The sequence below is a fragment of the Rhodococcus opacus genome (assembly GCF_012396235.1).
GTDB lineage: Bacteria > Actinomycetota > Actinomycetes > Mycobacteriales > Mycobacteriaceae > Rhodococcus_F > Rhodococcus_F opacus.
The window spans coordinates 112,963-170,633 of the sequence record NZ_JAAXPA010000004.1; the positions used below are offsets into that span (position 1 = coordinate 112,963).

36 protein-coding genes and 1 pseudogene (2 of these 37 only partly in view) are annotated in these 57,671 nt (G+C 68.7%); 22 read left to right on the forward strand and 15 right to left on the reverse strand.

Going from position 1 to position 57,671, the window contains the following annotated elements:
* On the reverse strand, window positions 1–1,062 hold the 5' portion of the coding sequence (locus HGB39_RS06590) for a DUF993 family protein (protein ID WP_005569692.1). Its footprint begins 96 nt before the window's first position; 1,062 of the gene's 1,158 nt are visible here — the first part of the coding sequence; the start codon lies at window positions 1,060–1,062; its stop codon lies beyond the left edge, outside the window.
* Window positions 1,063–1,180: 118 nt separating this feature from the next.
* Between HGB39_RS06590 and HGB39_RS06595 the strand changes: the two genes are divergently transcribed.
* From HGB39_RS06595 to HGB39_RS06660, 14 genes and pseudogenes are all read left to right on the forward strand, one after another.
* Entirely contained in the window at window positions 1,181–2,743 is a 1,563-nt protein-coding gene (locus HGB39_RS06595; RefSeq protein ID WP_005569691.1) for an acyl CoA:acetate/3-ketoacid CoA transferase, read from the forward strand.
* Between the two features lie 10 nt (window positions 2,744–2,753).
* Window positions 2,754–3,923, forward strand: a complete 1,170-nt coding sequence (locus HGB39_RS06600; protein WP_005569690.1) for an acyl-CoA dehydrogenase family protein — start codon at window positions 2,754–2,756, stop codon at window positions 3,921–3,923.
* Window positions 3,920–4,678, forward strand: a complete 759-nt coding sequence (locus HGB39_RS06605) for an SDR family NAD(P)-dependent oxidoreductase (protein WP_005569688.1) — start codon at window positions 3,920–3,922, stop codon at window positions 4,676–4,678. The genes HGB39_RS06600 and HGB39_RS06605 overlap by 4 nt, the downstream gene beginning before the upstream one ends.
* Window positions 4,675–5,502 carry an aldo/keto reductase gene (locus tag HGB39_RS06610; protein WP_005569687.1) on the forward strand — a complete coding sequence of 276 codons (828 nt, stop codon included), beginning with the start codon at window positions 4,675–4,677 and terminating at the stop codon, window positions 5,500–5,502. The genes HGB39_RS06605 and HGB39_RS06610 overlap by 4 nt, the downstream gene beginning before the upstream one ends.
* A pseudogene (locus HGB39_RS06615) lies at window positions 5,489–6,612 on the forward strand (glycerate kinase). The gene HGB39_RS06610 and the pseudogene HGB39_RS06615 overlap by 14 nt, the downstream one beginning before the upstream one ends.
* A gap of 189 nt (window positions 6,613–6,801) precedes the next feature.
* A complete protein-coding gene (locus tag HGB39_RS06620) occupies window positions 6,802–7,842 on the forward strand; it encodes a sugar ABC transporter substrate-binding protein (RefSeq protein ID WP_005569685.1) in 1,041 nt (346 codons plus the stop codon).
* A 47-nt stretch (window positions 7,843–7,889) separates the two neighbouring features.
* A complete protein-coding gene (locus tag HGB39_RS06625) occupies window positions 7,890–8,921 on the forward strand; it encodes an ABC transporter permease (RefSeq protein WP_043791326.1) in 1,032 nt (343 codons plus the stop codon).
* Window positions 8,918–10,435: a sugar ABC transporter ATP-binding protein gene (locus tag HGB39_RS06630; protein WP_064080051.1), complete on the forward strand. Its 1,518-nt coding sequence runs from the start codon at window positions 8,918–8,920 to the stop codon at window positions 10,433–10,435. Before HGB39_RS06625 ends, HGB39_RS06630 begins: the two co-directional genes overlap by 4 nt.
* Window positions 10,436–10,464: 29 nt before the next feature.
* Window positions 10,465–11,442: an ABC transporter permease gene (locus HGB39_RS06635; RefSeq protein WP_043791324.1), complete on the forward strand. Its 978-nt coding sequence runs from the start codon at window positions 10,465–10,467 to the stop codon at window positions 11,440–11,442.
* A 34-nt stretch (window positions 11,443–11,476) separates the two neighbouring features.
* Window positions 11,477–12,595 carry a Zn-dependent alcohol dehydrogenase gene (locus HGB39_RS06640; RefSeq protein WP_005569680.1) on the forward strand — a complete coding sequence of 373 codons (1,119 nt, stop codon included), beginning with the start codon at window positions 11,477–11,479 and terminating at the stop codon, window positions 12,593–12,595.
* Between the two features lie 16 nt (window positions 12,596–12,611).
* Window positions 12,612–14,123 carry an aldehyde dehydrogenase family protein gene (locus tag HGB39_RS06645; protein ID WP_005569678.1) on the forward strand — a complete coding sequence of 504 codons (1,512 nt, stop codon included), beginning with the start codon at window positions 12,612–12,614 and terminating at the stop codon, window positions 14,121–14,123.
* A complete protein-coding gene (locus HGB39_RS06650) occupies window positions 14,120–15,721 on the forward strand; it encodes a GMC family oxidoreductase (protein ID WP_005569676.1) in 1,602 nt (533 codons plus the stop codon). The genes HGB39_RS06645 and HGB39_RS06650 overlap by 4 nt, the downstream gene beginning before the upstream one ends.
* A gap of 4 nt (window positions 15,722–15,725) precedes the next feature.
* The gene (locus HGB39_RS06655) at window positions 15,726–16,217 is read left to right on the forward strand and encodes a hypothetical protein (protein WP_043791322.1); all 492 of its coding nucleotides are present in this window, start codon (window positions 15,726–15,728) and stop codon (window positions 16,215–16,217) included.
* Window positions 16,214–17,230, forward strand: a complete 1,017-nt coding sequence (locus HGB39_RS06660; RefSeq protein ID WP_005569672.1) for an aldo/keto reductase — start codon at window positions 16,214–16,216, stop codon at window positions 17,228–17,230. The genes HGB39_RS06655 and HGB39_RS06660 overlap by 4 nt, the downstream gene beginning before the upstream one ends.
* Before the next feature lie 7 nt (window positions 17,231–17,237).
* On the opposite strand, the gene HGB39_RS06665 is transcribed toward HGB39_RS06660, so the two are convergent.
* Window positions 17,238–20,735 (reverse strand): serine/threonine-protein kinase, encoded by a 3,498-nt coding sequence (locus HGB39_RS06665; protein ID WP_064080052.1) that lies wholly within the window; start codon window positions 20,733–20,735, stop codon window positions 17,238–17,240.
* 69 nt (window positions 20,736–20,804) lie between these two features.
* Here HGB39_RS06665 and HGB39_RS06670 point away from each other — a divergent pair, with 69 nt between their 5' ends.
* The gene (locus tag HGB39_RS06670; RefSeq protein WP_005565524.1) at window positions 20,805–21,476 is read left to right on the forward strand and encodes a cyclase family protein; all 672 of its coding nucleotides are present in this window, start codon (window positions 20,805–20,807) and stop codon (window positions 21,474–21,476) included.
* A 6-nt stretch (window positions 21,477–21,482) separates the two neighbouring features.
* Here HGB39_RS06670 and HGB39_RS06675 read toward each other — a convergent pair whose 3' ends face one another.
* Genes HGB39_RS06675 through HGB39_RS06685 form a run of 3 tightly spaced genes read right to left on the reverse strand, consistent with a single transcriptional unit; the run spans window position 21,483 to window position 23,507 of the window.
* The gene (locus tag HGB39_RS06675) at window positions 21,483–21,773 is read right to left on the reverse strand and encodes a MoaD/ThiS family protein (protein ID WP_005258785.1); all 291 of its coding nucleotides are present in this window, start codon (window positions 21,771–21,773) and stop codon (window positions 21,483–21,485) included.
* Window positions 21,770–22,867: a WD40/YVTN/BNR-like repeat-containing protein gene (locus tag HGB39_RS06680; protein ID WP_005258783.1), complete on the reverse strand. Its 1,098-nt coding sequence runs from the start codon at window positions 22,865–22,867 to the stop codon at window positions 21,770–21,772. The genes HGB39_RS06675 and HGB39_RS06680 overlap by 4 nt, the downstream gene beginning before the upstream one ends.
* Window positions 22,868–22,919: 52 nt before the next feature.
* Window positions 22,920–23,507 (reverse strand): sigma-70 family RNA polymerase sigma factor, encoded by a 588-nt coding sequence (locus HGB39_RS06685; protein ID WP_005565527.1) that lies wholly within the window; start codon window positions 23,505–23,507, stop codon window positions 22,920–22,922.
* Between the two features lie 169 nt (window positions 23,508–23,676).
* Between HGB39_RS06685 and HGB39_RS06690 the strand changes: the two genes are divergently transcribed.
* From HGB39_RS06690 to HGB39_RS06700, 3 genes are all read left to right on the forward strand, one after another.
* Window positions 23,677–24,864 (forward strand): DUF8462 domain-containing protein, encoded by a 1,188-nt coding sequence (locus HGB39_RS06690; RefSeq protein ID WP_005258779.1) that lies wholly within the window; start codon window positions 23,677–23,679, stop codon window positions 24,862–24,864.
* 130 nt (window positions 24,865–24,994) lie between these two features.
* Window positions 24,995–26,950: an aconitate hydratase gene (locus HGB39_RS06695; RefSeq protein ID WP_005565529.1), complete on the forward strand. Its 1,956-nt coding sequence runs from the start codon at window positions 24,995–24,997 to the stop codon at window positions 26,948–26,950.
* Window positions 26,951–26,978: 28 nt separating this feature from the next.
* Complete coding sequence (locus HGB39_RS06700) at window positions 26,979–27,695, forward strand: M50 family metallopeptidase (protein WP_043789125.1); 717 nt, start codon at window positions 26,979–26,981, stop codon at window positions 27,693–27,695.
* Here HGB39_RS06700 and HGB39_RS06705 read toward each other — a convergent pair.
* Together HGB39_RS06705 and HGB39_RS06710 are read right to left on the reverse strand one after the other, a co-directional pair.
* Entirely contained in the window at window positions 27,630–42,350 is a 14,721-nt protein-coding gene (locus HGB39_RS06705) for a non-ribosomal peptide synthetase (protein WP_081276471.1), read from the reverse strand. The two genes, HGB39_RS06700 and HGB39_RS06705, sit on opposite strands and share 66 nt — an antisense overlap.
* 135 nt (window positions 42,351–42,485) lie before the next feature.
* Window positions 42,486–43,493 carry an NAD(P)H-dependent glycerol-3-phosphate dehydrogenase gene (locus HGB39_RS06710; RefSeq protein WP_005258770.1) on the reverse strand — a complete coding sequence of 336 codons (1,008 nt, stop codon included), beginning with the start codon at window positions 43,491–43,493 and terminating at the stop codon, window positions 42,486–42,488.
* A gap of 106 nt (window positions 43,494–43,599) precedes the next feature.
* Here HGB39_RS06710 and HGB39_RS06715 point away from each other — a divergent pair, with 106 nt between their 5' ends.
* Window positions 43,600–44,271: an Rv1157c family protein gene (locus HGB39_RS06715; protein WP_037204413.1), complete on the forward strand. Its 672-nt coding sequence runs from the start codon at window positions 43,600–43,602 to the stop codon at window positions 44,269–44,271.
* Window positions 44,272–44,279: 8 nt separating this feature from the next.
* Here HGB39_RS06715 and HGB39_RS06720 read toward each other — a convergent pair whose 3' ends face one another.
* Entirely contained in the window at window positions 44,280–45,596 is a 1,317-nt protein-coding gene (locus tag HGB39_RS06720) for an HNH endonuclease (protein WP_064080054.1), read from the reverse strand.
* A 98-nt stretch (window positions 45,597–45,694) separates the two neighbouring features.
* A complete protein-coding gene (locus HGB39_RS39530) occupies window positions 45,695–45,826 on the reverse strand; it encodes a hypothetical protein (protein ID WP_259465681.1) in 132 nt (43 codons plus the stop codon).
* 382 nt (window positions 45,827–46,208) lie between these two features.
* On the opposite strand from HGB39_RS39530, the gene HGB39_RS06730 reads away from it, so the two are divergent.
* Window positions 46,209–46,853: a dihydrofolate reductase family protein gene (locus HGB39_RS06730; RefSeq protein ID WP_005562293.1), complete on the forward strand. Its 645-nt coding sequence runs from the start codon at window positions 46,209–46,211 to the stop codon at window positions 46,851–46,853.
* Window positions 46,854–46,884: 31 nt separating this feature from the next.
* On the opposite strand, the gene HGB39_RS06735 is transcribed toward HGB39_RS06730, so the two are convergent.
* Window positions 46,885–47,721 carry a class I SAM-dependent methyltransferase gene (locus tag HGB39_RS06735; protein WP_005562294.1) on the reverse strand — a complete coding sequence of 279 codons (837 nt, stop codon included), beginning with the start codon at window positions 47,719–47,721 and terminating at the stop codon, window positions 46,885–46,887.
* A gap of 103 nt (window positions 47,722–47,824) precedes the next feature.
* Entirely contained in the window at window positions 47,825–50,527 is a 2,703-nt protein-coding gene (locus HGB39_RS06740) for a helix-turn-helix transcriptional regulator (RefSeq protein WP_043787649.1), read from the reverse strand.
* A gap of 122 nt (window positions 50,528–50,649) precedes the next feature.
* On the opposite strand from HGB39_RS06740, the gene HGB39_RS06745 reads away from it, so the two are divergent.
* Entirely contained in the window at window positions 50,650–52,584 is a 1,935-nt protein-coding gene (locus HGB39_RS06745; protein ID WP_005562297.1) for a 2-oxoacid:acceptor oxidoreductase subunit alpha, read from the forward strand.
* 5 nt (window positions 52,585–52,589) lie between these two features.
* Window positions 52,590–53,657, forward strand: coding sequence for a 2-oxoacid:ferredoxin oxidoreductase subunit beta (locus HGB39_RS06750; protein WP_052023914.1), 1,068 nt, complete (start codon window positions 52,590–52,592; stop codon window positions 53,655–53,657).
* On the opposite strand, the gene HGB39_RS06755 is transcribed toward HGB39_RS06750, so the two are convergent.
* The 4 genes from HGB39_RS06755 to benB form a co-directional block, all read right to left on the reverse strand.
* A complete protein-coding gene (locus HGB39_RS06755) occupies window positions 53,633–54,997 on the reverse strand; it encodes an MFS transporter (RefSeq protein ID WP_043787652.1) in 1,365 nt (454 codons plus the stop codon). The two genes, HGB39_RS06750 and HGB39_RS06755, sit on opposite strands and share 25 nt — an antisense overlap.
* Window positions 54,998–55,143: 146 nt before the next feature.
* On the reverse strand, window positions 55,144–55,938 hold the full coding sequence (locus HGB39_RS06760; RefSeq protein ID WP_005562301.1) for a 1,6-dihydroxycyclohexa-2,4-diene-1-carboxylate dehydrogenase: 795 nt from the start codon (window positions 55,936–55,938) through the stop codon (window positions 55,144–55,146).
* On the reverse strand, window positions 55,935–57,473 hold the full coding sequence (gene benC / locus HGB39_RS06765; RefSeq protein WP_005562302.1) for a benzoate 1,2-dioxygenase electron transfer component BenC: 1,539 nt from the start codon (window positions 57,471–57,473) through the stop codon (window positions 55,935–55,937). The genes HGB39_RS06760 and benC overlap by 4 nt, the downstream gene beginning before the upstream one ends.
* A 36-nt stretch (window positions 57,474–57,509) precedes the next feature.
* Window positions 57,510–57,671, reverse strand: partial view of a benzoate 1,2-dioxygenase small subunit gene (benB, locus tag HGB39_RS06770; protein ID WP_005562303.1) — the end only. The gene runs 348 nt beyond the window's last position; 162 of the gene's 510 nt are visible here — the last part of the coding sequence; its start codon lies beyond the right edge, outside the window; the stop codon is at window positions 57,510–57,512.

Sequence of the window (57,671 nt, forward strand, 5' to 3'; positions counted from 1 at the left end):
TTCGGCCAGGTGGGTGAGGCTGCGGCCGGTCTCGAAGCCGCCGATCATCCGGAAGTGCTCCTGCTTGCCGTTCAGGTACGCCAACCAGGCGACGCCGACCTTGTAGAACTGCGTCGGGGCGGCGAACAGCAACCGGCTCAGGGTTTCGGTGGGGCCCAAGATGTTCCGGAAGCCCTGCTCGTCGCCGTCGTCCAACCGCGCGAACGCGGCGGAGGCGAACGGTCCGAGCGCGGCGAACGCACCGAGGAGGGCGTCGCTGGTGTGGGTGCCGTCGCCGGCGATCAGGCCGACGTAGTTGTAGTCGTCGCCGGTGAACACCCGCACCCCGGCGGGCATCCGCTCACGCAGGGCGATCTCGAGCGCCGGGTCGAGCAGGGACACCTTGATGCCGCGCACGGTGTCCCCGTGCGCGTCGATGATCTGCAGCACGGTGTCCATGGCCGCGCCCGAATCCGCGAATCCCCAGTAGCCGTCCAGGGCGGGATCGAACACCGAACCCAGCCAATGCAGGACCACCGGGCGGGTGGCCGCCGACAGCACGGCGTCGTACACGGCGAGGTAGTCGTCGGGACCGGTCGCGGCGCGGGCGAGGTGCCTGCTCGCCATCAGCACCACCTCACCGCCCGCGGATTCGATCGCCTCCACCTGTTCGAGGTAGGCGTCGCGGATCTCGTCGAGCGAGGGGTTGTCGGTCTTCAGTTGATCGGTGGCCACACCCACTACCACCTTCCCGCCGACCGACTTCGCGTCGGTGAGCGTGCGGACGGCGAGTTCCTTCGCCGCGGCCCAATCCAGCCCCATGCCGCGCTGGGCGGTGTCCATCGACTCGGCCACCCCGAGGCCCAGCGACCACAGGTCGCGGCGCAGGTGCAGGGTCGCGTCCCAGTCGATCTGGTCCGCGGCATTCTCCGCCGACGCCCGCAGCGGATCGGCGACCACATGCGCGGCCGCGTACACCGCCCTGCTGGTCGGCGGGGTGGACCGGGTGTCCAGCCGTGCCGGTGCGTTCCACGCGAGAGTCGTGGGCGAACCGTGGCGATCGGGCAGCAGGATCGAGGCCATGAAATCTCCTGTAATCGTTTTCTTGATGTTGTGCAGCTCACAATATACTGTGTCAATCACCGAGGTCCATAGCGTTCATGGGCCGATTGGCAGAATGTAAGCATTTACAGGAGCGGATATGACACAGCCCGGAACGGGTGCCGCCTCGAGGCGCTGGACACTGACCACCGCGACCCGAGCCGTGAGCGACATCGCGCCAGGATCAACGATCGCCCTCACCGGTTCGGGCGGCGGAATCCTCGAACCGGACACCGTCCTGAAGGCGCTGGAGGAGTGCTTCCTCGCGACCGGATCGCCGAGGGACCTCACGATCGTGCACGCCCTCGGCATCGGCGACCGGGTGAGCCGCGGAACCAACCACCTCGCGCACAAGGGCATGGTCAAGCGGGTCGTCGGCGGGCACTGGACGTGGTCGCCGACCATGATCGACCTCGTCCGCAACGACGAGATCGAGGCGTACGCGTGGCCCGGCGGCGCGATCAGTCAGCTGCTGCGGGAGATCGGCGCGCGCCGGCCGGGCCTCATCACAGCGACCGGTCTCGACACGTTCGTCGACCCGCGGCACGGCGGGGGCAAGTTCACGCCGTCCGCCACCGAGGACCTCGTCGAACTCCTGACGCTCGACGGCCGCGAGTACCTGCGCTACAAGCCGTTTCCCGTCGACGTGGCCATCGTCCGCGGCGATTCCATCGACCCGTCCGGGAACGTCACGTGCTCGGGCGAGGCGGCTCAACTCGACGCGCTGGCCGTCGCTCAGGCGGCGAAGGCGAGCGGCGGCCGGGTCATCGTGCAGGTGAAGAACCTGCTGGACCGGCCGATCGATCCGCGGCTCGTGCACATCCCGGCGGTCCTCGTGGACGACGTCGTGCACGCGCCGGCCCAATGGCAGACGTACGCGGGCGAATTCGATCCGGAACTCTCCGGCGATGCGGCGAACTCCGGTTTCGGCGCCACGAACCACGACCCGATCCGCATGCTGATCGCCCGGCGGGCGGCCGCCGAGGTCCGGGACGGCGACGTCCTGAACGTCGGCTTCGGGGTGTCCGCGCTGGTCGTGGACGCGCTCGCCGAACAGGATCGCCTGGACGACATCACACTTGCCATCGAGCAGGGGCTGATCGACGGCATCCCCGTCTCCGGCGACCTGTTCGGGGCCGCGCGAGGACCGAAGGTCGTGCACTCGTCGACCACCCAGTTCGACCTGTTCTCGGGCGGCATGCTCGACGTCAGCTGCCTGGGCATGGCCGAGGTCGACTCCACGGGCGCCGTCAACGTCAGCAAGATCGGCGGCGGAATCGTCGGACCGGGCGGGTTCATCGACATCTCCCAGAACTCGCCGCGTGCCGTGTTCTGCGGAACGTTCACCGCCCGCGGCCTGGACGTCGCGATCGTCGGGGGAGAACTGGTGATCCGGCGCGAAGGCTCGGTGCCCAAGTTCGTCGACCGCGTCGATCAGGTCACCTACTCCGGCGCTCTCGCCGTCCGTGAGGGACGTGAGGCGGTGTACGTCACCGAACGCGCCGTCTTCGTCCTCACCCGGGACGGCCTCGAACTCGCCGAGATAGCACCCGGCATCGACATCGATCGGGACATTTTGCCGCACATGGGATTCCGTCCGATCATCAAGAACCCACGCGTGATGGACGCGGGGTTGTTCGCCCCCGTCGCCGTACACATCTGAGGAGAACTACATGTCAACCGGAAACAGCGTCATTCCCTCGTCGGTGCTCGGCGCCGACGAACGCAAGCTCGTCGCCGAGTTCGTCGACGAACGGATCCGTCCGGTCGCCACCGAGCTGGATGAGACCGAACGATTCCCCGAAGAGATCTACCGGGAGATGGGCAAGATCGGGCTCTTCGGCATCACGGTGCCCGAGAAGTTCGGCGGCTTCGGCGGCACCGCCCTCGACTACCTGTTCGTCATGGAGTCGCTGTCCTACGGGTACGCGTCGGTGGCCGACCAGTGCGGCCTCGTCGAGATCCTCGGCAGCCTGCTCGGCAACTACGGCACACCCGAGCAGCGGGAGCAGTACCTGCGCCCGATGCTCACCGCCGAGAAGCGCTGCGCCTACGCGCTCACCGAGCCGGGATCCGGATCCGACCTCGGATCGATCACGACAAGGGCGGTGCGGGGCGGTGACGGTTGGGTGCTCACCGGTGAGAAGATCTACATCCACAACGCCCCCGTCGCGGACTTCGCGGTCGTCCTCGCCGTCACCGACCCCGAACTGGGGAAGCGCGGCGGCATCTCCGTCTTCCTGGTGGACGTCGACCAGCCCGGTGTCAGCCGCGCCTACCACGAACACAAGATGGGCCAGCGGGCCTCGCAGGTCGGCGGGCTGGTGTTCGACTCCGTCCAACTGCCGGCCGACGCCCTCCTCGGCGAGGAAGGCAAGGCGTTCGGTTACATGATGAAGGTGCTGGCCAAGGGCCGTCTCGGCATCTCGGGCCTGAGCCTCGGCATCAGCCGCGCCGCACTGGACGCCGCCACCCGGCAGTCCCTCGACCGCAGCCAGTTCGGCAAGCCGATCTCCGCGAACCAGGGCATCTCCTTCTCCCTCGCCACCGTCGCCACCGAACTGCGGGCAGGCACCGCGCTGTCGGTCGAGGCGGCGCGGGCACTCGACACGGGGGCAGCGGACGCCGAGACGCTGTGCTCGATGGCCAAGCTCTACGCGTCCGAGGGATGCGTGCGCCACGCCGACGCCGCCGTGCAGGTGTTCGGCGGCAACGGCTTCATCCGCGGATACGAGGTCGAGCGCCTCTACCGCGACGCCCGCATCACGAAGATTTACGAAGGCACCAGCGAAATGCAGCGGCTCATCATCAGCCGGGCAGTACTGAAGGGAGCCGCGGCATGAGCGGCGTTGCACAACCCACCAACTCGGTCGATCTGTCGGGGAAGACCGCCATCGTGACCGGTGCGGCCGGCGGGATCGGTTCGGCGATCGCCCGAGCCCTCACCCGGAGCGGGGCACTCGTGGTGGCGGTCGACGCCGACCCGAAGGTCACCGACGTCGCCGCGGAGTTCGGCGGACACGGTCTCCGCGGCGACCTCACCGACCCCGAGTTCGGTGCGCGCGCCGTCGACCTCGCCCAGCAGCTGTCGGGGCGCCTCGACATCCTGATCAACGCGGCCGGGATCCAGTTGCGGACCACGGCGATCGACGTGGACGAGGACGGGTGGGAACGTCTCCTGGACGTCAACCTCTCGGCGGCCTACCGGTTGACGCGGCAGGCGGCCAAGTCGCTGGTCGCCGCCCGCGGCAGCATCGTGAACATTGCGTCGCTGTCCGCGGATCGCGCTGTCCCGGGGATCGTTCCCTACGGCGCGACGAAGGCCGCACTGACTCAGCTCGGCAAGGGACTGGCCGTGGAACTCGGCCCCCACGGCGTGCGCGTCAACACCGTCTCGCCGGGCTACATCGAAACGCCGATGACGGCGGACGTGCTGGGGCAGGAAGACTTCCGCGCCCAGAAGCTGAGCCGTATCCCGTTGCAACGGTTCGCCGACGGCGACGACGTCGCCGACGTCGTGCTGTTCCTGGTCTCCGACGCCGCGCGGTACGTCACCGGGGTGGTCCTGCCCGTCGACGGCGGGTACTCAATCACATGACGAGCCTGGCGACCGTTTCCTCGGTCACGTTGAACAACGACGTCACGATGCCCGCGCTCGGGTTCGGCCTCTTCACGATCCCCGACGAGGACATGGGTTCCACGGTGTCGCACGCGCTGTCCGCCGGCTACCGTGCGTTCGACACGGCCCCGATGTACGGCAACGAGGCCTCTCTCGGCGCGGCGCTGGCCCGGGCGGACGTCGATCGGGACGAGATCTTCGTGACCACCAAGGTCTCGAACGAGGACCAGGGCTACCAGCAGACACTGGACGCGTTCGAGGCGAGTGCGGCGAAACTCGGCCGCATCGACCTGTGCCTGATCCACTGGCCGGCGCCGAGCCGCGGACAGTACCTGGAGACGTGGCGGGCACTCGAAAAGCTGTACTACGACGGACGGGTGCGGGCGATCGGCGTGTCGAACTTCCAGCCCGAACAGCTCGAGCGGCTCGCGGAGATCGCGACGATCACCCCGGCGGTCAACCAGATCGAACTGCACCCGCTGCTCACGCAGTCCGCACTGACGGATCTGCACCGGTCGATGGGCATCCGCACCCAGGCGTGGGCGCCGCTGGCGAGGGGGCACCTGAACGACCGCGCACTCCTGGCGGCGCTGGCCGCCCGGCACCGTGTGTCGGTCGCGCAGATCGTGCTTCGCTGGCATCTGCAGATCGGGACGATTCCACTGCCCAAATCTTCTGCGGTGCAAAGGATGCGGCAGAACGCGAATGTGTTCGACTTCCGGCTGTCCGCCGCGGAGATGGACGCGATCTCGGCCCTGAATCGGGATCAGCGCACGGGACCCCACCCCGATGACGTCGACTGACGCCGGCTCGAAGCGGGTGGTGCTGGCCCCGGATTCGTTCAAGGGCTCACTGACCGCGACGGAGGTGGCGGCGGCTCTGGCAGCCGGCTGGTCGACGGTCCGGCCGAACGACGAGCTGGTCCTGCTCCCGCAGGCGGACGGCGGCGAAGGCACGGTGGACGCCGTCGCGTCCTGCCACGACACCGGCGTGTGTCGTGAGGTGCCGGGGGTTCGAGGCCCCGATGGACGTCCGGCGACCGGACGCTGGCTGCTGCTCCGGGACGGCACGGCGGTAATCGAGCTGGCCCAGATGAGTGGGCTGCCGCTGATGGACTCGCCGGATCCGGGGGAGCGTCGACGACCGGCCTGGGACAGGTGATCGCCGCCGCACTGGCGGACGGCGCGAAGGCACTGCTGGTCGGACTCGGCGGTTCCGCCTCCACCGACGGCGGTGCGGGCGCCCTGCGGGCGCTCGGCGCGAAGCTCCTGGACCGCGACGGCCGGGAGATCCCCGACGGGGGCGCCGGCCTGGCCGCTCTCGCCTCGATCGACGTGGGCTCGCTGACCGAGCCCCCACCCGGTGGCGTCGAACTGCTGACGGACACGACGGCCGTTCTGTGCGGCCCGAACGGGGCAGCGCACGTCTTCGGGCCGCAAAAGGGTGCCGACCCCGCGGAGCGCGACCGCCTCGATCGTGCGCTCGCGACGTTCGCCGCCTGCCTCGGCGCACGACTGCCGTGCAGTCCCGACGAACCCGGCGCGGGAGCGGCGGGAGGCACTGGATTCGGACTGTCGGCCTGGGGCGGCCGGTTGGTGCCGGGCGCCGCCCGCATCGCGGAGCTCACCGGGCTGAGCGCCGAGTTCGGCCGCGCCGACGTCGTGGTCACCGGTGAAGGCCAATTCGACGCGACGTCGCTGTCCGGCAAACTCGTCGGTTCCGTGCTGGAACGGTGCGCGGAGACCGCGACCCGATCGGTCGTCGTCGCAGGCCGCCTCGCGGCGGCGCCACCCGGCATCGGGATCTCACTGTCCGACCTGGCGGGGAGCTCCGAACCGGCACTCGCCGCACCCGCGATGTGGTGCCGGGTGGCCGGAGCGGTCGCCGCAGCCCGGCTCACCAGCACTTTGTAATCGATTTCTGATCTGTCCGGTCGATCCGGATGGCACTTGACCACACCATGCAGCGCTTGACTTGTGACGCCGATCACGGTAAGAAAGCGTTTACATTCTTTTTCAGGAAGTGGACGAACGATGACACGGACGCAACGATCAATCAGGGCGGCAGCCCGGGCCGTCGGCGTTGCCGCGGCAGTCTCCGTCATGGCGAGCTCCGCCATCGCCTGCTCGACGGGATCGGAACAGATCGAGCGGGACGGGGCAGCCGTCGACCGGGGCGACATGGTGATGGTCTCCGAGGTGCGGTCGCTCACCAACCCGTATGAAGCCGCATGGGTGCAGGGCAGCCGCGCGTACGCCGAATCGCTGGGGATCGAACTGAAGGTGATCGTCTACGGCGGCGACTCGCAGAACGCGCTGTCGCAGTTGCAGTCGGTGCTCGCCGCAGGCAAGACCGTGCTGCTCAACATCAACCCGAACACGAGCGCCGACACCCCCGCGATCGTGCGCGCCGTGCAGAACAGCGGCGGGTGCGCGGTCACCCAGTGGAGCAAGCCTGCCGACCTGCATCCCCAGGACGTCGGGAACGGATGGGCGTCGTACGTCGCCTACGACGGCGTCCAGCAGGGAGCCGACACGGGGAAGGCCCTCGTCGATTCGCTCGGCGGCACCGGCGGCGTGATCGCGCTGCAGGGTTTGCTCGCCAACGAGATCAGCCAGACCCGGTTCCAGGGCTTCCAGCAGGCGATGGACGGACAGTCAGGCGTCACCCTGCTCGACGACCAGCCCGCCGACTTCGACCGCAACAAGGCCTACACCACCACGCAGACCCTGCTCAACAAGTACGGCGACCAGGTGAACGGTATCTGGGCCGCAACGGATTCCATGGCACTGGGCGCTCTGCAGGCGGTGCGTGAGGCGGGCCGCGCGGGGGAGATCAAGATAGCCAGCGCCGCGGACGCCACCCCGGAAGGCCTGGGCGCCATCGCGAACGGGGAATTGCTCTCCACCTACACGACCGACCCCTACTTCAACGGCGCGATGGGACTCGCCATCTGCTATCAGGCCATGACCGGCGCACTCGACGTCGAGTCGCTGCCCCGGGAGAACCGCGAGTTCTTCGTCGATCAGTCGCTGATCACCGCGACCAACGTCGACCAGTTCCTCGCCGTGCCGAGTGACGAGGAGATCGTGCGCTCGGTGCAGGATCCGTTCTCCCGCATCACCGGCCCGGTGGCCCGGTAGCCCCCGCCCTCGATTCACGAACCACACAATCTTCCGAAGGAGTGACGATGTCGACGACTGAAGTGACCGGGGAGGTGACGACCCCCGCAGAACCTGTTGCGCCCGTGCGCAGCACAAGACCACGCGTGCGCCGGCTGCTCTCCACCGCCGGCCCGCTCGCCGCCCTGCTGGGACTGTGCGCCGTCTTCGCCGCGCTGGCTCCCGGCTTCGCGACTGCCAGCAACGCGATGGCGATCGTGGAGCAGGCCGCGATTCCCGTGGTCCTCGCGATGGGCGCCACGCTGGTGGTCCTGGTGGGCGGCGTGGACCTGTCGATCGAGGGCGTGATGGCGGCCAGCGGGCTGACGTTCGTCCTGCTCGCAGCGAACAGCGTCAACGGCAACGACCTGGGACTCCTCGCGGTCCTGCTGGCGCTGGGGGTCGGTCTGCTCTTCGGAGTGGTCAACGGCGTGCTGCACGTCGTCGTCCGGGTGCCGTCCTTCCTCGTCACACTGGGTACGTGGTTCGTCGGTCTCGGTGTCGCCACCGTGCTCTTCGGCACCGCCACCCCTCAGCTCGCCGACCCGTCGCTCGCGGCCTGGGCCGGCGGCCACTGGCTCGGGCTTCCCGTCGTCGTGGTGTTCGCGCTCGCCGCCGTGGCCGTGACAGTGCTGCTGTGCAAGGGAACCCGGCTCGGCATGCACACCTACGCGATCGGCGGCGACGAGGCGACCAGCCGCCTGGCGGGCGTCCCGGTCGGGCGCACCAAGATCATCCTGTTCGCCGTGGCCGGACTGCTGTCCGGGCTCGGCGGAGTGCTGGCCACCATCCGGCTCGGCGTCGGCGACGTGAGCGTCGGATCGGGAAGCCTCTTCCTCACCCTGTCCGCGGTGGTCGTCGGAGGCACCCTGCTGAGCGGCGGTCGCGGCGGACCCCTGCATTCCCTCGTGGGTGTGCTGCTCCTCGTGGTCCTCGGCAACGGACTTCTCCTGTCGGGCGCCAGCCCGTACATCCAGCAGGGCGCGCAGGGTCTCATCATCGTGGTCGCGGTGATCGCCACCGGGTGGCCCGCCCGCAGTCGATTGAGGGTCGTGAAATGACATCTCTCCTGGAACTCCGCAATGTCACGAAGAAATTCGGACCCAACACCGTCCTCGACGACGTGAGCCTGTCCATCGCTCCGAACGAGGTCGTGGGGCTGATCGGCGAGAACGGCGCCGGAAAGTCGACGCTGCTCAAGATCCTCGCGGGAGTCCACCGCCAGGACGGCGGACGGATGGTGCTGGGCGGGCGCGACGTGAGCTTCGGAAGCCCCGCCGACGCCGCCGACCACGGGATCGGGGTGGTGCACCAGGAGCAGTCGCTGCTCCCGAACCTCACCGTCGGCCAGAACCTGATCCTCGGACACGAGGGTGACACCGCCCGCGCCGGGTTCCTCCGCCGACGGAAGATCAGGGACCGCGCCCAGGAAATGTTGTCGGTGGTGGAGTCGACGGTCGACCCGGGCGCGCTGACCGAGACGCTCGGGTTCGCCCAGCGCCAGATGGTGGAGGTGGCTCGGGCCGCCGGCGGCAGGAAGGTGGAACACCCGCCGCTGCTCATCCTCGACGAGCCGACGTCGGTGCTCGAACCCGAGGACGTCGAGGTGCTCCATCGCCGGGTCACCGCCCTCAAGGAGCGTGGTTCCGTCATCTTCGTCTCCCACCGTCTCGACGAGGTCCTCCGCTTCTCCGACCGTGTGTACGTGCTGCGCGACGGCAAGGTGGTCGGTGAGCGGATCGCCTCGGCGGCAACCGAATCCGAGCTGTACCAGCTGATGATAGGTAAGGGCGCGGCCGAGGAGATCTACTCGTCGGAGCGCAAGCAGGCCGTTCCCCGGACGGGCACGCCGACTCTGTCGGTCCGCAACCTCACCTGCGGCGGCAAGGCGAAGGACGTGTCGCTGGACGTCCACGCCGGCGAGATCGTGTCGGTGGTGGGCGTGGTCGACTCCGGCCGCGAGGAGGTGGCCCGCGCCGTCTTCGGCGCCGTCCCCATCGACTCCGGAACCGTCGAGATCGACGGACAGCGGTCGGCCCCCGGATCACCGGCGGACGCCGTGCGGTCCGGTGTCGCATACGTTCCCGCCGAGCGTCGCGTCGAAGGCATGATCGCGGGCGCGACCGTCGCGCAGAACATCGCGACGGTGCATCCGGTGAAGGCAGGCGGTGGCCGGATCTCCTCGGGTGCCCGGGTGGAGGAGACCGCCCGCGGCTGGATCGAGAAACTCGGCATCCGGCCCGCGGACCCCGACGCCGACATCGCGCGACTGTCGGGCGGCAACCAGCAGAAGGCCGTGGTGGCCAAGTGGATCCTGGGCGACGGACTGAAGGTGCTGGTTCTCGACCACCCCACCCGCGGCCTCGACATCGGTGCGAAAGAAGACCTCTACGCCGTCTTCCGCGACCTCTCCGACAGGGGAGTGGCGATTCTGGTGCTCGCCGACACCCTGGACGAGGCGATCGGCCTCGGCCACCGCGTGATCGTGATGCGGGACGGCGAGATCACCGGCGCGTTCGACTCGCCACCCGGAAACCCGCCCAGCAAACTCCAACTCCTCGAGAAGATGATGTGATCGCCGTGGCAACAAGGACTTCCACCGAGATGCGCGCACCCGAGGGCGCGGCGCAGGCGGTGTCCCGGACGACGCGGGACCGGTTGCGGCTGGCAGGCCCGTCGGTCGTGCTGGTCGCGCTCGTCCTCCTCGTCGCGCTCGCCGAACCGAACTTCCTGTCGATGAACGCCCTCGCGGTGGTCTCGGCGCAGGCGGTCCCGATTCTGCTGCTCGGGCTGGGCCAGATGTTCGTCATCCTCACCGGCGGCATCGACCTGTCGGTGGCGGCGCTGGCATCGCTCGCCACGGTGATCCTGGCGACGGTGATCGGCTCCCTCGGTCCCCTCGCCGTCGTCGTCACCCTCGTGGCGCTCACTCTGATCGGTGCGCTGACCGGTCTCCTGATCGTGTTCGGTCAGGTCCCGTCGTTCGTCGTCTCGCTCGGGGCGCTGGGGTTCTGGGGTGCGGTCGCGCTCGTGGCGTCCGGGTCGACCACCATCTACATCAGCGAAGGCTACGACGCGATCTTCTGGCTCAGTTCGTGGACGATGCTCGGTCTCCCCATGGCGGTGTGGGCCGCAGTGGCGGCGGTCGCCGCGGTATTCTGCGCGATGCGGTTCTCGCCGCGGGGCAACGTCTTCCACCTCGTCGGCCTGGGGGAGAAGGCCGCGATGATGAGCGGCGTCCGAACCCGGATCGTCCGGATCGGCGCATTCGCCCTGTCCGGATTCTTCGCAGGCGCGGCGGGTGTCGTACTGTCGGCCCAGCAGCAGAGCGCCGCACCGCAACTCGCGGATTCGCTGCTCCTGCCCGCCATCGCGGCCGTGCTGGTCGGTGGCTGCGCCATCACCGGTGGAATCGGCGGAGCGTGGCGGGTGCTCGTCGGCGCCCTGGTGGTCACCGTTCTCCGGGTCGGCGGCTCGGTGGCCGGCATCGACCCCAGTTTCCAGCAGATCGTGTACGGCGCGGTCGTCATCGTCGCGGTCGCCGTGACCCTCGACCGCGGCCGGCTCTCGATCATCAAGTAAGACTCTGTGTCAGTGTGAGATTCGAAGGAGAACGATGAGTACGACGGCACGCGGTGCGGTGATTCACGAAGTTGGCGGCAAGTGGGAGGTCGACGACCTCGTCCTCGCGGAGCCCGGTCCCGGCGAGGTGCGGATCAAGGTGATGGCGTCCGGACTGTGTCACTCCGACGATCACCTCGTCACCGGTGACATTCCCAATACTCTGCCGCTGGTCGGCGGACACGAGGGTGCCGGTGTGATCGACGCGGTCGGGCCCGGTGTCACCCGGCTCGCCGTCGGCGATCACGTCGCCACCGCCTACCTCCCGGCTTGCGGAACTTGCGCCTGGTGCGCGCAGGGGATGCAATATGTCTGCGACACGGGGGCCGGTATGGAGGCTGGTTTCATGCTCGACGGAACGGCGCGGTTCGCCACGCAGTCAGGGCGGCCGATCGGCGCCATGCAGCGCCTCGGCACGTTCGCGAACTACCTCGTCACCTCGCAGGCCCAGGCCGTCAAGATCGACGACGACATCCCGTTCGACGTGGCCTGCCTCGTCTCGTGCGGGGTCGCCACCGGGTGGGGCTCCGCCGTGAACGGCGCGGGCGTCCGTCCCCGGGACACGACGCTGGTCGTCGGGGTCGGCGGTGTGGGGATCAACGCGGTGCAGGGCGCCCACCACGCGGGTGCCGCGCACGTCGTCGCGGTCGACCCGGTCCCGTTCAAACGCGAACGAGCACTCGAACTCGGCGCCACCCAGGCGTACGCGTCGATCGACGAGGCTATGCCGTTCGTCCGCTCGGTCACCAACGGGCAGGGCGCCGACAGCGCCGTCGTCACCGTCGGCGTGGTGGACGGACAGCTGATCGCCGACGCGTTCGGCGGCGTCCGCAAGGAGGGAACCGTCGCCGTCGTGTCGATCGGCCAGAACGAACCCGGGATCCCGATCAGCCCGCTCGAACTGGTGGTCTACGCCAAGCATCTGCGAGGGGTGCTGTTCGGCAACTGCAACCCCACCCGGGACATCCCGGCCCTGCTGGACTACTACAAGTCGGGACGACTGAAGCTGGACGAACTGATCACCCGGCGCTACAGCCTGGACCAGGTCAACGACGCATACGTGGACATGCACGCGGGGCTCAACCTGCGTGGTGTCCTGATCCACGAACACTGACGAGGAACTGCCAAAGATGTCGACAGTCGAAGCAACACAGATCCGCAGCTACGGACACTTCATCGGCGGGCGCAGCGTGCCCCCGTCCGAGAACATCATCGAACGGGTCAGCCCGGCCGACGGCCGCGTCGTCGCCACGTTCACCGCGGGCACCCGCGCCGACGCGGCCCTGGCCGTCGCGGTCGCACGGGAGGCCTTCGACGAGGGCGAGTGGCCGCACTGGACCGCGATGGACCGCGGCCGGGCACTGCTGCGGTGCGCGGGGCTGATGCGCGAGCACGAGGAACGACTCGCCCGGATCGACGCGGAGGAGTCGGGCAAACCGATCACTCTGGCCCGCGGCGACGTCGGGGCGAGCATCGAGTTGTTCGAGTACGCCGCGGCGCTGGCCATGACGATGCACGGTGAGGCACACACGGCGCTCGGGGACGACTGCACCGCCATGGTGGTCCGGGAGCCCGCCGGCGTGGTCGGCATGGTCATCCCGTGGAACTTCCCGCTCCTCCTGCTCGCGCAGAAGTTGCCGTTCGCGCTCGGCGCGGGCTGCACGGCGGTGGTGAAGCCATCCGAGTTCACGTCCGGCACCGCCGTCGAGCTGGCCCGGTTGCTCACCGAGGCGGGGATCCCCGACGGGGTGGTGAACGTGGTGACGGGCGCGGGGACCGAGGTCGGTGCCCCGCTCGCGGAGAGCAGCCTGGTCGACATCCTGTCGTTCACCGGGAGCACCGCCACCGGCAAGCGCATCGTGGAGGCCTCGGCGGGCAGCGTCAAGCGACTGTCGATGGAACTGGGTGGCAAGGCCGCCAGCGTCGTGTTCGACGACGCCGACCTCGACGACGCACTCGACGGCGTCCTGTTCGGTGTGTTCTTCAATCAGGGTGAGTGCTGCGTGTCGGGTGCCCGGCTCCTGGTCCAGGACTCGATCGCGGACGCCTTCCTCGCCGGCCTCGTCGAGGCCGCCGGCCGTATCAGGGTGGGCGGACCGCTCGACGACGCCAGCGAACTGGGTCCGATGATCGACGCCGGCCACCTCGAGAAGGTGCTCGGGCACATCGACGCGGCACGGCGGGACGGTGCGACCGTCCTGACCGGCGGTGACCGGCTGTGCGGAGAGAACTGGGGGAGCGGGCATTTCGTCGCTCCCACGATCCTCGACGGCGTGGCCGAGGAGTCCGCCGCCTTCCAGGAGGAGATCTTCGGACCCGTGCTCACCGTCACCCGGTTCAGCGACGTCGACCACGCCATCCGGCTCGCCAACGCCACGGAATACGGACTCGCCGGCTCGATCTGGACCAAGAACATCGACAAGGCGCTGCGGGTGGCGAAGGAGATGCGCAGCGGCCGCGTGTGGGTGAACACCACCATCGACGGCGCCCCGCAGCTGCCTGCCGGCGGCATGAAGCAGAGCGGGTTCGGCCGCGAGATGGGGCAGGCCGGCTTCGACGAGTTCACCGACGTCAAGACCATTCAGATCCGCACCGGACCACGTCAGCGCGTGTTCCCGAACTGGACCGGAGGCAACCGATGAGTGCCACCTACGACTACGTCATCGCGGGCGGCGGCACCGCGGGCTGCGTGCTGGCCGGACGGCTGACCGAGGATCCGACGGTCCGGGTCCTCCTGCTCGAGGCCGGCGGCAACGACCGGCATCCGTTCATCCACGTGCCGGCGGGCTTCGCGAAACTCACTGCGAGCAAGTACGACTGGGGATTCTCGAGCGTCCCGCAGAAACACTGCAACGACCGGGTCATCCCCCTCGCCCAGGGCAAGGTCATCGGCGGTGGCGGCTCGATCAACGCTCAGGTGTTCACCCGTGGCGCGCACGAGGACTACGACGAGTGGGCGCTGAAATACGGCTGCGCGGGATGGTCGTTCGAGGAGATCCAGAAGTACTTCCTCCGGTCCGAGGACAACGAACGGCTGTCGGCGCCGTACCACGGCACCGACGGGCCGCTCGGCGTCTCCGATCCCGTCAACCCTCATCCGCTGTCGAAGTCGTTCGTCCAGGCGGGTCAGGAATTCGGGCTGCCGTTCAACGGCGACTTCAACGGCGAGCACCAGTACGGTGTCGGCCTCTATCAGACGACCACGAAGAACGCCCGCCGGTGCAGCGCCGCGGTCGCGTACCTCGCACCCGCCAGGAAGCGGCCCAACCTGACGGTCCGGGAGAACGTCGCCGTGTCGCGGGTGCTGCTCGACGGCGGACGCGCCACCGGGATCGAGGTGCTCACCCCGCACGGTGTGGAGACGTTCCGCGCGTCCCGCGAGGTGCTGGTCGCGGCGGGCGCGTTCGGTTCGCCCAAGATCCTGCAGCTGTCGGGGATCGGTCATCCCGACGACCTTCGCGACGCGAATGTCGAGGTGGCCCATGCCCTTCCCGGTGTCGGCCGGAACCTGCACGACCACTGCGATCTCGACGTCATCTACGAACTCCGTGAATACCAGAGCCTCGACCGACTGAACCTGATGCGTCCGGCCACGGCGAAGGCGGGACTCGAGTACGCGGCCTTCCGGCGCGGCCCGCTGGCGTCGACCGTCGTCGAGGCCGGTGGGTTCAGTTTCGGGCACGCGGCGGAGTCGATTCCGGATCTGCAGTTCCACTTCCTGCCCGCCGCCGGCGTCGAGGCCGGTGTCGCCGCGGTCCGTCCCGGCTACGGCTGCACCCTGAACTCGTACTCACTGAGGCCGGAGAGCCGCGGCTCGGTGAAGATCAGGTCGAACGATCCCACCGCCCAGCCGCTGATCGACCCGAACTTCCTCGCCACCGACTTCGACCTGGAGTCGAGCATCGAGGGGCTCCGGCAGAGCCGCGAGATCATGGCGCAGTCGTCGATGGCGCGGCACATCAAGGCGGAACATCTGGCCGGTGGTCTGTCGGTGAACACGAAGGACGACTACGTGAAGTTCGTTCGCGCGTACGGCCGCACCTCGTATCACCCGGTCGGCACGTGCGCGATGGGTGTCGGCGACGACGCCGTCGTCTCGCCGGAACTGAAGGTGATGGGCATCGAGGGTTTGCGGGTGGTCGACTCGTCCGTCATGCCGCGCATCGTCAGTTCCAACACCCAGGCTCCCACGGTGATGATCGCCGAGAAGGCGATCGATCTGATCCGTGGGGAAGGATGACCGGATGACCAATTTTTCCGGACTGACCGAGGACGTGGCTCGGGAGGCCGTCGAGCTGGCGCGGCCGTCGATCGAGAACCTCTCCCACGGATCTCCGGGGCATCTCGTCGTGCTCCGGCCAGGCGTCGCCCCAACCGCCGACGCGGAGTTGCCCGTCGTCTTCCGCTGTAGCTGGGGTGAGAAGAAGGACTGGGCCGGGCCGTACGACGTGATTGCCGAGTCGAAGGCTCGGATCAGCTGGACCACCGGCCTGCCGTCGCACGCCGTTCAGCAGCTGCATCCCTACCTGTACCAGCACGGTTGGACCAAGTGGGGTGGCAGCGCGGTGGGCGAGGGCGGGCTGGTCGTGGCGTACAGCGGCGACAAGTGGTTCCACGACCAGTTCTATTCGGAGCTGGTCGTGGCGGCGATCAAGGTCGTGTGCCTTCGCGAGATGGACGCCGTGATGCGCGACCCGAGCGCCCTGTTCCTCGGCAACGGAAGCGAGAATCCATGAAGGTGAACGATACTCGGACGTTCGGGCGCGCAGGGTTCGACGTGACCCTGCTCGGGTACGGCGGTGCGCCCATCGGCAACATCTTCCGGCCGGTCCCCGAGGCGGAGGCGCAGGCGCAGATCGCCGAGGCGTGGGACATGGGGGTGCGTTCGTTCGACACCGCACCCATGTACGGGCACGGGCTGTCCGAGCACCGGGTGGGCCATGCACTGCTGACGAGGGACCGCGACGACTACGTGTTGTCCACGAAGGTGGGGCGCACGTTGACGCCCGCGCGCCGTGGGTCGTTCGACACCGGAATCTGGGTGGACACCCCGCCGTTCCGGGCCGACTTCGACTACTCGTACGACGCGGTCCTGCGGCAGGTGGACGACAGCCTGCAGCGCATGTGCCAGGACAGATTCGACATCCTCTACGTGCACGACGTCGACCGGTACACGCATGGCGACGCCCAGCCCGCGCGGTTCGCGGAAGCGCTCGAGGGTGCGTTCCCCGCGCTGATCCGGTTGCGGGAGGAGGGCGTGGTCCGGGCGATCGGAGTCGGGGTCAACGAGGCCGACGTCGTCGTCGACGCCCTCGAACGCGTCGATCTCGACTGCGTCCTCCTCGCGGGAAGATACACCCTGCTCGAGCAGGATCCGGTGAAGGACCTGCTGCCGCTCGCGGTGGAGCGCGACGTTGCGATCGTCCTCGGCGGTGTGTTCAATTCGGGCATCCTGGCCACCGGCGCGGTGCCCGGCGCCAAGTTCAACTATCAGCCCGCACCCGACGAGGTGCTGAGCCGGGTGCGCGACATCGAGAAGCACTGCGAGCGTCATCGGGTTCCGTTGGCGGCCGCCTCGATTCAGTTCGCGGCCGCGCATCCGGCGGTGCGGGAACTTCTGCTGGGCGCACGGAACTGCGCGCAGTTGCGGCAGAACGCGGCCTGGCTCGAACACCCGATCCCGGCCGAATTCTGGGATGACCTGCGCGCCGCGGGACTGATCCTGGAGGAGGCGCCCACTCCGTCCTGACCGCCGGTCACATCGTGTACGGAGCGGTCGCGTTCTGTAGCTCCTCGAGAAAGTCGGCGGGCACCGTCGGCCACTCCGGCCGCCAGTTGCCGGCCAACTGATCTGCCCGGAGATCCGCGACCAGGGCGACGACGAGGGGTCCGCCGTCGGGAAGCACGCGGTGGAGTCCGCGTGCCGCGCAGATCGAGGCGATGGAGGCGAGGGTCTGCTTCGCCTCGTCGTCGCGGCCCGCGGCGGCGAGGCACGCCACCCGGAGGCGCTCGGCCAGCAGGTAGGCGCGGTTGCGGCCGGTGCCGGCCAGTCGATCGGTCCACTCCTGCGCCCAGGTGCACGCCAGCTCGATGTTCTCGCGCGCCCCTGTGGCGAGCAGCATCCGGATCGCGGTGGTCTCCTCGACCTGCGCGACGATCTCGTCGATGCCCGACACGGGGCGTCGCCGGTCCTCGTATCGAACCGGTTCGGGGACGTGCAGGGTGGGGTGTGGGGCAATGCCGAGCCGGCGACGTTCGTTCTCGATGCGGGCGCGCAGCCGGGCGAGGGAGTAGGTCTCGGCCACCTCGAGTCCGGCGTGCAGGCGTGTCGTCGCCTCCTCGCGGTCACCCCGCAGCGCCTTGACGTGAGCGCCGGTCACGAAGCGGGCGACCTTGAAGTCCACCCCACCGGTCTCGACGGCGAGGGTGTATCCGTCGTCGAGGAGACGTTCGGCTTCTTCGACGTCCCCGCGTTCGTAGAGCACCTCCCCGAGCAGCGACCCTGCCAGCCGGGCGGACGGCGCTCGCGGCCCGCCCAGTTTCCGTCCGGCTCGCCGGGCCCGCCGGAACCGGTCGACGGCGTCGTCGATGTCGAGCTGCTCGTACGACGCGACACCTAGATAGCTCTGGCCGTGAACGACGTTGTGCGGACCCTTGTTCCGTTCGTAGAAGGGTCGCGCGACCTCCTGGATCCGGCGCACCTCCGCGAAGTCGAAGCGGTACACGGCGGCGAACGTCGTGACGTTGAACGCGGCGCACACCACCCACGGGGACATGGACTCCGGCCGCGCCAGGCAGTCGGCGGCGAGTTCGTCGATCCGGCCGCTGCGGTCGTTGCGCAGTTCCGCCACCGCACGGACGACGCCCGCCTCCGCCCGCAGATCCGCCGTGTCGCTCGCGCTCGCGCCGCTGTGGTCGAGTGCCCATTCGGCTCGCTCGAGCGCGCGTTCGGCGGCCATGGTCCGGTTCGCCATCGCGTGCGCCCACGCCGTCGTGACCTGCAGCCGGGCGCTCGTGGCGACCAGAGCCGGCGGCAGCTTGTCGACCACCGCCGACAACGTCGCCGCCTGGGACTGCTCGAGCAGTATCAGTCCGTCCGCTTCGACGAGTTCCACGGCGCGTTGCTCTTCGCCGCCGGCGATGGCGTGGTCGACGGCCTCGCGGAGCAGGCTGTGGTCGCAGAACCAGCGGGACGCGACGCGGTGCAGTTCCCGGATCCGGTCGGGTTGGTCGCGTTCGAGCCGTCGGCGCAGGAACTCGGCGAACAGGGTGTGGTAGCGGAACCACGTTCGCTCGTCGTCGATATGGCGCAGGAACAGGTCCCGGTCCTCGGCGGCCTCGAGCATCGCCTGCCCACGCGCGGTGTGTGCGAGGGCGCCGGCGAGACTGCCGCACGTGCGTTCAGTGATCGAGGTGGCCAGCAGGAAGTCGAGCATCTCGGGTTCGAGGGTGTCGAGGACGTTCTCGGCGAGAAATTCGCCGATCGCGTGGTGGCGGCCGGACAGTCCGGCGATCAGCTCGGAGGGATCCGCTCGCCCGCGCAGCGACAACGACGCCAGTTGGAGAGCCGCCACCCACCCGTCGGTGGAGTCGCGGAGCTCGGTGACGTCCTCGCTGTCGAGGGGCAGGCCACCGAGGTCGACGAGGAACGACCGGGCCTCGGAATCGTCGAAACGCAGTTCGGAGTAGTCGATTTCGACGAGTTCGTCCTTGACGCGCATGCGGCTCATCGGCAGCCCGGCCCTGGTCCGGCTCGTCACCACGACCTGCAGGTGGTGACACCCGTTGTCGAGGAGGAACTCCAGCGCGGCGATCGTCGCGGGCTCGGACACGCGCTGCCAGTCGTCGATGATCAGGGCGATCCGTTCGCCGCTCTCGTGGATCTGGTTGACGAGCGAGGTGAGTACGTAGCGTTCGGCTTCGTCGTCGTGCTCTTCGAGGACCTGGCCGAGTTCCTTGGCCAGGTTGGGACGCACGTGCCGGATCGCCTCGATGAGGTGCGCGACGAACCAGACCACGTTGTCGTCGTCGCTGTCGACGGTGAGCCACGCGACGGCCACGCCCTCGTCGGCGAGGACGTTCCGCCACTGGGCGGCCAGGGTGCTCTTGCCGAATCCAGTGGGGCCGTGGATCACGGTCAGCAGGCGTCGGCGTCCGGCCCGCAGCAGGTCGATCAGCCGGTTCCGCTCGACGAGCTGACGGGTCGCGGCGGGCGGCCGGAACCGGGTGGCCGGTGCGGGCGGCGGCGTCGACGCATATCGGGCCCGTCCCGTCGTGGAGGTCCGGAACGGACCGGAGACGGTCGAGACGGCCCCGGGCGAGGCGTCCTCGACGTGGTGGACCCCGGCGTCGACGGGCATCGCCATCTCGTCCACGGCCAGTCCGTGGTGGCGTTCGACCTCCCGCAGTTCGTCCCCGAACGCGGCGGCGGACGCGGGGCGATCCTGCGGTTTACCGGACATCGCCCGCTGGATCACGGCGCTGAGGTCCTCGGGGAAACCCTCCGTCCGCAGGTCCGGGACAGGCTGGGTGGTGATCCGCAGGAACTGCGCGATCACCTCCTCGCCGTTGTGCCGTTCGAAGGCCGCGTGCCCGGTGATCGCGCTGAACAGGGTCGCACCGAGGCTGTACACGTCGGAGGCGGCGGTCGGGGTCCGCCCCGACAGCACCTCGGGAGCGGTAAATGCGGGGGAGCCGGTGACGGTGCCCGCCGTCGTCTCGAACGCCCCCGACATCCGCGCGATCCCGAAATCGGTGAGCTGCGGTTCGCCGTACTCCGTCAGCAGGATGTTTCCCGGTTTGACGTCTCGGTGCAGGATGCCCACCCGGTGCGCGGTTTCGAGTGCACCGGCAAGTTTCACCCCGATACGCAGGGCGTCGCTCCAGGGGATGGGCCCGCGCCTGCGGATCTGCGCGTCCAGCGAGTCGTGGGGATGGAACTGCATCACGATGTACGGCCGGCCGGCGTCGGTCGTCCCGACCTGCATGATGTTGACGATGTGCGGGTGGCCGCTCAGCCGGCCCATGGCGCGCTGCTCCCGCAGGAACCGTTCGAGGTTCTCGGCATCGAGCGCCGCGGTGAGGACCTTGACCGCCACGGTTCGATCGAGTTCCGGTTGGGCACACCGATAGACCACCCCGAACCCACCGTGCCCGATCTCCCTGGCATCCTCGAGACCGACCGCGGACAGCTCGGTTGCGAGTGTTTTCGACACCGACTCACGCTGGGTGGCGAGCGGGTCAATATCGGTCATTCCACCACCTCTTCGCTCGTCATCGAGCATATCGCGGTACGCGTGACCCCGAGGCCGGACAATCGAGCGATGCCACACGTGCGGAAAATCGTGGATCTGTCACACACCATCGGTCCGGGGATGCAGGTGTATCCCGGCGACCCGGTGCCGACGCTGATCCGGCACTGCACCCTCGAACGCGACGGCTACAACGTGCTGGACGTCAGGATCGGTTCGCAGTCCGGGACGCACGTCGACGCCCCGGCGCATCTGAAGGCGGGGGCCGCGACCGTCGACCGGCTGGCGCCGGAGCTGTTCGTCGGACGTGGCGTCGTGTTCGACCTGCGCGAGCTCGTTGCGCGGCAGCGGATTACCCGCGACCTGATCATGTCCCGGGCGGAGGACGCCGGCCCGGGCGACATCGCCGTGTTCCATACCGGGTGGTCTCGCCACTACGGAACGGATGCCTACTACACACATCCGTTCCTCGACCCCGCGGCAGGCGCGCTGCTGCTCGACCGGGGAGTGCGGACGTTCTGCCTCGATGCCCCGAGCATCGACGAGACGCCGGACGGGGAGCACGCCGACGCCGGATACCCGGTTCACCACCTGATCGCCGACGCAGGCGGAGTGATCGGCGAGAATCTGTGCCGGCTCGACCGGATCGACTTCCCCGACCCGCTCCTCAGCCTCCTGCCGATCGCTCTGGAGGCCGGCGACGGAGCTCCCACCCGGGCAGTGGCGATGGAGCTGGCCGAGTAGTCGCGCTCAGCCGCCGGCCACGGACTGCAGGATCTGCAGTTCCTGCCCGGGCGTCACCTCGGTGCCGACACCGCCGAGGAGCCGGACGTCCTCGCCGTCCACGTAGACGTTGACGTACCGCCGCAGGGCGCCGGTCTCGTCGCGAATCCGGCGGCCGAGAATCGGGAACTCGCCCGCGAGAACGTCGAGCACGTGGGACAGCGGCGAGGCGGTGTCGAGGGGCACGTGTACGGACCGTTCACCGCCGACGATCGACGCCAGCGCCCGCGGAACCCGCACGGTGACGCCCTCACTCATGACGCGATCACTGCGGCCCGCACGCACAGGATGTCGGGCAGATGCGCCGCGACCGTGCCGAACGTGGCGCCCTCGTCGGCGCTCCCGTACACCTCGCCGCCGCGCGTGCCGAAATACACGCCGACCGGGTCGCCGGTGTCCACTGCGGCGGCGTCGCGGAGCACCACGTTGTAGTCGCGTTCCGGTAGCCCGCTGTCGAGGCGGGTCCAGCTGTTCCCGGCGTCCTCGCTCCGGTAGACGGCCAGCCGGCCGTCGGGTGGGATTCGTTCACGGTCCGCCTCGATCGGAACGACCCAGATGGTTCCCTCGCGGCGCGGGTGGGTGAGCATCACGAATCCGAAGTCCGTCGGCAGCCCGTCCGCGATCGACTTCCACGTGTCACCGCTGTCGTCGGTGCGGTAGACGCCGTGATGGTTCTGGGCGTACAGCCGGTCGGGGGCGACGGCGTCGCGGGCGATCTTGTGGACGCACTGACCGAACTCCGGGTTCGGGTCCGGCAGGAAGTAGGCCGTGATCCCGGTGTTGCGCGGCTCCCAGGACGCACCCCCGTCCGTGGTGCGGTAGACCCCTCCGGTGCTCATCGCGACATGCACCGTGTTCTCGTCCTGTGGATGTGGTACGACGGAATGCGCTGCGGCGCCGCCGTATCCGGCTCCCCACTCCGGTCGGTGCGGATGGTCCCACAGCCCGCGTTCGAGGTCGAAATGCTCGCCGCCGTCGACCGACCGCCACACCGAGATGGGTTCGCACCCCGCCCACACGACGCCCGGACGGTCGTCCGTGTCGGGCCGGAGCTGCCACACCCGCTCGAGCGCGGCGCCGTCTCCGTCGCCGAAGCGGATGGCGCCGTGATCCGGTTCGGTCCAGGTGGAACCCAGATCGTCGGAGTGCGCGACGGTGGGACCCCAGTGCTCGGACCGGACCCCGACCAGAATGCGGGTGCGCCCACCCCGCGTGTCGATCCCGATACTCGGAATCTCGTTCATCAGGAAGTGTGGGCCGGACAGCGACCAGGTGGCGCGGTCGCGGCTGGTGGCCAGCCACAGGCCCTTCTTCGTTCCGATCGCGACCAGGACGGTGTCGGGTGCGCTCATGAATCCATCGGACCACTCGGCCCGGCAGTTGGCAACGACGGAGCGGGAACTCTCAGCGGGCGGGCCCGTGCCCGATCCGCGCCCGCAGGTGGCTCAGTGCCCGGTGCTGGGCGACGCGGACGGCGCCCGGTGTGGTGTCCAAGACCCGTGCGGTCTGCTCGGCCGACATTCCCACGATGACGCGCATGAAGAGGATCTGCTGGTGCCGGACCGGAAGGGTCTCGACGAGGTGGCCCATCTCGCCGCGCAGTTCACCGCGCAGGATGTGATGCTCGGGGCCGTCCTCGACGTCCACCACGTGGTGTGCGGCGGCGGCGCGCGCGGTCTGCGGCACGGACAACCGGGTGGCGCGGCGCCGCGCGTCGGACACCTTGTGCGCGGCGATGCCGAAGATGAACGACAGCAACGATTTTCCCTGGTTCTCGTACGTCCGCAGGGCGCTCATCAACGCGAGGCACACGTCCTGGGTGACATCGTCGGCGGTGGTGTGCGGGTGATCCACCGACTCGAGCCGGCTCGTGCAGTAGCGGTGCACGAGGGGGTGCGCAATGCGGAGAACCTCTTCGACGGCGTCCTCGTCGCCCTTCGCTGCGTGCGGCGCGAGGCGTTCCAACTCGGCTCTGGCGTCCAACTCGATCATGGTGTTCTCCCTGTTCCTGGTGCTGCATCCAGCCTCGGGGGAACGCGCGATAGTCGATAGGCACCGAAGGGTGCGGAAGTCCCCACCCCGGCTAGGACTCCATAGCGGGATCTAGGACACGCGCTAGATGAGCGCAGATTCGGCAACAGAGGTTGTTACCTTCGTGGCCATGGACCCTGTCCGTAACCCCTATGCGCCCGGCGCGGGACAGCGCCCGCCGGAGCTCGCGGGCCGAACCAGGCAGCTCGACGCGTTCGACGTGGTGCTCGAGCGGATCGCGCGCGGTCGCCCGGAACGCAGCGTGATGCTCACGGGTCTGCGTGGCGTCGGGAAGACGGTCCTGCTGAACCACCTGCGGTCGGCCGCCATCTCGCGGCGGTGGGGAACGGGGAAGATCGAGGCCCGACCGGATCAGGATCTGCGGCGGCCGCTGTCGTCGGCGTTGCACATGGCGGTTCGGGAGATCGCGGGCTCGCACCGCGACCCCGACCGGGTGGAGGAGTTCCTCGGCGTCCTGAAGTCGTTCGCCCTGCGGGCGACGGCCGACAAGGGCATGCGGGAGCGGTGGCAGCCGGGCATCGACGCCCCCGCGGTGAAGGGGCGCGCCGATTCCGGGGACATCGAGATCGACCTGGTGGAACTGCTGCTCGACGCGTCGTCCCTGGCCCGCGACGTCGGGGTCGGGATCGCACTGTTCATCGACGAGATGCAGGACCTCGGCGCCGCGGACGTCTCGGCGGTGTGCGGGGCCTGCCACGAGCTCAGCCAGGACGCGGCGCCGCTGATCGTGGTCGGAGCCGGATTGCCGCACCTGCCCGCGGTGCTGTCGGCGTCCAAGAGTTACTCGGAGCGGCTGTTCAGCTACCACCGCATCGACCGGCTGGACCGGGTGTCGGCCGACCGGGCGTTGATCGCGCCCGCCGAGCGGGAGGACGTGAAGTTCACGGACGAGGCGCTCGACGCGTTGTACGCCGCGGCCGACGGCTACCCCTATTTCGTTCAGGCCTACGGCAAGGCGACGTGGGACGTGGCCGCGGCCAGCCCGATCACCGAGGAGGACGTGCGGGTGGCCGCGCCGACCGCGGAGGAGGAACTCGCGGTCGGGTTCTTCGGGTCACGGTACGAGCGCGCGACGCCTGCCGAGCGGGAGTACATGCGGGCGATGGCCGACCTCTCCGGGGACGACGGACCGGTCGCCACGTCGGCGATCGCCTCCGAGCTCGGCCGCAAACCCGCGTCGCTGTCACCGGCGCGGGACGGGCTGATCAAGAAGGGCCTGATTTATTCGGCCGAGCGCGGGTCGATCGGATTCACCGTGCCGCACTTCGGCAAGTACCTGCGGGCGCAGCACGACTAGCGGAATCTAGCTCTCTCTACGAATTTGCGTAGAAAGCCGAAGATTGTCCTGTCGAGTGCGGAACGTGTTCCGGGCGCTGGCCCTCGCCGTGGCTCCGGCGCATCCTGGAGGTACGACGAAGGGATCAGCGATGTCGGACACTGTCGCCCGCAAGGTCATCGGTGCACACCTCCTCGATGGCCGGATGGAACCGGGCGAGGAGATCTCGATCCGGATCGACCAGACGCTCACCCAGGACGCCACCGGAACCCTGGTGATGCAGGAACTCGAGGCGCTCCACCTCGATCGCGTCAAGACCGAGTTGAGCGCGCAATACGTCGACCACAATCTGCTGCAGGCCGACGAGAAGAACGCCGAGGACCACGAGTTCCTTCGCACCGCCGCCCTGCGGTACGGGTTGTGGTTCTCGAAGCCGGGCAACGGGGTCTCTCATCCCACCCACATGCAGCGCTTCGGCGTCCCCGGCAAGACCATGGTCGGGTCCGACTCGCACACACCGGCGGCGGGCTCGCTGGGCATGCTCGCGATCGGCGTCGGTGGGCTCGAGGTCGCCATGGCGATCGCGGGTCAGCCCCTGCACCTGCGGATGCCTCAGATCTGGGGGGTGGAGTTGACCGGCAGGCTCCCCGACTGGAGTTCGGCGAAGGACGTCATCCTCGAGATGCTCCGCCGCCACGGGGTCAAGGGCGGGCTCAACAGAATCATCGAATATCACGGTGAGGGGCTCGCGACGTTGACGGCGATGGATCGTCACGTGATCGCGAACATGGGCGCCGAACTGGGCGCCACGACGTCCATCTTTCCCGCCGACGACGCCGTCCGCGATTTCCTGCGCGCCGAGGGCAGGGAAGGCGACTTCGTGGAACTGCTCGCCGATGCGGGCGCGGAATACGACGTGCACGAACACCTCGACCTGTCGACGATCGAGCCGCTGATCGCGAAACCGTCTTCGCCGGGAAACGTGGTGCCGGTCCGGGAGGTCGCCGGTGAGGACGTGAGCCAGGTGGTGATCGGGTCGTCCGCCAATCCCGGGCTGCGCGACTTCGCGATCGCTGCGGCCATGGTGTCGGGGAGGCAGACCGACCCGAGCGTGAGTTTCGACGTCAATCCGAGTTCGCGGGAGATCCTTTCCGATCTGACCAAGATGGGCGCCACGCTCGCACTCGTCGTGGCAGGCGCGCGAATTCATCAATCCGGGTGCATGGGCTGCATCGGCATGGGCCAGGCGCCGGCGACCGGCCGGAATTCCCTCCGGACGATGCCCCGCAATTTCCCGGGTCGTTCGGGCACCCGTGAGGATTCCGTGTGGCTGTGTTCACCCGAGACGGCGGCCGCGTCGGCTCTCACCGGGGTGATCACCGACCCGCGGGACTGGGCGGAGAAAGCGGGGATGCCGTACCCGGAGATCACGCTTCCGGACGAGGCCACCGTCAACACGGCCATGCTGGTGGCTCCGCTGCCGGAAGAGGAAGCGCGGCACGTCGAACTCGTGAAGGGGCCCAACATCTCGTCCCTGCCCGAATTTCCGCCCCTGCCCGACCGCATCGAGGCACCGGTACTTCTCAAGGTCGGTGACAACATCTCCACCGACGAGATCTCTCCGGCCGGGGCGCGGGCCCTGCCGTTCCGTTCCAACATTCCCAAGCTGTCCCGGTTCACGTTCACCCAGGTGGACGAGACCTATCCGGCGCGCGCGGAGGAGACGGCGAAGACCACCGGGCATTTCATCGTCGGCGGTGACAACTACGGGCAGGGGTCCTCGCGTGAGCACGCCGCGATCACCCCGCGCTACCTCGGGTTGCATGCGGTGATCGCCACCTCGTTCGCCCGTATCCACTGGCAGAATCTCGCCAACTTCGGTGTACTCGCGCTCGAATTCGAGAACCCGGACGACTACGACACGATCCGGCAGGACGACGTGCTGGTCCTCGACGGAGTTCGGGACGCCATTCGTTCCGGCCCCCGCCTGACCCTGTTCGACTCGACCCGTGACGTGGAGATCCCGGTGCGTCACCGGCTGTCCCCACGTCAGGTCGACGACGTGCTCGCGGGCGGATTGATTCCACAGCTGGCACGCAGGGAGTGATCAGCCGGTCGCCGTACACTCGGCGCCGATGAATGGAATTGAATCGCTGTGGGAGCGCATGAGCGCCGTCAGCCCCGCGCCGGCTCCCTGGATCGTTCAGGTCACGGCGGTGGTGGCGGTGATACTCGTCCTCGAACCGCACGCCTGGCGAGTCACCCGCAACGTGGTGACCATCGTGCACGAGGGCGCACATCTGGTGGTCGCCCTGCTGTTCGGTCGAACGCTGAAGGGGGTGCGGCTGCACTCGGACACATCGGGTGTGGCGATCTCGTCCGGTAAACCGACCGGGCTCGGTGTGGTCCTCATGACGTTCGCCGGATACGTGGGTCCTGCCGTTCTGGGGCTCGGCGCGGCCCGGGTGCTGGGTACCCAGCACGCGGTCGCGGTGCTGTGGATCGGTGTCGTCGCTCTCGCGGCCATGCTGATCCTCGTCCGGAACCTGTACGGGTTGTTCTCCCTCACGGTGGTCGGGGCGCTGCTGTTCGGACTCGTGTGGTTCGGGACGCAGGACCAGCAGGTGGCCGCGGCGTATCTGATCACCCTGTTCATGCTCGTCGCCGCGCCGCGCCCGGTCCTCGAACTGCAGCGGCAACGGGCCCGCGGCGCGGCCCCGGAGTCGGATGCGGATCAGCTGGCGCGACTCACCCGCGTGCCCGGCATCGTCTGGGTGGGTCTGTCCCTACTCGTGACGCTGGGCTGTCTCGCGCTGGGTGGCTGGTGGATTCTCCGTCCCGTCGGTGGCTGACGCGCCCGCGAGGTATTCGGCCAGGATCGGTCCGATGACGGCCAGCGCTTCCGGGTCGGTCATCCGCGCGTGAGGGCGGTCGACTGTGTGCGCGATGACGTCCCCGTCGATCCACGGCCGCCACGTCGTACTCGCCGGCACGGGCTGGGATCCGTCCCCGGCCGCGCCGAAGAACACCAGGCTCCCGTCGAAGTGTCCAGGAACGAAGTCGGCGGCAGCGTCGACGACGTCGACGTAGTCCTCGTACAACCGGGTCAGCTGCTCCGGCCCGAGCTGCTCCGACGCCCCACCGCCGAATTCCGTAAGCAGTTCCGGCAGTGTCGGCGCCGGGGTGTCCCGCTCCGCCGACGCGTAGCTGTCGATCATCGCGAGCACACGCACCTCCTCGCCGAGCGACCGCAGCTCGACGGCCATCGCGTGCGCGATCACGCCACCCACCGAGTACCCGAGCAGGTGGTACGGCCCCCGCGGTTGAACACGGCGAATCTCCTCCACATATCGATGGGCCCGCTCTGTGATCGACGAAAACCGTTCGCCGGGCACGGTCACGGCGGGGGACTGCACACCCCAGACGGGGCGGTCGGGGCCGAGATGCGCACTCAATCCCGCATAACACCAGGCCAACCCGACGGCCGGATGGATGCAGAACAGCGGCTCGCGTCCGCCGTCAGGATGCAGCGGCAGCAGCACCTCGAGCCCGGTGGAGGTGTCGGAGGCCGCGGCGAAACTCGACGAGATTCGCGCGGCGATGCTCTCCGCGGTCGCGTCGGCGAAGAACCATTCGAGCCGGACCTCGACCCGAGTCGTGGCGTGCAGTCGTGACGCAGCCCTGGTCGCGGACAGTGAGTTGCCGCCCAGTTCGAAGAAATTGTCGTCCAGCCCCACCAGACCTGTGCCGAGAATGTCCGCGAACACCGCGGTGACCAGTTTCTCGGTGCGGGTCGTCGGGGGGCGGAACCGCTGCGCCCGTGGCACACCCGGATCCGGAAGCGCCCGTCGATCCAGCTTGCCGTGGGGTGTGGACGGTAGCGCCCCCAGCACCACGATCTGGTTGGGCACCATGTACCGGGGCAGTCGCTGCGCCAGTTCCGCCGACACGGCGCGGGTATCCACCACCATGTCCGGCCGCGGCACGACGTAGCCGACCAGCCGGACGCCGGTGCCGGCTGATTCGTACACGGCCGCCGCGGACTGCGCGACGGCGGCATCGCGTCGCAGTGCCGTCTCGATCTCCTCCAGTTCGACGCGCTGACCGCGGATCTTCACCTGGAGATCGCGCCGGCCGAGGTAGTCGATCGTGCCGTCTCGGCGACGACTCACCACGTCGCCGGTCCGGTACATCCGTTGACCGGGCGGTCCCCACGGATTGGCCGGGAATCGGGAGGCCGTCACCCCCGGTTGTCCGAGATAGCCGCGCGCCAACTGGGCACCCGCCAGGTAGAGCTCGCCCGGAACGCCGACGGGCACCGGATGCAGCCGCGAATCCAGCACGAGCACGCCGACGCCGTTCTGCGGCACACCGATCGGAACGGTCGCGTCCACGTTGCCGACGACCGTGCGGGTCACGGCGACCGCCGTCTCGGTCGGGCCGTACTCGTTGTACAGCGTCGCGTCCGGGCACCGCGCGTGGAAACTGTGTGCCGTGCCGGGCGGCAGGACCTCGCCACCACACGACACCTGCCGCAGTGACGTCAGGTCCGCGTCGGGGATCGCCAGGATCTCGGCCAGCATGAGGGGAAGGAAGTATGCTGCGGTCACCCGGTGCCGTCCGACCAGCTCGGCGAGATGCCGCGGGTCGCGGTGGCCGTCCGGTCGAGCGATCACCAGCCGCGCACCGGCGATCAGCGGCCACCAGAATTCGCGGACCGAGGCGTCGAACGTGTACTGCAACTTGAGCATCACCGTGTCGTCCGCGCCGAGCGGATCGGTGTCCTGACGCCAACTCAGGAAGCTCACGACGGCCGCATGGGTCACGACGACACCCTTGGGGGTACCCGTCGATCCCGACGTGTGGATCACGTACGCGGGGTTCTGCGCTCGCAGGGGCGCGATCCGGTCCAGATCGGAGATCGGCGACGGATCGATACCGGAGAGGTCCAGTCGGTCGACGACGACCAGTTGTGTCTCCGTGGGCAGCACGTCGGAGAGGTCGAACCGGTCGCGCTCGGTGGTGAGGACGACGCGTGTGTCCGAGGACCGGATGATCTGGGCATTGCGCTGTGCGGGCTGATCGGGGTCGATCGGCACGTACGCCCCTCCTGTTTTCGATACGGCATACATTCCGACGAGGAGGTCGACCGAGCGGCGAATCGCCAGTCCCACCATGGACTCCGGGCCGACGCCGGCGCCGATCAGGTGGCGGGCCAGTCGATTCACGTGCTCGTCGAGTTCACGGTAGGTGAGCGCACGATCTCCGGAGACGACGGCGATCGCGTCCGGCGAACTGGCGACCTGCCGCGCGAACAGATCGACGAGGGTCTCCCCGGAGGACGGCACAGCGGTGGGGACATCCGGGTCCGGATCGAGAAGGGCGAGGTCGCCGACGGCCGTATCCGGTTGTGCGACGGCCTCGCTCAACGTCCGGATGAAGCGTTCGCCGATGTTCGCGACGGTGTGGTGGTCGAACAGATCGGTGGCGTACGTGAACACCGCCGCACGCCGGGTGCGTTCCGTCGACGGGTCCGGATCGGCGGTCACGGTGAGTTGCAGGTCGAATCGGGCCGACCGGGTAGGGGGAGTCATCGCCGACACCCGCAGTCCGGGGAGGGTGAGCGCGGTGTGGTCGAGGTTCTGGAACGCCAGGGCCACCTGGAACAGCGGATTGCGTGCGCGTGACCGGGCGGGATCGAGGACCTCGACCACGGTCTCGAACGGAACGGTGGAGTGCGCGAACGCGTCCAGGTCGTCCTCCCGCACGCGGCCGAGCAGTTCCGCGAAGCTTTCCGCGGGGATCACCTCGGTGCGCAGGACCAGGTTGTTGACGAACATGCCCACCAGGTCGTCGAGGGCCTGGTCCCCGCGTCCCGCGACGGGGGTGCCGATCACGATGTCGGTGGATCCGCCGAGCCTCGCGAGGAGCACCGCGAATACCGCGTGCACGACCATGAACGGGGTGACGGCTAGGGCTGAAGCGGTGTGCTCGACCGCACGGTAGAGCACGTCGTCGAGCGCGAACTCGACTGTGCCGCCGCGGTGCGACGCGATCGCGGGATGTGGCCGGTCGGCGGGGAGGGACAGCTGTTCCGGCGCACCCGACAACGTGTCCTTCCAGTACGACAGTTGCTGCGCGGCAACGGATTGTGGATCGTCGCGGTCGCCCAGTAGTTCGTGCTGCCACAGGGTGTAGTCCGTGTACTGGACGGGAAGTTCGGCCCACCGCGGCGCCTCGCCCGAAACCCGCGCCTCGTAGGCGGTCATCACGTCGCGGACGAGCAGCGGCACCGAGAACCCGTCCGCGCTGATGTGATGGACCATGACGGCGAGCACCCACTCGTCGGGGGCGAGGGCGAACAGCCGGGCACGGATCGGCGGTTCGGCGCCCAGGGCGAAACCCTTCGACGCGAACGTCGCAACCCGCGCGGCGACGTCACCGCGGGACACGGGTGTCGGACTGAGAGTGGGAGCGGCCCGCGACACCGGGACCACCTGCTGGTACGCGACACCGTCACTGTCGGGGTAGAGGGTGCGCAGCGGTTCGTGACGGCCCATCACGTCCGCGACGGCCGCGGTGAGGGCGGCGACGTCGAGTGTTCCGGTGAGCCGCAACGCCATCGGGATGTTGTATTCGGGGGAGCCGGGGGCGAGGCGGGCGAGGAACCACAATCGTTGCTGCGCCGGCGACAGCGGCACGCGGGCCGGGCGCGGACGCACGGTCAGGGCGACGCGCGTCGCGCCGCCGGTCTGCTCGTTGACGGCCACAGCGAGCGCGGAGACGGTCGGCGAGTCGAACACTGCACGTACCGGCACCGTCGTCTCCAGTGCGGCACCGATCCGGGACGCAACGCGCGTGGCGGACAGGGAACTGCCGCCCAGGGCGAAGAAGTTTTCGTCCCGCCCCACGAGGTCGAGTCCGAGCACCTCGGCGAACGCTGTCGCCACCACCCGTTCGGCGGGCGTGTGCGGGGCCTCGAACTCGGTTGCCGCGGGAACGGGGTCGGGCAGCGCCGAGCGGTCCAGTTTCCCGTTGACGGTGAGCGGGACGGCGTCCACCACGACCACGATCGCGGGCACCAGCGGGGTCGGCAGGCGCGTCGCCGCGTAGCGGATCAGCTGATCCGGATCGACCGTCTCGTTCCGAGCCGGCAGCACGTACGACACGAGAACCTCGACGCCGTCCCGGAGTTCACGCACATCCGTCGCCGCGAATCTCACGGCCTGATGGGTGAGGAGGGTGGCGTCGATCTCGCCGAGTTCGATTCGGACGCCGCGTAGTTCGATCTGCGAGTCGTTGCGGTACAGATACTCGATCGACCCGTCGCGACGCCGACGACCCACATCGCCCGTCCGGTACATCCGCTCCCCGGCTGTGCCGAACGGGGAGGCGACGAAGCGTGCGGCGGTCAGCGCGGGCCTGCGATGGTAGCCGCGGGCGACACCCGGCCCGCAGATGTAGAGTTCGCCGGCCACTCCCGTCGGAACCGGGTGCAGCCGCGAATCCAGCAGGAGTACGGCGGCGCCGCGGACCGGGCGGCCGATGGTGACCGGCCCGCCGGCCGCCAAGGGATCACTGATACTCGTCATGACCGTCGTCTCGGTCGGACCGTATCCGTTGAACATCTGCGCCTGCTCGGCCCACACCGCCGCGAGTTCCGGCGGGCAGGGTTCGCCGCCCACCACGACGACCCGCAGGTCGTGCAGGCCGCGCGGGTCGACCGTCGCCAGAACCGTCGGTGTGGTGAACACGTGGCTGACCCGCTCGCGGGCCAGCAGGTCCGTGAGTTGGTTCTCGCCCTGGACCATCGGTGGTGCGAGCACCATGCAGGCGCCCGCACCGAGCGCGAGCAGTATCTCCAGCACCGCGCCGTCGAAGCTGGGAGACGAAGCGTGCAGCGTGCGGGACGACGCCGTCACCGAATACCGATCCCGCTGTTCCGCGGTGAAGTCGGCGAGACCGGTGTGGGTCACCACCACCCCCTTGGGGTTTCCCGTCGAACCGGACGTGTAGATCACGTACGCAGGATGGCGCGCATCCAGCGGCCGAGCACGGTCGGCATCGGTGACCGGGTCCGAAGACCAACCGCGACATTCGGTTCGGAAGCCCGGGTCGTCGAGCACCAACCAGTCCGTACCGTCCGGCAGGGCCTCGCGGTCCGCAACGGTGGTCAGCCCGAGGGCGGCGCCGGAGTCGTCCATCAGATACCGGACCCGCGCGGCGGGGTAGCGCGGGTCGACGGGCACGAACGCGGCACCCGTCTTCGCGACGGCCCACACGGAGACGACGGACAGGACGGACCGCGGCAGACCGAGCGCCACGAGTGCCTCGGGGCCCACCCCGCGCCGCATCAGGGCGCGGGCGAGCCGATTCGACTCAGCGTCGAGTTCTCGATACGTCATCGACCGGCCGTCCGCCGTCAGCGCCGACCCTCCCGGATTCTGCCGGACGGCGGCGGACATCAGGTCGGGCAGTGTGCGTTGCGGCAACGACGGCGGTCCGTCGTGCCGCGCCTGCTGCTCCGCGGGGTCCCGCACGTCGATGTCGCCGACCACGATGGACGGGTGTGCGAGCGCCGCCCGCAGAATGCGCCGGAACCGGTCCGCGAATCCCGCGACCGTGGCGTCGTCGAACAGATCGGTGGCGTACGTGAAGACGCACGACAGTGGTCCCGGGCCGCCTGCGTCGTCGACCGATTCGGTGACGGTGAGCTGGAGGTCGAATTTCGCGGTGTGCGTCGCGATCTCGACGATCTCGGCGGACACCTCCGGCAGGTCGATCACGACCGGCGCCGTGTTGTGATAGGCGAGCGCAAGCTGGAACAGCGGATTGCGACTGCGGGACCGAGCGGGTGCGACCGCCTCCACGACCTCCTCGAACGAGACGTCCGCGTGGGCGTACGCGGCGAGATCGACGTTCCGCACGTGGGTGAGTGTGTCGGCGAACGTGGTGTGCAGCGGGACATCTGTCCGTAGCACCAGTGTGTTGACGAACATTCCGACGAGGTCGTCGAGTGCGCGGGGCCCGCGTCCCGCGATCGGCGCGCCGACGACGATGTCCGACGTGTCGCCGAGCCTGGCCGCGAGGACGGCCAGCGCCGCGTGCACCACCATGAACGGAGTGGCGTCGTGCGTCCGCGCGAGAGCACGAATCCGCAGATGAATCTCGGCGTCGATGGTGAACTCGGCGTTCGCGCCGCGGTGCGTCGCGACGGGCGGGCGGGCACGGTCGAACGGCAGGGGGAGTAACTCGGGCAGTCCGGACAGTGTCTGCGTCCAATACGCCAGGCCCCGCTGCCCGTCCTGCAGTTCACGCTGCCAGGTGGCGTAGTCGGCGTAGCGGACGGGCAGTGGCGTCCAGCCCGGGGAGTCGCCCTCCGCCCGGGCGCGATACGCCGCCATCACATCCCGGGCGAGTGGTCCCAGCGAGAACCCGTCCGCACTGATGTGATGGACGACGAGAGTCAGCACCCACTCGTCGGCGTTCACCGCGAGAAGCTCGGTGCGAACCGGGGGTTCGGCGGTGAGGTCGAACCCCGCCGACAGCAGGTCGCGGACCCGGGCGATCGGGTCCGTCGTCCTCCGGACCGTGCACGCCGGCACGGCGGAGGCGGGGAGAACGTGCTGGCAGGGGATCCCGTCGTGTTCGGGATACACGGTGCGCAGGGGTTCGTGTCGTTCGATCACGTCACCCACCGCCGCACACAGAGCCGATTCGTCGAGCGTGCCGGTGAGGCGGAGCACGACGGGAATGCTGTCGGTGGCCGAGCGTCCGTCGAGCCGGTTCAGGAACCACACACGCTGTTGCGCGAGGGACAGCGGAACGTGGGCGGTCGGGGCGCGGCGGACCAGGGGCGTCCGCTCGACCGCGTGCGTTCGTTTCGGGAGATACTCCGACAGTTCCGCGACCGTCGGGTGGTCGAACAGTTCGCGGATGCCGACGGAGGTTCCCAGCGCCGCTCCGACGCGGGCGACGGCCTGCGCCGCGGTCAGCGAGTTTCCGCCCGCCGCAAAGAAGTTGTCGTTCCGGCCCACCCGGCCGGTGCCGGTGACCTCCGCGAACACGAACGCGACCACGTCCTCGGTGGGGGTGGCGGGCGGATCGGAGGCAGACTGCGCGGGCGCCGGTTCCGGTAGGGCGGCGCGATCCAGCTTCCCACTGGTGGTGAGGGGCAGCGCCGGGAGCGGGACGACGGCGGAGGGAATCATGTAGGCCGGGAGCAGACCGGTGAGACGGTCGACGATCCGGCCTTCGTCCGGCGGCACACCGTCCGCGGGCACGACGTAGGCGATCAGCCGGTCTCCCGCTTCCGGGTCGCGGTGCACCGTGACCGCCGCGTGTGTCACCGCCGGGTCGGACGTGAGTGCGGACTCGATCTCGCCGGGTTCGATGCGTTGGCCGCGGAGTTTGATCTGGAAGTCGCTGCGGCCGAGATACTCGAGCCGGCCCGACTCGTTCCACCGCACCACGTCGCCGGTGCGGTACATCCGGCCGCCCGTTCCGCCGACGGGATCGGCGACGAAGCGTTCGGCGGTCAGATCGGGGCGTCCGGCATACCCCCGCGCCAAGTACCCACCGGCAAGGTACAACTCGCCCCTCGTCCCGACCGGCACCGGTCGGAGCCGGCTGTCGAGTACATACGTACGTATGTTGTGAATGGGGCGGCCGATGGCGACCGCGGTGCCGAACTCGTTGCCGTCGACCGACTCCGAGGTCGCCGCCGCCGCCTCGCACGGGCCGTACCAGTTGTACAGCGCGGCGGCGCCGCGTTCCCTGAATCGTGATGCCGTCGCCGCGGACAGGGGCTCTCCGGCCGAGTACACGCGGCGCAGCGTCGAGGGCGCCCGCGGCCCGCACTGCTCCAGGAAGGCATCGAGCATCGACGGTACGACGTGGAGAGTGGTGATCGACTCCTGCTCGATGATGCGCGCGAGGTAGCGGGGGTCGCGGTGTCCGTCGGGTGCGGCGATCACCACCCGCGCACCGGTGTGCAAGGGCCACAGCAGCTCCCACGCGGAAATGTCGAAGGTGAGCGGGGTCTTGTGCAGTACCGCATCGGAACCGTCGAGCGGCGTCAGTGTCTGCGCCCAGCGGAACTGGTTCACCATCATCTCGTGGGTCACCGTCACGCCCTTGGGCCGGCCGGTGGAACCGGACGTGTAGACGACGTATGCGGCGTTCGCCGGATGCAGTGCTGCGCGTCGTTCGGAATCCGTGATCGGTCGGGGGTTGTATCCAGTGACGTCGAGCACGTCGAGATCCACGACGGCGACTCCGTCGGGGACCGTGCGATTCCGGCAACCGGACGTGAGGACCAGTGTTGGTGCGGCCGAGTCGATGACGAGTGCGGTGCGTTCGAGCGGCTGCTCGGGGTCGACGGGCACGTAGGCGCCGCCGGCCTTCAGCACCGCGTGCAGCGCGACGAGAAGCTCGATCGAGCGGGGAGCCGCGACACCGACGACGGCTTCCGGTCCGACTCCCTTCGCTACGAGATACCGGGCGAGCCGGTTCGCCCGTGCGTCGAACTCCGCGTACGTCAGTCGATCCCGGCCGAAGACCACCGCCACGCCGCCGGGGGAGCGCTCGACCTGTGCGTCGAACACGTCCACCAGGGTCTGCGAGGGCACCGGGGCGTCCGTCGCGTTCCAGGTGCGCAGAACCCGCTCGCGCTCCTGCTCGCCGAGGAGATCGAGCCTGCCGAGGACGACGTGCGGATCCCTGCCGATGCACTCGAGGACGCGGCCGGCCCGCGCGAGCATGGCCGCCCCGTCGTACCGGCGTGACCGGCACTTCACTGTCAGCCGCAGGGTCCGGGACACCGTCGCCGCCAGCGTCACGGCGTAGTGCGAGGCATCGTGTGCGCGGACCCCGTCCAGGGTGAGTCCGTCGACGGGTTCCGGCAGCGCGCTGCGGTCCACGGGGTACGACTCGAACGCGACCAGCGTGTCGAACAGCGGCGCCACGCCGACTGCCTGCTGGATGTCCGCCAGGCCCAGATGGTGATGGTCCAGGAGGCGCACGTGGTCGGCCTGCAGGCGGGTGAGCAGCATGGCGGTGTCGGTATCGGGGTCCAGCGGGATCCGCACGGGCACGGTGTTGACGAACAATCCCACCGCACTCTCCACCCCGGCGACGTCCGCGGGCCTGCCGGAGACGGTCGCGCCGATCACGACGTCGTCCCGGGTGGTCGCCTGCCCGAGGACAATTCCCCAGGCCGCCTGCACGATCGCGCTCAGCGTGACGCCGAGCTCGGTCGCGCGGGCCGTCAGCTTTCGGGTGTCCTCCTCGCTCAGCTCCAGCACCGTCTCCGACGTGGTGGGGGTGGGTTCGGCCGGCGCGGCGGGCTCGGTGATGCCGTCGAGAGCCACGGCCCACGCCCGCGCCGAGGCCTCGGTGTCCCTCGCTGCCAGCCATTCCAGGAAGTCGCGGTATGGGCTCGAATCCGGCGGCTCGGTGCGGACGTCGCCGCGTTGGTAGGCGGTGAAGATCTCGCGCACCAGCAACGGCATCGACCAGCCGTCCAGCACGATGTGGTGAGCGGTGATCGCCAGTTCGGCGCGGTTCGGCCCTCGCGACAGCAGGGTGAACCGAATCAGCGGCGGGGCGGACATGTCGAAGCGAGCGGTGCGGTCGCCCTGCAGGATCTCCTCGGCAACCTCGCCCGTGTCGCCGTCCGTGAGCTCGACCTGCCGCCACCGCAACGGCACGTCGTCGAGCACGAGTTGCACCGGGACACCGCGACTGTCGCGCACGAACGCGGTGCGCAGGTTCGCGTGCCCCGCGAGGACGGCGATGCATGCGCGCCGGAGTCGATCCTGATCGAGGTGTCCGGACAGGGTCAGGACCACCTGCATCGCATACGGGTCGGCGTCCGCGCCCGCGAGAGCCGCGTGGAACAGCAGGCCCGACTGCAACGGCGTCAGCGGCCACACGTCGAGCAGACCCGGCCGGTCCCGCTCCCACTCGACGATGTCGTTCGGGTCCACGGCGACGAGCGGCAGATCGGACGGGGTGAGCCCACCGGCGTGCGGAGAACGCGCCACCGCGGCGAGGGCTGTCAACGCCTGCTCCCACAAATCGGCCAGCGCCTGCACATCCTCGGACGCGATCGCGCCTGTCGGGTATGCGAAGGTGGCGTCGAGGACGCCGTGGGTGGTGAACGCGGTGATCTCGATCAGCGCGGTGACCGGCATCGACGGTTCCGCCGACGAGAACACGGCGGTGCCCTCCCGCACCGGGCGCCACTCGCGTTCGGTATCCGCGGTATCGAGACGACCGAGGTAGTTGAAGGCGACCTGGCCGATGCCGTCTCCCGGAAGCCGCAGCAGCCCGTAGCCGATGCCCTTGTCGGGCACCGCACGCAATTGTTCCTTGACGGACTTGATCACAGTGCTCGCGGAGCGCCCGCCCGCGAACGCCTCGTCCAGATCGACGTCCCCGAGGTCGAGGCGGATCGGGAAGATGCTGGTGAACCACCCGACTGTGCGGGAGAGATCGGCGCCGTGGAGCACCGCTTCCTCGCGGCCGTGCCCCTCGAGCCGGATCACCGGCGCGGTGGCCGGTCGTCCCCGCCGGCGCTGCCACTGCGCGAGGGCGAGGGAGAGCGCGGTGAGCAGTGCGTCGTTGACCTCGCACCGGAAGGCGGCCGTGAGGTCGGTCAGCAACGAGTGCGTGACGGCTGCAGTTACTTCCGTGTGGACCCGATCCACGGTGGAATTCACGTCACGCCGCGCGTCGAGTGGGCGGGTGCCGAGCGGCGGATCCTCGCCGGCAGTCATGGTGCGCCAGAACGACAGCTCGGACAACCGGCCCGGCCGCTGCGCCTCCTCGATCAGGCCGTGCGACCACCGGCGCAGGGAGGTGCCGATCGGTGCGAGAGTGGGCGGTACCCCCGCCGTTACCTGCGCCCACGCTGCGGCGAGATCACCGATCAGGATTCGCCACGAGACCCCGTCGATCACCAGGTGATGGGCGACGAGGAGGAGCCGCCCGCGGCGGGTGGTGTCGCCTGGTCCGGGGTCGAGCCACACGCATTGCATCATCACGCCCGCAGTAGGATTCAACCGGCGGATCGCGGCTTCGTGTTCGTCCCTCGTTCGCTGCGCCGGGTCGGCGTCGGCGGGCAGCGGAACCCGCAGGATCGTGTCCTCCGGCAGCGGTGCGCCTGCCGGGCTTACGGTGAGAAACGCCGTCCCGTCCGAACCGCGCACGAGGTGCGCCCGCAGTGCGTCGTGCCGATCGATGACGGCACCGATCACCGTGCGCAACCTCTCCGCGTCCATGCCCCGTGGCAGTTCCACCACCACGGCCTGTGCGTACCGGTCGACGACGCCGGCCCGGTCGAACAGGAATCGGGCGGCCGGGGTGAGCGGCATGTCGCCGACCCCGCCGTCGGGGAGTTCCTCGAGCACCGATCTGCCGACGTCGTTTCCGGCGACTTGGCCGAGACGGGCGATCGTTCGCTGCTCGAACACGTCACGCGGAGTGAACGAGATTCCCGCACTCCGTGCCCGGGAGGCCAAAAGGATCGCCATGATGCTGTCGCCGCCGAGCGCGAAGAACGACTCGTCCACACCGAAATCGGACGTCCCGAGGATGTCGGCGTAGAGGGTGTGGAGTGTGCGTTCGCGCTCACTGCCGGGGGCGGTCCGGGAACGTGACCGGAGGCCGTGCTCGGGGAGAGCAGTGCGGTCCAGCTTGCCAGACGGGGTCAGCGGAATGTGGGAGAGCACGACGACGGCGGCCGGCACGAGATGCGGGGGCAGTGCGGCGGCGAGGAACGACAGCAGCTCCTGCTCGGTCGCGGTGTCGGCGCCCACCACGTACGACACGAGCTGATCGCCGGCCGCCTGCGAGCGAATCACGGTGACGGCGAATCGCACCGCCGGATGCCGGAGGAGTGTCGCGTCGATCTCGCCCGGCTCGACGCGCAGGCCCCGGATGTTCACCTGTTCGTCGCTGCGTCCGAAATATTCGAGATCGTGGTCGCGGGTCCAGCGGACCGTATCGCCGGTGCGGTACACGCGGGTGCCCGGTGGTCCGTACGGGTCGGCGACGAACCGTTCCGACGTCTGCCGGGCGTTGCGGTGGTACCCGCGGGCCAGGGCGGTCCCCGCGACGTACAGTTCGCCGACCACACCGACGGGGACCGGACGGAGCCGTTGGTCGAGGACCACGGCCCTCGTGCCGTGGATCGGCCGGCCGATGGTGACCGGTCCGGACTCGGCGAGAGGCTCGCTGACGGTCGCCATGACGGTGGTCTCGGCCGGACCGTACGCGTCGATCATCCGGCATCGGGACGCCCACCGAGACAACAGTTCCGGTGGACACGTCTCACCGGCGACGACGAGTGTGCGCAGCAGCAGACCTCCGACCTCGCCGGGTTCCATCGACGCCAGGACCGACGGGGTGATCACCGCGTGGGTGACGTGTTCGGTGGTCATCAGCTGCGCCAATGGGGATCCAGCGAACACCGCGGGCGGGGCGATGACGAGAGCAGCGCCGGAGCCGAACGCCATCAGCATCTCGAAGACGGAGGCGTCGAAGCTCGGCGACGCGACATGCAGAACCCTCGCCGCACTGTCGAGGTCGAGTCGGGTGCGTTGCGCGGAGACCAGATTGGCGAGCCCGCGGTGCGTGACCACGACTCCCTTGGGGACGCCGGTCGATCCGGACGTGTAGACGAGGTAGGCGGCGTCGTCGAGTCGTATTGCCGGCGTGGGGAAATCGTGGACGTTCGAGCTGCCTGCCTCGTCGAGCAGTAGCCACTCGATGCTGCCCGGCAATGTGGTTGCGTACTCCGCGGACGTCAACCCGACTGCCGCGTGGGAGTCGTCGAGCATGTGCCGAACACGGGGGACCGGGTAGTTCGGATCCACCGGAAGGAAGGCGGCCCCCGTTTTGGCGACGGCCCAGACCGCGCAAACGTAGTCGGAGGACCGGGGCAGAGCCACCGCGACGATGTCGCCGGACCCGACGCCGGACCGTGCCAGCGTCGCAGCGATCCGATCCGATCGCCCGTCGAGTTCGCGGTAGCTGATCGTGCGGCCGGCGCTGACGACGGCAGGCGCGTCCGGATGCTGTGCGGCGGCGCGGAACACGTCGGCGAGCGTGACCGGGACGCTGTCGGGCGGTCCGGGGAAGGGGACCAACGCCGCGGTTTCGTTCTCCGTGAGGACCGGGAGTTCCCCGATCGGGTGGGCGGCATCGGCGTCGAGGAAGTGCCGGAAGTACCGCAGGAATCTCGTGTGGTGCCCCTCGAGTTCGTCCTGCGAATACAGTCGCGGGTTCGCCTTGAAGTCGAGGTGCACACGTCCGCGGGGACCGTACCGGTACAGGTTCACCAGGAGGTCTTCGATCGGACCCGAAGACAGCACATGCAGTTGGCTCCGCAGCGAACCGAGTTCCAACTCCTCGGGGAACAGCATGATGTTGACGGCGGGGCCGAACAGTCGCGGCCCGGACAGCGCGCTTTCCCGGTCTGCGCGGATGTCCTCGTGCCGGTACCGCTGATGCCGCAGGGCACCCGACATCACGAGGCGCGTGCGGGACACCAGATCGCCGATGGTCGCCGTCCCCGCGGACGTGATGCGCAGCGGCACCACGTTGGACACCATGCCGCCGGACCGGCGCAGCGCCGCCGTCGTGCGGGCCGACACCGGGAGACTGAGCGTGACGTCGTCCTCGCCGGTCATTCGCGCCAGATAGCCCGCGACCGCGCAGACGGTAAGCGTCGCAGGATTGACTCCGTGCGCTGCCGCGCACTTCTCGAGCTGGTCGACGACCTCGGTGGTCAACGTTCCGTCGACGTCCCGGGAACCGGCGGTCGCAGGCGCGGAGCCGCGCGCGAGGGTGCTCGCGCGGGTGACACCGCGCATCGTCTCGGTCCAGTACTCCCGGTCGGACTCCCGGCGGGCGGAGTTGCGGTAGTCGGTCTCGAGTTCGTGGATGCGCCGAAGACCGACGGGCTTGCTCGCGGGTGGTGGCAGTCCGTGCACCGCGGCGGTGTAGAGCGCGGCGATCCGGTAGAGCATCGTGACGGACCCGAAACCGTCCATCGCGATGTGGTGGGCGCGCGAATACCAGAAGTAGTGGTCGTGTCCGACGTGGAGAAGGAACGAGACGGTCAGGCGGTCACGCTGGACGTCGATCGGATCGGCGGTCTCGGTGCGCATCCACGCGTGCGCCGCCGCCTCGGGGTCCGGCGTGTCCCGGAAGTCGAGGTAGCCAACGGGAGCGTCCAGGCTCGGTTCCACCCATTGCAGCGGTTGCCCGTCGACCTCGGAGATCTGCAGGAAGAACGACTCGAACTCGGCGGCGGCTCGGACACACGCAGAAGTCAGGACGCTCCGGTCGAGATCGCCGTGGATGTCGACGTACTGGGCGACCGACACCGGAACCGTGGGGTCGACGTGCTGCGCGAGCCACATCCCCGTTTGCGCGGGTGACAGGGGGAACGCGCGCGCCGACGAGTCTCCGGGACCAACCGAGGTCGGTGAACTCATCGCTGACTTCTCTCACGCATACGTCCCCGCACGACGCTGCTTGCTGGGGTGCCTCCATTCAGGAGTCTGCCCCAGTTTTCTAGGAGATTGCTTAGAAACGTCTAGATAGTGCTACTGCCGGTTGCAGTTGTGCGGTCACGCCACCTCATCCTCTCCGCCGGCAGCGACTTTCCGCAGGCCGCGGTAGGCGCCCTCCGGCGTCTGCCGTCCCGCGACCACTGCCTCGACCTCGGCGGCGATGGGCATGTCCACGTTGAAGTCGCGGGCCAGTTCCATCACGGTGGGGGCGGTCTTCACACCCTCGGCCACCTGCCCCAGCTTGGCGACGGCCTCGTCGACCGTCATGCCGCGGGCAATGAACTCGCCCACCCGCCGGTTGCGCGAACTCGGGCTCATACAGGTGGCGATCAGATCTCCGACCCCGGTGAGTCCCGCGAACGTCCGCGGGTTCGCGCCCATCGCCTCACCCAGCCGGGTCATCTCGGCCAACCCGCGCGCCAGGACCATCGCGCGCGTGTTGTCGCCGACGTCCAGTCCGTCGGCCATGCCCGAAGCGATGGCCACGATGTTCTTCAGCACACCGCCGAGTTCGCAGCCCAGCACATCGGTGTTCCGGTACACACGGAACACGGCGGACGCGAACAACGGCTGCAACGCCGTGGCCACCCGGACGTCCTGAGTGGCGACGACCGACGCCGCGGCGAGCCCGTCGACGATCTCCCGCGCAATGTTCGGGCCCGCCAGAAGCCCGACCGGATGCCCGGGCAGGCACTCGGCGATCACCTCGGTGGGTCGTAGCCGCGTTCCCGGCTCCAGCCCCTTCGCCAGCGACAACACCGGCACCCACGCCCGCACCTCGTTGGCGATCTGAGCAAGAGTGCTGCGGACCGCGTGCGACGGCACCCCGACCACGAGAACGTCGGCTTCCTGCGCCGCCTCCACCAGGTCGGCTGTGGAGCGCATGGAGTCGGGGAGTGGGCGGTCGCCGAGATACCGAGAGTTGCGGTGCTCGTTGTTGATCTCGTCGGCCGTGTCCGAGTTTCGCGCCCACAGCAGGGTCGGTGTGTTGTGGGCGGCGAGACCTGCCACCGTCGTTCCCCACGACCCGGCGCCGAGCACGACGACGCGTACCGGGCGGGCCATTACCGATCACCCATCGTGTTGATGCTGTCCATGACATCCAGCCTGGCACTTGCCGGGCGTTCACGAAGCTGATTCGGCAAGTCCCTGCGGCCGCTAGCATCCATTCATGCGTGGACGAATTGCGGGACTTGCAGCGTGTGTCGGTGTGCTCGCCTCCATGGCAGTCGGTGAAGCGCACGCTGCGCCTCCGACGCCGCTCGGCGACATGGCGGCAGTGCGAGCCGCCCTCCAGTCGGCCGCCATGCCGATCAGCACCCGCACCGCGCAGTCGATCACGACCACCATCGAGCGCATCGCCGCCGGTACACCGCGATACAACTACTTCCCCCGATCGGTTCATCTCGTCGAGGGCACAGCTCAGCCGTTCCTGTACGACACCACCGCTGCGGACTGCCTCCCTGCCGGTTTCGGAGAGCAAAACGATTCGGTCGGTATCGCGCGAGCGATAGCCGGCCCCGCCGTCGACGAGAACCTGCCTGTCCCTGTCATTCCGCCGGGGAAGGTCAACGTCTTCTTCAGCGGGATGAACACGGCAATGTCGTCGCCGCTGCAGGCCGACCTCGTCGAGGTCGCCTGGCTGAACCTCACCACCATGCAGTCGGGGCGAGCGCCGCTGTATCAGGAGCGACCGGCCGATTACATCGTCACGCTGTCCAACACCCTCGAGACAGGCAGGGGCACAATCGTGTTCGTCGTCTTCGGGAGCATCCTCGACAACACCAGCCGAGCATTGCCGCCGTGTGATTACGCCCCGGTGGTCGGCGTCGTCCAGGCTTGATCGCGCTGTCATGACGCTCGGAGGTGTGCGATCAGCACGGCTTCGACCTCCGACTGTCGTGCCGCGGTCGGGAGCGGCGGGGCCGCCGACCGGTAGTGGTGCCCGGTCGGGGTGCCGAGGTCGATGAGGTGGGTGCGGCCGGGGTTGTGCACCGGTCGGGCCGTCCAGCCTGGTGCTTCCTTCGCGTAGTTGCAGGCCTCGCACAGCCCGGACCCGTTTCGCGCGGTGGTCTTACCCAATTTCCTGCGGGAGCGGATGTGATCGTGGTGCCGGATCGGCGCATCGCACCACGGCGTACGACACGTCCGATCCCGCAGGTCGATCAGCTTCCGCAGGCTTTTCGGGAACGTGCGGGACTGCGACTCCATCGCCGTCAGCGCCCCCGAGTGCGGACAGGAGTACACCCGCCGTAGCGATGTCTCGGTGTCACGATCGACGGCGTCGGCCACCAGTTGCCGAGCGATACCGGCCGGCACCGGCCCGAACCCGTGGAGCTGCGCGGCCTCGTGCCCGCCGGCCGGCAACGTCTCGTCCGAGAGCACCAGATTCACCGCCACCGGCACACCCGACGCCACTGACGCTCCGGTGCCGCGCTCGAACAACAGATCCACCATCAGCTGATTGCGGGTGCGACCACCACTGTCCCCGGTCGCGATGAGACTGTTCGCATCCCGGCCCAGGGTCGCCTGCAGACACACGGCCTGCTCCACGGGCATCAGCACGCTCAGATAGGCCATCGAATCCGGCGCTGGGCGGGTCGTGACCCGACGCTCGGACACTGCCTTGCGATGCCGCCGCACCACGGACGCGGCGTCGAGTTCCACCGCCAACGCCTTCGCCCGTGCGATCAGCCCGCGGTCACCGACTCCGTCGAGAATGGCTGGATCCGAGCACAACCGGCGGTCCACGATGCCCCGATCGGCAGCCGACAGGCACGCTGTTTCCCGCACCAACAGGGTGGCCCGCCATTCGTTCAACCGCCCGGTCTGCAACATGGCCAGGGTGTGCGGCATCTCGTGCACCAGAGCCTGCGCGAACCCCAGATGTCGCCCGCCGCGGTTCGGGGATTCCCGGCGCGCCAACGCAATCTGCGACGCGATACCCCGGTCCCACTCCGCCCGTGGCAACTCTCGAGCCCTGCGGTCCGCACGGATACTCGTCGCGACGTCGTCGGTGATCACCGCCTGCACCGCACACCCGACCGATTTCAAAGTCTCGATCGCATCGAGCAGATCTATGCCCAGTCCCGGATCTCCACTTGCCGCCTCGGCGCATTGCAGTCGCGCCGTGAATGTGCGCAATTCCTCGAGAAGTACTGCCCCCACAACCAACCTCCCCCAAGGTCAATCGAATACATGTTCGACTCTAGCAGCGAAGTCCCGACCGGGCAATGCCCGAATCGCAGGCTGGGTACCGGTGCCGCTCAGCGAAGGCCGACATGTCCCGCCAGCCGTCCCCGCGGGCCGGTGCAGTCGAACCGGAGCCAACGGTCGGGCTCGGCCTCCACGTCGACGGCGGCGTCCTCCCCGACCATCATCCCGAGGTCGACCGGCACCACCCGCCCCGTCAGCGGCTCGCGGCGGACACGCGAGCAGGTCCTCGGCCAGCACCTCGTCACCCGGGCCTGCGCGCCACGTCAGCGGTTGACGACCGACAGGTGCCAGCAGCCGAGCGACCTTGGACGACTCGATGTCCACCGGCTCCGCTATGGGCCCACCGATCGACCCCGCCATCTCGGCCCCGTCTCCGTGGCGGTGACCACCTGTCCATCGGCAAGGGTGATTCCCCGAAGATGGCGTGCGGGCCGCGGCGCTGTCAGGTTGCAGCCTCAGAGTACGGCTCGAGGGAATACGATTTTCAACGTTCTGCGATGAGTTCGGCCATCTCTTCAGGTCTGTCTATTTGTATCCCGCACCCGGTTATTGGAGGAATCGCCCATGCCCCGCACCCGGATCCACAATATGAATATCTCCCTCGACGGCTACGCCGCCGGCGAGCACGTGACGTTCGACGCCCCGATCGGCGGTGCCGAACGGCTATTCGATTGGTTCGATGGACGCGTCATCCACGGGGTCGACCGGGTAGACGCCCCAATCACCCTGGACCGCGCCGTGATCAGCCTGTGGAGCCAGGGCATCGGCGCGGAGATCATGGGCCGTCGCAAGTTCGGCCCCCAAACCGGCGAGTGGCCCGACGACGGGTGGCGGGGCTGGTGGGGCGACGAACCGCCATTTCACACACCGGTGTTCGTCATGAGCCACTACCCATACCCCAGCATCGACTTTCCCAACGGAACCAGCTTCCACTTCGTGGACGCGCCACCCCATGAGGTTCTGCGCATGGCCCAGGAAGCTGCCGACGGTCGGGACGTCCGTATAGGCGGAGGACCCTCGACCGTGCGGCAGTTTCTGCAGGCCGACTTGATCGACTTCATGCACCTGGTGATCGTGCCCATCACCCTCGGGCGCGGTGTCTCCCTCTGGGAGGGCTTGGCCGGCATCGAAGACCGCTTCACAGTCGAGACCGTCACCTCCCCCAGTGGGCTTACCCACCAGTTCTGGAACAAGAACGGCCACGACTGATCCCGGTGGCTGTTGCGACCTCCGTCCGCAATTACCACTTCCGCGCGGTGAGTAGGAGGTATTCCCAGTTCATCACGGTGCTGCCGGTGCCGTGGTCGAAACGACGTGCGAGATCGGCGAGTTCGTGATCCAGTGCGGCGACCCGGGCGGGGTCGTCGGCGATGTTCCGGTACACCGCGATGGTTGGACCGTAGCGGGTCTTGAAGTAGTCGCGGAAGTCCTCCGGCGACCGGAATTGATCGATGCGCACGGTGTGCCGGGTTGCCACGATGTCGGTGATGCGGTGGCCGAACAGCGCCCGGACGTGTTCCTCGCGACCCCACAGTGGCGGGGGCTGTGCGCCCGGAGGGGGCGGGGGTGCATACGGTTTCATCGTTGCGAACATCTGGCCGATGAAACCCTCAGGGGTCCAGCTGAGTAGACCGATCGTCCCTCCCGGCCGGCAGACGCGGACGAGTTCGTCGGCGCTGGCCTGATGGTGCGGCGCGAACATGACACCGACGCAGGACATCACGGTGTCGAACTCGTTGTCGGCGAACGGCATCGCCTCGGCGTCGGCCTCGCGCCACTCCACCTCGGCTCCGAGTTCGGCGGCCCGGCGGCGGCCGGCGTCGAACAGTTCGGGGGTGAGGTCACCGGCCACGACGCTCGCACCGGACATCGCCGCAGGGATGGCGGCGTTGCCGGAGCCTGCCGCGACGTCGAGAACACGGTCACCGGGCCTGACCCGGCTCGCCCGGACCAGGGCGGGGCCGAGGCCGGCGATGATGTCGGTGGCCAGGGTGGGGTAGTCGCCGAGAGCCCACATGGCGCGGTGTTTGTTCTTCAGGTCGCGGTCGGCTCGCACTGCGTCGATCGTGTCATCCATCTCGGTACTCCGGTGGGTCGGCTGCATCGGTCGAGATCCAGCCTGGCCGGATGGTGCTGCCCGGAACAGGCACCCTCGGGGTAGGTTCCCGCCACCCCGAACGTCACTCCTGGTCGCGGAACTGCGCCGCGAGTTCGCTGCGCGAGCGGATGCCGAGCTTCGCGTAGACCCGGGTCAGGTGGTACTGCACGGTCTTGACGGACAGGAACAGCTCGCCCGCCGCCTCCTTGTTGCTGGCTCCGCCGGCGACGAGTTCGGTCACGGCCCGTTCCTGCGGAGTCAGTTCCTCGAGCGTGAACCGGCTGCGTTTGAGGTTGAGGCCGCCGGCCTTGAGTTCGCGGTCGCACCGCTGCACGTAGGAGGTGGCTCCGAGCGCGAAATATCCCTCCCGGGCGGCCTGCATGACGGCGTCCGCTTCGCGCCGCTTACCTGCCCGGCGCAGGGTCTGGCCGTACGCGAAGTTCACGCGGGCGCGGTCGTAGGGGAGGGGAAGGGTGTCGAGGTGCGTCAAGGCCGTCTCGAACACGTCCCGGGCGGCATCGATGTCGCCACGCGCGCCTGCGACTCGACCGCGGGCGTAACCGAGACGAGCCATCGCCGATCGGTGCCCGCGCTCGGCGGCGCGTTCCTCGTGCGGGGTGAGGAAGGTGTCCGCGTCGTCGACGCGACCGGCCATCACGAGAGCGTTCGCGTAGACGTCGGGCCACTGCCAGAAGCCCGGCTCGTCGATGCCCTCGCGGGGCTGCAGGCGGGTGAGAGGCTCGAGCGCCCTGATCACTGCGGCGTAGTCGGCCTGCACCTCGGCGCATTGGGCGCGTGCCAGTGAGGACGGAATGAACATCATCGGGTAGTCGTGCGAACTCGCCGCCGCGAGACGGAGGTGCTCGTGCGCAGCGGGCCAGTTTCCGCGCAGCGCGTGTGTCTGCGCGCCGGTCCAGTGCACCAGGGGCCGGACGAGGTCGAGCGCGGCGTCCTCGAGTTGGTGTGCCGCACGGTCGACAGTTGCGATCGCGCCGCTCCAGTCGCCGAGGGCGAATTGCGTTCGCGCCAGCCAGGCCTGCGCCCACAGCGAGATGCGGGTCGAGCCCATCCGGAAGGCCGTGGGGACTGCGCTCTCCAGTTCCTGACGCGCCGATTCGGGATCGTCCAGCGCCAGGTCGAGCCAACCCCTGGCCATGTCGAAGCGCTGGGACTGGGCACCGAGAGCGATCTTTGCGGACAGCGTGTCGTAGGCGGCCCGTGCCTCCACGATCTGACCCGTGGCAGCGAGTCCGAGTCCCATGATCGCCGCGGATTCGACGGCCGACGGATCCCCCGGATCGACGAGAGCCACGGCCCGGCTGGCCCATTCGACGAGGTCCGGTCCGTGCCAGCGCACGAGCGAGTCCAGGACGCGGCGCTGGCAGATCAGCGCGGCGGTCGCCGGATCGGTGTCCGGGTCGCATGCGGTCCACGACTGGGTGAGCAGCAGATCGGCCTCCGCGGGTCGTCCCCGGAGGATTGCGAGGTAGCCGAGTACGGCGTCGCGTAACGGACTTTCGGGGAAGCTCTCGATCTCCGGCGCGAACGCCAAAGCCTGGGGAAGGTTGCTGGCACCGACGAGAGCGTCGACGGCCCGGATGAGGCGTTGTTCGCGTTCGCCGCGGTCCACGGTGAGGCGGCTCGACTTGATCAATGCGTCCGCGACGGCCGACCACGCCCCGACGGTCGCCCGCTGCGCAGAATAGGTGTCCAGTTCGTCCGCGAGCGCGGGGTCGGCGAACGGCGCGGCCGCGGCGCGATGGTCCAGTCGCCTGCCCTCGTCCTCGACGATCTGCGCGGCATGATCGTGCAGGTCACGGAGCCGGATCGGCCCGAGGCTGCGGTAGACGGCGGCCCGGGTCAGCGGCGACGGGAAGGTCAGCACGGTGACGCCGCGATGCTCACCGACGGTGAGGAGGCCCGCCCGATGGATTTCGTCGAGCGCTTCCACCGGGTGCTCGATGCCCGCGAGCGCGGCGGCGTCGGCGAATCGGGGATCCCCGGCGAGTACGGCCGCCGATTCGACGAGTGCCCGGGCAGGCGCTGAGCACGCGGACAGTTGTGACTGCACTTTCGCGGCGAACGTGCGGGGTACCGGGAGCACTGGCTGCCACTGGCTCCACGCGCTCGGGTCGACTTCCTGCAGAAGTTGCGTGAGGTGCCGTGGATTCCCTGCCGTGTGCTGAACGAGCTGGTGCGCCACCGGGGCCGGAAGGTCGAGGTGCGCAAGGGTATTCGCAAGTCTGCGGGTGTCGGACGCATCGAGCGGACGGACCTGGATTCGATGCCGGCGATGCCGGTCGAGGAGGTCGAGGACGTCCGCGGGAACACCCTCAGGAGGTTCCGAGTTCGTGACGAAGACGATCATTGCCGGTCGGTCCAGCAGATGCACGGCGGAGGTCAGAGCCTGCAATGAGGTGAGGTCTGCCCACTGCGCATCGTCGAGCACGAAGACGAACGGAACGTCACCGGCAGGCGGATCCACTGCAGCGACGAGTTCGCGGGCGACGTCGAGGGGGTCTTCCGACGTCACGGCCGCCCCGAGGAGCTGTTCGGCGACGCCGAAGGGATGGCCCGACGCCCACGGGGCGCAGACGGCGGAGAACGCGGGCAGGTCGGGATGCGCCGCGAGGAAGTGTTCCACCAAGGTGGTCTTGCCGATGCCCGGCACGCCTTCGACGACCACGACGACGGGCGCGTTCTCGCCCGCCTCACGCAGGATCGACTCTAGTTCGGCGAGTTCGCGGGAACGCCCGACGAGCTCGATGTTCCCTGGATCCCTCACACCACTCACCGTATCGCGACGCCTGATTTCGGCGTGTTCCTGGCGAAAACTGGGAACGCTTGTACCGTGAGGTTAGAAGCTGCTGGTCAGAACGACTACGAGTCGAGGGATTCGGTGCATCCATGACGACGGAGGCGAACTCCACGAAGTTGGAGCGAGTGGCGATCCGCTTTGCCGGAGACTCCGGCGACGGTATGCAGTTGACCGGCGACCGGTTCACGTCCGAGGCGGCGGCGTTCGGCAACGACCTCGCCACCCAGCCCAACTTTCCCGCCGAGATCCGGGCGCCTCAGGGCACGCTACCCGGTGTGTCGTCGTTCCAGATCCAGATCGCGGACTACGACATCCTCACAGCCGGCGACCGCCCGGACGTCCTGGTCGCCATGAACCCGGCGGCGTTGAAGGCGAACCTGGCCGATCTGCCGCGCGGCGGCATGATCATCGTGAACACGGACGAGTTCACCAAGCGGAATCTTGCGAAGGTCGGATACGCCACGAGCCCCCTCGACGACGACTCCCTCGAGGACTACGTGGTGCATCCGGTGGCGATGTCGACGTTGACGGTCGGCGCGGTCGAACCCGCCGGACTGAGTCGGAAGGACGGCGAGCGGGCGAAGAACATGTTCGCGCTCGGACTGCTGTCGTGGATGTACAACCGCCCCACCCACAGCATCGAGCGGTTCCTGGAGACCAAGTTCGCAGCGAAACCGCAGATCGCGGAGGGCAATCTGCTCGCGTTCAAGGCCGGGTGGAATTACGGGGAGACGACGGAGAGTTTCGCGACCACCTACGAGGTGTCCGCGGCGACGCTCCCACCGGCCACGTACCGCCAGGTCACCGGGAACACGGCCCTGGCCTACGGGGTGGTGACCGCGGGACGGCTGGCGTCGCGGGACGTCTTCCTCGGCACCTATCCGATTACGCCGGCGTCGGACATCCTGCACGAGCTGAGCAAGCACCGGAATCTCGGCGTCACCACGTTCCAGGCCGAGGACGAGATCGCCGGAATCGGCGCGGCGCTGGGCGCGTCGATCGGGGGTGCGCTCGGCGTGACGAGCACGTCCGGACCCGGACTGGCGCTGAAGAGCGAAGCCATCGGGCTGGCGGTGATGACGGAGGTCCCGCTGCTCGTCATCGACGTCCAGCGCGGTGGCCCGTCCACCGGGCTCCCGACGAAGACCGAGCAGTCGGACCTGTTGCAGGCGATGTACGGACGAAACGGCGAGTCGCCGGTCGCGGTGATCGCACCGCGCTCACCCGCGGACTGCTTCGATGCCGCGGTCGAGGCCGCCCGGATCGCGTTCACATACCGCACACCGGTGTTGTTGCTGTCGGACGGCGCCATCGCGAACGGCAGCGAACCGTGGGCCATCCCGGACGTGTCCGAACTGGACCGGATCGACCCCGGCTGCGACACGGCGCCACCGGTGGACGGCGAATTCGCGCCGTACGCCCGCGACCGGGAGACGCTCGCCCGTGCCATGGCGATACCGGGAACGCGGGGGCTCGAACACCGCATCGGCGGACTCGAGAAGGCCGACGGCAGCGGCGACATCTCCTACGATCCCGCCAACCACGACCTCATGGTGCGGTTGCGCCAGGCCAAGATCGACGGAATCGCCGTTCCCGACGCGGTCGTCGACGACCCCTCGGGTGAGGCCGACCTGCTGCTGGTCGGGTGGGGCAGCTCGTACGGACCCATCGGTGAGGCCTGCCGACGTGCTCGCCGTGAGGGCAAGAAGGTGGCCCACGTGCACGTGCGCAACATCAACCCACTGCCCGCCAATCTCGGTGCGGTGCTGCGCAGCTACGGGACCGTCGTCGCACCGGAGATGAACCTGGGCCAGCTCGCGATGATCCTCCGTTCGAGGTTCCTCGTCGACGTGCAATCGGTGACCAAGGTGCGGGGGCTCGCCTTCCTCGGCGACGAACTGCACGAGGTGATCGACTCCGCGCTGGCCGGAACGTTGCGTGAGCACGAGCTCGCGAAGACCTCCGACGCGCTCGCGTCGGCGACCTACCGATCGACCGGACCCCGGCAGGAGGAATCGGCGTGACACGGATGATCAGTCGTGTCGGTGCGGACCTGGGGCTGAGCGCCACCGCGCACGTGCCCCAGACCGACGAACCGCAGAAGGCCAAGGACTTCACGTCGGACCAGGAGGTCCGGTGGTGTCCGGGCTGCGGAGACTACGTCATCCTCGCCACGATCCGAAGTTTCCTGCCGGAGTTGGGACTCCGACGCGAGAACCTGATGTTCGTCTCCGGCATCGGTTGCTCGAGCCGGTTCCCGTACTACCTGGACACGTACGGCCTGCACTCGATCCACGGTCGTGCGCCCGCCATCGCGACGGGTCTCGCGGTGACGCGCCCCGACCTGTCGGTGTGGGTGGTGACCGGTGACGGCGACGCGCTGTCGATCGGGGGCAACCATCTCATCCACGCCCTGCGGAGAAACGTCAACATGACGATCCTGCTGTTCAACAACAGGATCTACGGGCTGACCAAGGGGCAGTACTCGCCTACCTCGGAGGTCGGCAAGGTCACCAAGTCGACACCGCTGGGGTCGGTGGACCACCCGTTCAACACGCTGTCCCTCGTGCTGGGAGCCGAGGCCACGTTCGCGGCCCGCGCCCTGGACTCGGACCGCAAGGGGCTGACAGAGGTGCTGCGGCAGGCGGCGGCCCACCGCGGCACGTCGTTCGTGGAGATCTACCAGGACTGCCCGATCTTCAACGACGGCTCGTTCGACGTACTACGCAAGGACGGTTCGGAGCAGCGCCTCATCCCGCTGACCCACGGCGATCCGATCGTGTTCGGCGGAGCAGGCGAATACTGCGTCGTCCGATCGGGTTTCGGTCTGAAGGTGGTCGCGACCGCCGACGTCGACCGGGCCGAGATCGTCGTGCACGACGCCCACACCGACGACCCCGACTACGCGTCCGCCCTGTCGAGACTTTCCGACCAGGACCTCACCCACACCGTGACCGGTGTGTTCCGCAGTGTCGTGCGGGACACGTACGACGACATGGTGCGTCTGCAGAACGAGATCGCGCGGGAGAAGGACCCCGTCGACGACGGCTCGCTGCAGCGCCTGCTGACCGGTCACGACACCTGGACGGTGGAGTAGGCGGCTTCGCGGGTGCCCGCCACCTCGGCGCGGGTGACCCGTGCACGCGGAACGAAGAACGTCACGATCCCGCCCAGGACGGCGATGCCCGCGAAGACGTAGAACGCCACCTGGCTGCTGATGCCCGCGCTGATCAGTGCTCCGCCGATCAGTGGGCCGAAGATGCCGCCCAGCCGGCCGAATCCGGCGCACCACGCCACCCCGGCGCCGCGCGCGGACGTCGAGTAGTAGTTGGAGACGAAGCCGTAGATCAGGACCTGGGTGCCGATGGTGCCGACTCCGGCGACCGCGACGGACGCGAGCAGCACCGGCAGCGGGAAGCCGAGCGTCAGGAGTATCAGGGCGAGTGCGGCGAGACCGAACGTCGTGGCGACGACGCGTTGCGGTCCGATGCCGTCGGCGACCTTGGAGGCGATCAGGCCGCCGAGGATCGCGCCGCCGTTGAGGACGAGCAGGAACGACAGCGAACCTTTCGCGTTGAAACCGGCGTCCTCCATGATCTTCGGAAGCCACGTGTTGAGTCCGTACGTGAGCAGCAGGCCGGAGAAGCTCATCATGCCGAGAAGTGCAGTGCCCCAAACGTAACGGCGCGTCGTGAGTGCGGCGAAGCCGACCTTCTCGGCCGAGGCCCGTTCCGTGGCGATCTCGTCGGCGCCGGGCATCGGGATGCCCGTGCGTTCGGAGATGCGGCGGGCCTTGTCCTCGTGGCCGCGGGCGACGAGCCACTTCGGCGACTCGGGCAGTTTCACGAGCGCCAGCGGCAGCAGGATCACGATGGGCAGTGCGCCGATCCAGAAGAGGCCGCGCCAGCCGATCGTGTCGCGCAGGACGATCGCGAGGAGGGACGCGAGCACCCCGCCGGCGGGGACGCCGCTGTAGACGATGGCGTTGTACAGGTTCCGCTTTCCGGGAGGGGCGAACTCCGCCACCATCGCACCGGCGGTGGCGACGAGGCCACCGACCCCGATACCGGTGAAGAATCGCAGCAGGCCGAACATGGTGACGTTGGTGGCCAACGCGGCGAGCCCCATTCCGATGGAGAACCACGCGATGTTGACGAGCATCATCCGCCGCCGGCCCAGGTAGTCGCCCACGGCGCCGGCGGTGAGCGCGCCCACCATGACACCGATGAGCGCGTACGAGCCCAATGCACCGGCCTGCTGCGCGGAGATCTCGCCGAGCTGGCCGGGATCGTTCATCAACGTCGGGAGGATGGTGCCGTACACGACGAGGTCGTAGCCGTCGAAGATGATCGCGATCGTGGCGATCGCGACGACCCACGTGACGGCACTGCGGTGTCTCGGACTCGCCCAGGTATCGGGGGTGGTGGATGGGTTCATGGTGATCTCCGCTCGGTGGGTGTGACGGGGAACCGGGCCGAACTCGTAAGTGTGCTGTGTCACAATCGAATTCGGCTAAAGAAATGCCCCATCGGCGAGACGATGCAATGCGCCCCGCCGATGAGGCGGTCGAGATCTGTGGGCAGCTAGCCGAGGTCGCCACCGGCGACGGGCAGTACCGTCCCGGTGATGTAAGTGGCCTCGTCGGAGGCCAGGAAGACGATGGCCGCGGCCTGCTCGTCCAGCGTTCCGTACCGCTTCAGCAGGGACGAGTCGACGGTCTGGTCGACGATCTGCTGGTACCAGGCCTTCTCCTGATCGGTCTCCGCGCCGGGGCCGCGGGGAACGCGGCGAGCGGGCGCCTCGGTGCCGCCGGGTGCGGTGGCCACCACGCGGATTCCGTACTGTGCGGCTTCCAGAGCGAGTGACGCGGTCAGGGCGTTGACCCCGCCCTTCGACGCCGCGTAGGGCACGCGGTTGACACCCCGCGTGGCCACCGAGGACACGTTGACGATGGTGCCCGACTGCTGCGCGATGAGGTGGGGGAGGACGGCGCGGCACGTCCACAGGGTCGGGAACAGCGACCGCTGCACCTCCGCCTGGATCTGCTCGGCGGTGTAGTGCTCGTACGGCTTGGCCCAGATGGTGCCGCCGACGTTGTTGATCAGCACGTCGAGTCGGCCGTGCTGCTGCCGCGCCTCGTCGATCGCCGCCTCGGCGTCGGCGAACTGTTCCAGATCGGCGGTGATGCTGTGCGCGTCGGTGCCGTTCTCGCGCAACCCCTTCGCGACGTCGTGGACGAGTTCGGCGCGGTCGATCAGGATCAGCGACGCACCCTCGGCCGCGAGTCGGGTCGCGACCGTCAGGCCGATGCCCTGCGCTGCGCCGGTGACCACGACGACCTTGCCGTCGAAACGGTGCGGAGTGACGAGTCCACTCATGCGACGGCACTCCTCTCGATGGCGCGGCACATGGTGGCCTTGGCGTGCGCGCTGTGGCTGACGATCAGGTCGTGGGCGGCGGCCCGGTCACCCTTCTCGAAGGCGGCGACGATGTCGAGGTGGTCGTGCTGGATGTGCTCGTCCACCCAGTCCGCGGTGCGGAGCACCTTCGTCATGAGCTGCGTGACCTCCAGGCGGTTGTACGCCTCGAGGAGCACGTCGTTTGCGGTGCACCGGAACAGGAATTCGTGGAATGCGGCGTTGGTGTCGGTAAAGGCGCCTGCGTCCGTGAAGTGGTCGTTCTCGATCGATTCGCACGAGGTCTCGGCGAGGATCCGGTACTCGGACAGCTGTTCCTTCGTCATCCGGCCGATGGTCAGTTCCATCGCCCCGAGTTCGAGCGCCATGCGGGCGTCGAACTGCGCGTCCGACTCGGACAGCGGCTGGTGTTCCTCGCCGATCTCGTACTCGGGGGCCGCCTCGACGGCGTTGGCCGCCGACGGTGCGGACGCCTCGGACCCACTCGGTGTCGCCGCGTTGTTGAACTTCTCGAAGTAGAAGTTCGCCGGCGTGATGCCCTCCGACTTCAGGTGGTCGCGCACCGCCTCGACCATGGGAGGCGGACCGCACAGGTACACGTCCACGTCGCCGTCGTTCAGGTGTGCGGGCTCGAACAGGCCGGTGACGTATCCCTTGTTCGGTGCACTGCTCGCCGGGTCGGACACGCAGTAGTCGAACGTGAACCGGGGCAGGGACTTCGTGTACTCCTCGAGCTTGTCCAGTTCCACCAGGTCCGCGTCGGACGAGACTCCGTAGACCAGGTGCACGGGGTGGTCGGCGGCGTCGGTGCGCATCTTGTCGAGGATCGACAGCAGCGGGGCCAGCCCGGTGCCGCCGGCCAGCAGCAGGGCGCGACGCTTCTGCTCGCGGAGGAAGAAGCTTCCCATCGGGCCGGTGAACTCGAGCGTGTCGCCGACCTGTGCGCGGCTACGCAGGTACTCCGACATCAGGCCGCCGTCGGTGATCTTGACCAGGAACGACAGTTCCTTCGACGTGGGTCCGGTGCTGAACGAGTACGAGCGCGTCGCTTCGGTCCCGGGAACGGTGATGTTCACGTACTGGCCGGGGAGGAAAACCAGGTCGTCCCGGTTCGCGATCTCGATCGTGAACCCGATGGTCGTGTCGGAGAACTTACGGATCTCCGTGACCGTCGACGAGAACGTGCCTGCGGCGGTCTTCGCGACGTCGGACGTCGTCGGGATCTGCAGTACCAAATCGCTTTCCGGCATCATCTGGCACGGAAGGCAGTAACCCTGCTCCGCCTCTTCGTCGGTGAGCGCTTCCTCGATGTAGTCGCCGCCGTCGTACGTGCCGGATTCGCAGAGCGACTTGCAGGTGCCGCACGCCCCGTCTCGACAGTCGAGAGGAATGTTGATGCGCGCGCGGTAGGACGCGTCGGCGACCGTCTCGTCGCCGTCACACTTGATGAAGCGGGTGATCCCGTCCTCGAAACTCAGTGCAACTTGGAAAGTCATGGAAAACAGCTCGATTCGCGAAGAATGGGGAAGAAATCAGATGTGGTAGATGTCGACCACGTGGTGGATGTAGTCGTTCTTGAGCACGACCTTCTTCTTCAGGATCAGAGGCTGCTCACCAGAGAAGTCGATGGTGTAGAACGAATTCCCGAAGTACGTGTCGACCGTGTTGTACCGGAAGTAGAGCGTGAACCAGTT

What these genes read in the sequence shown, in the direction of transcription:
- HGB39_RS06710 (WP_005258770.1), bottom strand. Translation starts at nt 43,493, where the DNA reads ATGGCCCGCCCGGTACGCGTCGTCGTGCTCGGCGCCGGGTCGTGGGGA.
- HGB39_RS06755 (WP_043787652.1), bottom strand. Translation starts at nt 54,997, where the DNA reads ATGAACCCATCCACCACCCCCGATACCTGGGCGAGTCCGAGACACCGC.
- HGB39_RS06705 (WP_081276471.1), bottom strand. Translation starts at nt 42,350, where the DNA reads ATGAGTTCACCGACCTCGGTTGGTCCCGGAGACTCGTCGGCGCGCGCG.
- HGB39_RS06650 (WP_005569676.1), top strand. Translation starts at nt 14,120, where the DNA reads ATGAGTGCCACCTACGACTACGTCATCGCGGGCGGCGGCACCGCGGGC.
- HGB39_RS06640 (WP_005569680.1), top strand. Translation starts at nt 11,477, where the DNA reads ATGAGTACGACGGCACGCGGTGCGGTGATTCACGAAGTTGGCGGCAAG.
- HGB39_RS06685 (WP_005565527.1), bottom strand. Translation starts at nt 23,507, where the DNA reads ATGATCGAGTTGGACGCCAGAGCCGAGTTGGAACGCCTCGCGCCGCAC.
- HGB39_RS06700 (WP_043789125.1), top strand. Translation starts at nt 26,979, where the DNA reads ATGAATGGAATTGAATCGCTGTGGGAGCGCATGAGCGCCGTCAGCCCC.
- HGB39_RS06735 (WP_005562294.1), bottom strand. Translation starts at nt 47,721, where the DNA reads ATGGATGACACGATCGACGCAGTGCGAGCCGACCGCGACCTGAAGAAC.
- HGB39_RS06635 (WP_043791324.1), top strand. Translation starts at nt 10,465, where the DNA reads ATGCGCGCACCCGAGGGCGCGGCGCAGGCGGTGTCCCGGACGACGCGG.
- HGB39_RS06630 (WP_064080051.1), top strand. Translation starts at nt 8,918, where the DNA reads ATGACATCTCTCCTGGAACTCCGCAATGTCACGAAGAAATTCGGACCC.
- HGB39_RS06730 (WP_005562293.1), top strand. Translation starts at nt 46,209, where the DNA reads ATGCCCCGCACCCGGATCCACAATATGAATATCTCCCTCGACGGCTAC.
- HGB39_RS06675 (WP_005258785.1), bottom strand. Translation starts at nt 21,773, where the DNA reads ATGAGTGAGGGCGTCACCGTGCGGGTTCCGCGGGCGCTGGCGTCGATC.
- HGB39_RS06715 (WP_037204413.1), top strand. Translation starts at nt 43,600, where the DNA reads ATGCGTGGACGAATTGCGGGACTTGCAGCGTGTGTCGGTGTGCTCGCC.
- HGB39_RS06670 (WP_005565524.1), top strand. Translation starts at nt 20,805, where the DNA reads ATGCCACACGTGCGGAAAATCGTGGATCTGTCACACACCATCGGTCCG.
- HGB39_RS06660 (WP_005569672.1), top strand. Translation starts at nt 16,214, where the DNA reads ATGAAGGTGAACGATACTCGGACGTTCGGGCGCGCAGGGTTCGACGTG.
- HGB39_RS06620 (WP_005569685.1), top strand. Translation starts at nt 6,802, where the DNA reads ATGGCGAGCTCCGCCATCGCCTGCTCGACGGGATCGGAACAGATCGAG.
- HGB39_RS06605 (WP_005569688.1), top strand. Translation starts at nt 3,920, where the DNA reads ATGAGCGGCGTTGCACAACCCACCAACTCGGTCGATCTGTCGGGGAAG.
- HGB39_RS06680 (WP_005258783.1), bottom strand. Translation starts at nt 22,867, where the DNA reads ATGAGCGCACCCGACACCGTCCTGGTCGCGATCGGAACGAAGAAGGGC.
- HGB39_RS06595 (WP_005569691.1), top strand. Translation starts at nt 1,181, where the DNA reads ATGACACAGCCCGGAACGGGTGCCGCCTCGAGGCGCTGGACACTGACC.
- HGB39_RS06625 (WP_043791326.1), top strand. Translation starts at nt 7,890, where the DNA reads ATGTCGACGACTGAAGTGACCGGGGAGGTGACGACCCCCGCAGAACCT.
- HGB39_RS06750 (WP_052023914.1), top strand. Translation starts at nt 52,590, where the DNA reads ATGATCAGTCGTGTCGGTGCGGACCTGGGGCTGAGCGCCACCGCGCAC.
- HGB39_RS06695 (WP_005565529.1), top strand. Translation starts at nt 24,995, where the DNA reads ATGTCGGACACTGTCGCCCGCAAGGTCATCGGTGCACACCTCCTCGAT.
- HGB39_RS06645 (WP_005569678.1), top strand. Translation starts at nt 12,612, where the DNA reads ATGTCGACAGTCGAAGCAACACAGATCCGCAGCTACGGACACTTCATC.
- HGB39_RS06665 (WP_064080052.1), bottom strand. Translation starts at nt 20,735, where the DNA reads ATGACCGATATTGACCCGCTCGCCACCCAGCGTGAGTCGGTGTCGAAA.
- HGB39_RS06655 (WP_043791322.1), top strand. Translation starts at nt 15,726, where the DNA reads ATGACCAATTTTTCCGGACTGACCGAGGACGTGGCTCGGGAGGCCGTC.
- HGB39_RS06760 (WP_005562301.1), bottom strand. Translation starts at nt 55,938, where the DNA reads ATGAGTGGACTCGTCACTCCGCACCGTTTCGACGGCAAGGTCGTCGTG.
- HGB39_RS06610 (WP_005569687.1), top strand. Translation starts at nt 4,675, where the DNA reads ATGACGAGCCTGGCGACCGTTTCCTCGGTCACGTTGAACAACGACGTC.
- HGB39_RS06690 (WP_005258779.1), top strand. Translation starts at nt 23,677, where the DNA reads ATGGACCCTGTCCGTAACCCCTATGCGCCCGGCGCGGGACAGCGCCCG.
- benC (WP_005562302.1), bottom strand. Translation starts at nt 57,473, where the DNA reads ATGACTTTCCAAGTTGCACTGAGTTTCGAGGACGGGATCACCCGCTTC.
- HGB39_RS06745 (WP_005562297.1), top strand. Translation starts at nt 50,650, where the DNA reads ATGACGACGGAGGCGAACTCCACGAAGTTGGAGCGAGTGGCGATCCGC.
- HGB39_RS06600 (WP_005569690.1), top strand. Translation starts at nt 2,754, where the DNA reads ATGTCAACCGGAAACAGCGTCATTCCCTCGTCGGTGCTCGGCGCCGAC.